The sequence below is a fragment of the Mycobacterium sp. 852002-51152_SCH6134967 genome (genome assembly GCF_001667105.1).
Taxonomy (GTDB): domain Bacteria; phylum Actinomycetota; class Actinomycetes; order Mycobacteriales; family Mycobacteriaceae; genus Mycobacterium; species Mycobacterium neumannii_A.
This window is the reverse complement of the sequence record NZ_LZIK01000015.1, coordinates 1-57,122: the sequence shown is the minus strand read 5'-3', so window position 1 is coordinate 57,122 and position 57,122 is coordinate 1. Positions and strand designations below refer to the sequence as shown.

55 protein-coding genes and 1 pseudogene (1 of these 56 running past the window's edge) are annotated in these 57,122 nt (G+C 67.3%); 24 read left to right on the top strand and 32 right to left on the bottom strand.

Features of this window, described 5'->3' with window-relative positions; all coding sequences use genetic code 11:
• The 5 genes from A5790_RS04520 to A5790_RS04500 all read left to right on the top strand — a co-directional run.
• Positions 1–721, top strand: partial view of an acyl-CoA dehydrogenase family protein gene (locus A5790_RS04520; protein WP_066841597.1) — the 3' portion only. The gene continues 428 nt to the left of window position 1, outside the view; 721 of the gene's 1,149 nt are visible here — the last part of the coding sequence; its start codon lies beyond the left edge, outside the window; the stop codon is at positions 719–721.
• Positions 718–2,313, top strand: a complete 1,596-nt coding sequence (locus A5790_RS04515; RefSeq protein ID WP_066841596.1) for an acyl-CoA carboxylase subunit beta — start codon at positions 718–720, stop codon at positions 2,311–2,313. Before A5790_RS04520 ends, A5790_RS04515 begins: the two co-directional genes overlap by 4 nt.
• A 91-nt stretch (positions 2,314–2,404) precedes the next feature.
• On the top strand, positions 2,405–4,342 hold the full coding sequence (locus tag A5790_RS04510; RefSeq protein ID WP_066841595.1) for a biotin carboxylase N-terminal domain-containing protein: 1,938 nt from the start codon (positions 2,405–2,407) through the stop codon (positions 4,340–4,342).
• Positions 4,324–5,508, top strand: a complete 1,185-nt coding sequence (locus A5790_RS04505; protein WP_255361504.1) for an acyl-CoA dehydrogenase family protein — start codon at positions 4,324–4,326, stop codon at positions 5,506–5,508. Before A5790_RS04510 ends, A5790_RS04505 begins: the two co-directional genes overlap by 19 nt.
• Positions 5,509–5,521: 13 nt before the next feature.
• Positions 5,522–6,301, top strand: coding sequence for an enoyl-CoA hydratase family protein (locus tag A5790_RS04500; protein WP_066841593.1), 780 nt, complete (start codon positions 5,522–5,524; stop codon positions 6,299–6,301).
• Here A5790_RS04500 and A5790_RS04495 read toward each other — a convergent pair.
• Positions 6,298–7,266 carry an HTTM domain-containing protein gene (locus A5790_RS04495; protein ID WP_066841592.1) on the bottom strand — a complete coding sequence of 323 codons (969 nt, stop codon included), beginning with the start codon at positions 7,264–7,266 and terminating at the stop codon, positions 6,298–6,300. The two genes, A5790_RS04500 and A5790_RS04495, sit on opposite strands and share 4 nt — an antisense overlap.
• Positions 7,263–7,838 (bottom strand): hypothetical protein, encoded by a 576-nt coding sequence (locus tag A5790_RS04490; protein WP_156656297.1) that lies wholly within the window; start codon positions 7,836–7,838, stop codon positions 7,263–7,265. Before A5790_RS04490 ends, A5790_RS04495 begins: the two co-directional genes overlap by 4 nt.
• A gap of 117 nt (positions 7,839–7,955) precedes the next feature.
• Between A5790_RS04490 and A5790_RS04485 the strand changes: the two genes are divergently transcribed.
• Positions 7,956–8,717: an SDR family oxidoreductase gene (locus A5790_RS04485; protein WP_066841590.1), complete on the top strand. Its 762-nt coding sequence runs from the start codon at positions 7,956–7,958 to the stop codon at positions 8,715–8,717.
• A 93-nt stretch (positions 8,718–8,810) separates the two neighbouring features.
• Complete coding sequence (locus A5790_RS04480) at positions 8,811–9,392, top strand: DUF1707 domain-containing protein (protein ID WP_066841589.1); 582 nt, start codon at positions 8,811–8,813, stop codon at positions 9,390–9,392.
• A gap of 11 nt (positions 9,393–9,403) precedes the next feature.
• Here A5790_RS04480 and A5790_RS04475 read toward each other — a convergent pair whose 3' ends face one another.
• The 8 genes from A5790_RS04475 to sfnG form a co-directional block, all read right to left on the bottom strand.
• A complete protein-coding gene (locus A5790_RS04475; RefSeq protein WP_066841588.1) occupies positions 9,404–11,386 on the bottom strand; it encodes a VWA domain-containing protein in 1,983 nt (660 codons plus the stop codon).
• Positions 11,379–12,761, bottom strand: coding sequence for a sigma 54-interacting transcriptional regulator (locus A5790_RS04470; RefSeq protein ID WP_066841634.1), 1,383 nt, complete (start codon positions 12,759–12,761; stop codon positions 11,379–11,381). Before A5790_RS04470 ends, A5790_RS04475 begins: the two co-directional genes overlap by 8 nt.
• A gap of 92 nt (positions 12,762–12,853) precedes the next feature.
• Positions 12,854–13,513 carry a hypothetical protein gene (locus A5790_RS04465; RefSeq protein ID WP_066841633.1) on the bottom strand — a complete coding sequence of 220 codons (660 nt, stop codon included), beginning with the start codon at positions 13,511–13,513 and terminating at the stop codon, positions 12,854–12,856.
• 51 nt (positions 13,514–13,564) lie between these two features.
• Positions 13,565–15,130, bottom strand: a complete 1,566-nt coding sequence (gene purH, locus A5790_RS04460) for a bifunctional phosphoribosylaminoimidazolecarboxamide formyltransferase/IMP cyclohydrolase (protein WP_066841587.1) — start codon at positions 15,128–15,130, stop codon at positions 13,565–13,567.
• Positions 15,127–15,756, bottom strand: a complete 630-nt coding sequence (gene purN / locus A5790_RS04455) for a phosphoribosylglycinamide formyltransferase (RefSeq protein ID WP_066841586.1) — start codon at positions 15,754–15,756, stop codon at positions 15,127–15,129. The genes purH and purN overlap by 4 nt, the downstream gene beginning before the upstream one ends.
• 10 nt (positions 15,757–15,766) lie before the next feature.
• Positions 15,767–17,197, bottom strand: a complete 1,431-nt coding sequence (locus A5790_RS04450; protein WP_066841585.1) for a DUF6350 family protein — start codon at positions 17,195–17,197, stop codon at positions 15,767–15,769.
• Between the two features lie 71 nt (positions 17,198–17,268).
• Complete coding sequence (locus A5790_RS04445; protein WP_066841584.1) at positions 17,269–18,159, bottom strand: DUF5336 domain-containing protein; 891 nt, start codon at positions 18,157–18,159, stop codon at positions 17,269–17,271.
• A gap of 52 nt (positions 18,160–18,211) precedes the next feature.
• Positions 18,212–19,342: a dimethylsulfone monooxygenase SfnG gene (gene sfnG / locus A5790_RS04440; RefSeq protein ID WP_066841583.1), complete on the bottom strand. Its 1,131-nt coding sequence runs from the start codon at positions 19,340–19,342 to the stop codon at positions 18,212–18,214.
• A gap of 104 nt (positions 19,343–19,446) precedes the next feature.
• Between sfnG and A5790_RS04435 the strand changes: the two genes are divergently transcribed.
• A complete protein-coding gene (locus tag A5790_RS04435; RefSeq protein WP_066841582.1) occupies positions 19,447–20,295 on the top strand; it encodes an LLM class F420-dependent oxidoreductase in 849 nt (282 codons plus the stop codon).
• Here the strand turns inward: A5790_RS04435 and modA are convergent, their stop codons facing one another.
• From modA to sucC, 4 genes are all read right to left on the bottom strand, one after another.
• Entirely contained in the window at positions 20,296–21,039 is a 744-nt protein-coding gene (gene modA, locus A5790_RS04430; RefSeq protein ID WP_231987597.1) for a molybdate ABC transporter substrate-binding protein, read from the bottom strand. It lies immediately after the preceding gene.
• A 19-nt stretch (positions 21,040–21,058) separates the two neighbouring features.
• Positions 21,059–22,597, bottom strand: a complete 1,539-nt coding sequence (locus A5790_RS04425; protein WP_066841581.1) for an acetyl-CoA acetyltransferase — start codon at positions 22,595–22,597, stop codon at positions 21,059–21,061.
• A gap of 185 nt (positions 22,598–22,782) precedes the next feature.
• Positions 22,783–23,685, bottom strand: a complete 903-nt coding sequence (gene sucD, locus A5790_RS04420) for a succinate--CoA ligase subunit alpha (protein WP_066841580.1) — start codon at positions 23,683–23,685, stop codon at positions 22,783–22,785.
• 12 nt (positions 23,686–23,697) lie between these two features.
• Positions 23,698–24,879, bottom strand: coding sequence for an ADP-forming succinate--CoA ligase subunit beta (gene sucC / locus A5790_RS04415; protein WP_066841579.1), 1,182 nt, complete (start codon positions 24,877–24,879; stop codon positions 23,698–23,700).
• Positions 24,880–25,160: 281 nt separating this feature from the next.
• Between sucC and A5790_RS04410 the strand changes: the two genes are divergently transcribed.
• Together A5790_RS04410 and A5790_RS04405 are read left to right on the top strand one after the other, a co-directional pair.
• Complete coding sequence (locus tag A5790_RS04410; protein WP_066841578.1) at positions 25,161–26,225, top strand: M23 family metallopeptidase; 1,065 nt, start codon at positions 25,161–25,163, stop codon at positions 26,223–26,225.
• A gap of 9 nt (positions 26,226–26,234) precedes the next feature.
• A complete protein-coding gene (locus tag A5790_RS04405) occupies positions 26,235–26,888 on the top strand; it encodes a hypothetical protein (RefSeq protein ID WP_369829760.1) in 654 nt (217 codons plus the stop codon).
• On the opposite strand, the gene pcrA is transcribed toward A5790_RS04405, so the two are convergent.
• Complete coding sequence (gene pcrA, locus A5790_RS04400) at positions 26,885–29,215, bottom strand: DNA helicase PcrA (protein WP_066841630.1); 2,331 nt, start codon at positions 29,213–29,215, stop codon at positions 26,885–26,887. The two genes, A5790_RS04405 and pcrA, sit on opposite strands and share 4 nt — an antisense overlap.
• On the opposite strand from pcrA, the gene A5790_RS26365 reads away from it, so the two are divergent.
• Positions 29,100–29,738 carry a chorismate mutase gene (locus A5790_RS26365; RefSeq protein WP_369829759.1) on the top strand — a complete coding sequence of 213 codons (639 nt, stop codon included), beginning with the start codon at positions 29,100–29,102 and terminating at the stop codon, positions 29,736–29,738. The two genes, pcrA and A5790_RS26365, sit on opposite strands and share 116 nt — an antisense overlap.
• Positions 29,739–29,801: 63 nt before the next feature.
• Here the strand turns inward: A5790_RS26365 and A5790_RS04390 are convergent, their stop codons facing one another.
• Positions 29,802–31,802 carry an acyltransferase family protein gene (locus tag A5790_RS04390; RefSeq protein WP_369829758.1) on the bottom strand — a complete coding sequence of 667 codons (2,001 nt, stop codon included), beginning with the start codon at positions 31,800–31,802 and terminating at the stop codon, positions 29,802–29,804.
• A 58-nt stretch (positions 31,803–31,860) separates the two neighbouring features.
• Complete coding sequence (locus tag A5790_RS04385; protein WP_066841577.1) at positions 31,861–33,309, bottom strand: NAD-dependent succinate-semialdehyde dehydrogenase; 1,449 nt, start codon at positions 33,307–33,309, stop codon at positions 31,861–31,863.
• Positions 33,310–33,357: 48 nt separating this feature from the next.
• Between A5790_RS04385 and pgi the strand changes: the two genes are divergently transcribed.
• A complete protein-coding gene (gene pgi, locus A5790_RS04380; RefSeq protein WP_066841628.1) occupies positions 33,358–35,025 on the top strand; it encodes a glucose-6-phosphate isomerase in 1,668 nt (555 codons plus the stop codon).
• Between the two features lies 1 nt (position 35,026).
• On the opposite strand, the gene A5790_RS04375 is transcribed toward pgi, so the two are convergent.
• From A5790_RS04375 to A5790_RS04350, 6 genes are all read right to left on the bottom strand, one after another.
• Positions 35,027–35,392: a hypothetical protein gene (locus tag A5790_RS04375; RefSeq protein ID WP_064399493.1), complete on the bottom strand. Its 366-nt coding sequence runs from the start codon at positions 35,390–35,392 to the stop codon at positions 35,027–35,029.
• Positions 35,393–35,452: 60 nt separating this feature from the next.
• Positions 35,453–35,998 (bottom strand): hypothetical protein, encoded by a 546-nt coding sequence (locus A5790_RS04370; RefSeq protein ID WP_066841576.1) that lies wholly within the window; start codon positions 35,996–35,998, stop codon positions 35,453–35,455.
• Positions 35,973–36,284 (bottom strand): helix-turn-helix transcriptional regulator, encoded by a 312-nt coding sequence (locus A5790_RS04365; protein WP_066841575.1) that lies wholly within the window; start codon positions 36,282–36,284, stop codon positions 35,973–35,975. Before A5790_RS04365 ends, A5790_RS04370 begins: the two co-directional genes overlap by 26 nt.
• Positions 36,285–36,493: 209 nt before the next feature.
• The gene (locus A5790_RS04360; RefSeq protein ID WP_066841574.1) at positions 36,494–36,871 is read right to left on the bottom strand and encodes a hypothetical protein; all 378 of its coding nucleotides are present in this window, start codon (positions 36,869–36,871) and stop codon (positions 36,494–36,496) included.
• 68 nt (positions 36,872–36,939) lie between these two features.
• A complete protein-coding gene (locus A5790_RS04355) occupies positions 36,940–37,929 on the bottom strand; it encodes an NAD-dependent epimerase/dehydratase family protein (protein ID WP_066841573.1) in 990 nt (329 codons plus the stop codon).
• Between the two features lie 62 nt (positions 37,930–37,991).
• Positions 37,992–38,741: an SDR family oxidoreductase gene (locus A5790_RS04350; RefSeq protein ID WP_066841572.1), complete on the bottom strand. Its 750-nt coding sequence runs from the start codon at positions 38,739–38,741 to the stop codon at positions 37,992–37,994.
• A 41-nt stretch (positions 38,742–38,782) separates the two neighbouring features.
• Between A5790_RS04350 and A5790_RS04345 the strand changes: the two genes are divergently transcribed.
• Positions 38,783–39,349: a chorismate mutase gene (locus A5790_RS04345; RefSeq protein ID WP_082961570.1), complete on the top strand. Its 567-nt coding sequence runs from the start codon at positions 38,783–38,785 to the stop codon at positions 39,347–39,349.
• Here the strand turns inward: A5790_RS04345 and A5790_RS26120 are convergent.
• The 3 genes and pseudogenes from A5790_RS26120 to A5790_RS04335 all read right to left on the bottom strand — a co-directional run bounded on the left by A5790_RS26120 (position 39,342) and on the right by A5790_RS04335 (position 40,614).
• Positions 39,342–39,830, bottom strand: a complete 489-nt coding sequence (locus A5790_RS26120) for a zinc finger domain-containing protein (protein ID WP_369829762.1) — start codon at positions 39,828–39,830, stop codon at positions 39,342–39,344. The genes A5790_RS04345 and A5790_RS26120 overlap by 8 nt on opposite strands.
• Positions 39,831–39,962: 132 nt before the next feature.
• A pseudogene (locus A5790_RS26115) lies at positions 39,963–40,205 on the bottom strand (DNA-formamidopyrimidine glycosylase family protein); the annotation flags it as partial.
• A 16-nt stretch (positions 40,206–40,221) separates the two neighbouring features.
• Positions 40,222–40,614 carry a phage holin family protein gene (locus tag A5790_RS04335; RefSeq protein ID WP_064399488.1) on the bottom strand — a complete coding sequence of 131 codons (393 nt, stop codon included), beginning with the start codon at positions 40,612–40,614 and terminating at the stop codon, positions 40,222–40,224.
• A gap of 40 nt (positions 40,615–40,654) precedes the next feature.
• Here A5790_RS04335 and A5790_RS04330 point away from each other — a divergent pair, with 40 nt between their 5' ends.
• Entirely contained in the window at positions 40,655–41,137 is a 483-nt protein-coding gene (locus tag A5790_RS04330) for a nucleoside deaminase (RefSeq protein ID WP_066841571.1), read from the top strand.
• 47 nt (positions 41,138–41,184) lie between these two features.
• On the opposite strand, the gene cobF is transcribed toward A5790_RS04330, so the two are convergent.
• Complete coding sequence (gene cobF / locus A5790_RS04325; RefSeq protein ID WP_066841570.1) at positions 41,185–41,976, bottom strand: precorrin-6A synthase (deacetylating); 792 nt, start codon at positions 41,974–41,976, stop codon at positions 41,185–41,187.
• 16 nt (positions 41,977–41,992) lie between these two features.
• Positions 41,993–43,045: a YihY/virulence factor BrkB family protein gene (locus tag A5790_RS04320; RefSeq protein ID WP_066841569.1), complete on the bottom strand. Its 1,053-nt coding sequence runs from the start codon at positions 43,043–43,045 to the stop codon at positions 41,993–41,995.
• A 103-nt stretch (positions 43,046–43,148) separates the two neighbouring features.
• Between A5790_RS04320 and A5790_RS04315 the strand changes: the two genes are divergently transcribed.
• Together A5790_RS04315 and A5790_RS26465 are read left to right on the top strand one after the other, a co-directional pair.
• Positions 43,149–44,057, top strand: coding sequence for a diiron oxygenase (locus A5790_RS04315; RefSeq protein ID WP_066841568.1), 909 nt, complete (start codon positions 43,149–43,151; stop codon positions 44,055–44,057).
• The gene (locus A5790_RS26465; RefSeq protein WP_082961569.1) at positions 44,054–44,326 is read left to right on the top strand and encodes a DUF4873 domain-containing protein; all 273 of its coding nucleotides are present in this window, start codon (positions 44,054–44,056) and stop codon (positions 44,324–44,326) included. Before A5790_RS04315 ends, A5790_RS26465 begins: the two co-directional genes overlap by 4 nt.
• A 52-nt stretch (positions 44,327–44,378) precedes the next feature.
• Here A5790_RS26465 and A5790_RS04305 read toward each other — a convergent pair whose 3' ends face one another.
• Positions 44,379–44,645, bottom strand: a complete 267-nt coding sequence (locus tag A5790_RS04305) for a DUF4235 domain-containing protein (protein ID WP_066841566.1) — start codon at positions 44,643–44,645, stop codon at positions 44,379–44,381.
• A 65-nt stretch (positions 44,646–44,710) separates the two neighbouring features.
• On the opposite strand from A5790_RS04305, the gene A5790_RS04300 reads away from it, so the two are divergent.
• Both A5790_RS04300 and A5790_RS04295 read left to right on the top strand, forming a co-directional pair.
• Complete coding sequence (locus tag A5790_RS04300; protein ID WP_066841565.1) at positions 44,711–45,577, top strand: TIGR03619 family F420-dependent LLM class oxidoreductase; 867 nt, start codon at positions 44,711–44,713, stop codon at positions 45,575–45,577.
• Positions 45,578–45,616: 39 nt separating this feature from the next.
• Positions 45,617–46,366, top strand: coding sequence for an STAS domain-containing protein (locus A5790_RS04295; RefSeq protein WP_066841564.1), 750 nt, complete (start codon positions 45,617–45,619; stop codon positions 46,364–46,366).
• Here A5790_RS04295 and A5790_RS04290 read toward each other — a convergent pair.
• Positions 46,316–47,479 (bottom strand): helix-turn-helix transcriptional regulator, encoded by a 1,164-nt coding sequence (locus tag A5790_RS04290; protein WP_231987595.1) that lies wholly within the window; start codon positions 47,477–47,479, stop codon positions 46,316–46,318. The genes A5790_RS04295 and A5790_RS04290 overlap by 51 nt on opposite strands.
• Before the next feature lie 146 nt (positions 47,480–47,625).
• On the opposite strand from A5790_RS04290, the gene A5790_RS04285 reads away from it, so the two are divergent.
• Entirely contained in the window at positions 47,626–48,630 is a 1,005-nt protein-coding gene (locus A5790_RS04285; protein ID WP_066841563.1) for a hypothetical protein, read from the top strand.
• Between the two features lie 56 nt (positions 48,631–48,686).
• On the top strand, positions 48,687–49,298 hold the full coding sequence (locus A5790_RS04280; protein WP_066841562.1) for an FHA domain-containing protein: 612 nt from the start codon (positions 48,687–48,689) through the stop codon (positions 49,296–49,298).
• Here A5790_RS04280 and A5790_RS04275 read toward each other — a convergent pair.
• Positions 49,291–52,290 (bottom strand): serine/threonine-protein kinase, encoded by a 3,000-nt coding sequence (locus tag A5790_RS04275; protein ID WP_066841561.1) that lies wholly within the window; start codon positions 52,288–52,290, stop codon positions 49,291–49,293. The genes A5790_RS04280 and A5790_RS04275 overlap by 8 nt on opposite strands.
• 196 nt (positions 52,291–52,486) lie before the next feature.
• Here A5790_RS04275 and A5790_RS04270 point away from each other — a divergent pair, with 196 nt between their 5' ends.
• From A5790_RS04270 to A5790_RS04260, 3 genes are all read left to right on the top strand, one after another.
• The gene (locus A5790_RS04270) at positions 52,487–53,134 is read left to right on the top strand and encodes a glyoxalase (protein WP_066841560.1); all 648 of its coding nucleotides are present in this window, start codon (positions 52,487–52,489) and stop codon (positions 53,132–53,134) included.
• Positions 53,135–53,169: 35 nt separating this feature from the next.
• Complete coding sequence (gene rnhA / locus A5790_RS04265) at positions 53,170–53,622, top strand: ribonuclease HI (RefSeq protein ID WP_066841559.1); 453 nt, start codon at positions 53,170–53,172, stop codon at positions 53,620–53,622.
• A gap of 119 nt (positions 53,623–53,741) precedes the next feature.
• Positions 53,742–54,434 carry a DUF1326 domain-containing protein gene (locus tag A5790_RS04260; protein ID WP_066841558.1) on the top strand — a complete coding sequence of 231 codons (693 nt, stop codon included), beginning with the start codon at positions 53,742–53,744 and terminating at the stop codon, positions 54,432–54,434.
• Positions 54,435–54,443: 9 nt separating this feature from the next.
• Here the strand turns inward: A5790_RS04260 and A5790_RS04255 are convergent, their stop codons facing one another.
• Positions 54,444–56,720 carry an ATP-dependent DNA ligase gene (locus tag A5790_RS04255; RefSeq protein ID WP_066841557.1) on the bottom strand — a complete coding sequence of 759 codons (2,277 nt, stop codon included), beginning with the start codon at positions 56,718–56,720 and terminating at the stop codon, positions 54,444–54,446.
• A 34-nt stretch (positions 56,721–56,754) separates the two neighbouring features.
• Here A5790_RS04255 and A5790_RS04250 point away from each other — a divergent pair, with 34 nt between their 5' ends.
• Complete coding sequence (locus tag A5790_RS04250; protein ID WP_064399473.1) at positions 56,755–56,982, top strand: hypothetical protein; 228 nt, start codon at positions 56,755–56,757, stop codon at positions 56,980–56,982.
• Positions 56,983–57,122 lie beyond the last annotated feature (140 nt).

Genomic DNA, 57,122 nt, shown 5'->3' with positions numbered 1-57,122 from the left:
TCGCGACGGCGAGGACTACATCATCAACGGCGCCAAGACGTACATCACGTCGGGTGTGCGCGCCGACTACGTCGTGACCGCGGTGCGCACCGGCGGGCCGGGCGCGGCTGGAATCTCGTTGATTGTCGTGGACAAGGGGACTCCCGGATTTCAAGTCACCCGCAAGCTCGACAAGATGGGCTGGCGCTCCTCGGATACCGCCGAACTGTCCTATACCGACGTTCGGGTCCCCGCCGCCAACCTTGTCGGCGCGGAGAACTCGGGCTTCCTGCAGATCGCGGCGGCGTTCGTCTCCGAACGGGTCGGACTCGCCGCGCAGGCCTACGCCGGCGCGCAACGCTGCCTCGACCTCACCGTCGAGTGGTGCCGAAACCGGGAAACCTTCGGCCGCCCGCTGATCTCACGACAGCACGTCCAGAACACGCTGGCCGAGATGGCGCGGCGGATCGACGTGGCACGGGTGTACACCCGCCACGTCGTCGAACGGCAGATCCATGGTGAGACCAACCTGATCGCCGAAGTGTGCTTCGCCAAGAACACCGCCGTCGAGGCCGGCGAATGGGTGGCCAACCAGGCCGTCCAAATGTTCGGCGGCATGGGCTACATGGCCGAGTCCGAGGTCGAACGTCAGTACCGCGACATGCGGATCCTCGGGATCGGTGGCGGCACAACCGAAATACTCACCTCCCTGGCCGCCAAGACGTTGGGATTCCAGTCATGACCGCTCTTCGATCCACGCTCGACGCCGCATCGCCCACGTTCGGTGCGGCGGCGGCCGCGATGACCGCCAAGATCGCCGAGCTCGACACCGAACACGCCAAAGCGCTGGCCGGCGGCGGCGAGAAGTATGTGCAGCGGCACCACGACCGCGGCAAGCTGACCGCCCGCGAGCGCGTCGAGCTGCTGATCGACCCCGACTCACCGTTTCTGGAGTTGAGCCCGCTCGCCGCGTGGGGCAGCGACTTCACCGTCGGCGCCAGCGTGGTCACCGGCATCGGCGCGGTCGAGGGCGTCGAATGCTTGCTCGTCGCCAACGATCCCACCGTCAAGGGCGGCACCAGCAACCCGTGGACGTTGAAGAAGATCCTGCGCGCCAACCAGATTGCGTTACAGAACCGGTTGCCGCTGATCTCTCTGGTGGAGTCCGGTGGGGCGGACCTGCCGACACAGAAGGAGATCTTCATCCCCGGCGGGCAGATGTTCCGCGACCTGACCAGGTTGTCCGCGGCCGGCATTCCGACCGTCGCCCTGGTGTTCGGCAACTCGACCGCAGGTGGGGCCTACATCCCCGGCATGTCCGACCACGTCGTGATGATCAAGGAGCGGTCGAAGGTGTTTCTGGCCGGGCCGCCGTTGGTGAAGATGGCCACCGGCGAAGAAGCCGACGACGAGTCTCTCGGCGGAGCCGAAATGCACGCCCGCACCTCGGGTCTGGCCGACTACTTCGCGCTCGACGAGGCCGACGCCATCCGCATCGGACGGCGCGTCGTCGCCCGGCTGAACTGGCACAAGCGAGGCCCGAAGCCCGCACCGGTCGTCGAACCCCTCTACGACGCCGAGGAACTGGTCGGCATCGTGCCCGCGGATCTGCGCATCCCGTTCGATCCGCGCGATGTGATCGCCCGCGTCGTCGACGGGTCAGAATTCGACGAGTTCAAGCCGATGTACGGGTCGTCACTGGTGACGGGGTGGGCCAGGCTCTACGGCTACCCGATCGGCATCCTGGCCAACGCGCGCGGCGTCCTGTTCAGCGAGGAGTCGCAGAAGGCCACCCAGTTCATCCAGCTGGCGAACCGATCGAACACCCCACTGTTGTTCCTGCACAACACGACCGGATACATGGTCGGCCGCAAGTACGAGGAAGGCGGCATGATCAAACACGGCTCGATGATGATCAACGCCGTGTCGAACTCGACCGTGCCGCACATCTCGCTGCTGATCGGAGCCTCGTACGGCGCGGGTCACTACGGAATGTGCGGCCGCGCGTACGACCCGCGGTTCCTGTTCGCCTGGCCCAGCGCCAAGTCCGCGGTGATGGGCGGAACACAGCTGGCGGGAGTGCTGTCGATCGTCAGCCGCGCTGCCGCCGAGGCCCGCGGCCAGGCCGTGGACGAGGACGCCGATGCCGCGCTGCGGGCCGCGGTGGAAGCGCAGATCGACGCCGAGTCGCTTCCGATGTTCCTGTCGGGCAGGCTCTACGACGACGGAGTGATCGATCCCCGCGACACGCGCACCGTCCTTGGAATGTGTCTGTCCGCCATTGCCACTGGCCCGATCGAGGGGACGTCGAACTTCGGCGTCTTCCGGATGTGAGCGCGATGTTCTCGTCCCCCGAAACTGAACTTATGCGCGATATCTCCCGGATGTCTCGATCACATCCTCAGACTCGGCGCGGGAGAAGCACATGATCACTCGAGTTCTGGTCGCCAACCGCGGCGAGATCGCCCGTCGGGTGTTCGCGACATGCAGGAGACTGGGCATCGGTACGGTCGCCGTCTACACCGACCCCGACGAGCACTCCCCGCATGTCGGCGAGGCCGACGCGCGGGTACGCCTGAGCGGCCGCACGGGATACCTCGACGCCGATCAGCTGATCGCCGCGGCTGCGGCTTCAGGCGCCGACGCCGTCCACCCCGGATACGGATTCTTGTCTGAGAACGCCGAATTCGCGCGCGCGGTAGGTGAGGCGGGTCTGACGTGGATCGGGCCGCCACCCGCAGCGGTGGCCGCGATGGGCAGCAAGATCGAGGCGAAGAAGATGATGGCCGCCGCGGGTGTCCCCGTACTCGACGAGCTGGACCCCGACGGCGTGACCTCCGACCGATTGCCCGTGTTGATCAAGGCTTCGGCAGGCGGCGGGGGCCGCGGTATGCGCGTGGTGCGTGAGTTGTCGGAGTTGCCGGGCCAAGTCGAAGCCGCCCGCAGGGAGGCGGCATCCGCATTCGGCGACCCGACGGTGTTCTGCGAGCGCTACCTGGCCAGCGGGCACCATGTCGAGGTTCAGGTGCTCGCTGACGAACACGGCACCGTCTGGGCGGTCGGTGAACGCGAGTGCTCGATCCAGCGGCGCCACCAGAAGATCATCGAAGAGGCGCCCTCGCCGCTCGTCGAGCGCACACCGGGTATGCGCGCCAAGCTGTTCGATGCCGCGCGGCTGGCCGCGTCTGCGATCGGCTACACCGGAGCGGGCACCGTGGAGTTCATGGCCGATGCGTCCGGCGACTTCTACTTCCTCGAGATGAACACCCGGCTGCAGGTCGAACACCCGGTGACCGAAGAGACCACCGGCCTGGATCTGGTCGAGCTGCAACTGCTTGTCGCCGACGGGGGCAGGCTCGACGCCGAACCGCCGCCATCACGGGGCCATGCCATCGAGGCGCGCCTCTACGCCGAGGATCCGGCGAAGGGCTGGCAGCCGCAGGCGGGCACCGTGCGCCGGTTCGAGGTCCCAGCCAACGTCCGGGTGGATTCCGGGGTGGTCGACGGATCGGTGGTGTCGATCTTCTACGACCCGATGCTGGCCAAGGTGATCTCCTATGCGCCCCACCGTCGCCAGGCGGCCACCATCCTCGCCGATGCACTGTCGCGCAGTCGCATTCACGGCGTGCGCACCAACCGCGATCTGCTGGTCAACGTGCTTCGTCATCCGGCGTTCCTCGACGGTGCCACCGACACCGCGTTCTTCGACACCCACGGGCTGGGGGCGTTGTCGGCACCGCTCACCGACGGCCGCACGGTCGCGTTGTCGGCAGTTGCCGCCGCCCTGGCCGATGGGGCCGAGAACCGCAGCGCTGCGACGGCATTCGCGGCCGCCCCCAGCGGTTGGCGAAATCTGGTGTCGGGCCACCAGATCAAGCGGTACGCGGACACCGGCGGCAGCGAGCACGACGTCCGATACCGGTTCACCCGCTCGGGTCTCGAGTTGCCCGACCACGACGACGTTTCGCTCCTTTCGGCATCACCGACGCGGGTCGTGCTGACCGTGGCGGGCGTGGACCGACCGTTCGAAGTGGCACGCTACGGCCAGGACGTATTTGTCGACTCACCCTCGGGCCCGGTGCATCTCATCGCCAAACCGCGGTTCGGGGACCCCGACGACGCCGTCGCACACGGCTCGTTGTTGGCGCCGATGCCCGGTTCGGTGCTGCGCGTCGGCGCCGCGGCCGGCGACACCGTCACCGCAGGCCAACCGCTGGTGTGGCTGGAAGCCATGAAGATGGAGCACACCGTCACCGCACCCAGCGACGGTGTGGTCGCCGAACTCAACGTCGAACCCGGTCAGCAAGTCGATGTCGGCTTCGTCATCGCCCGAGTCGTCGCCCGATCCGAAGGAGAACAGTGAGCAGTTTCGTCGAGACCGAAGAGCAGCAGGCGTTACGCAAGTCGGTCGCCGCGATGGCCGCGAACTTCGGCCAGGACTACTACCTGGAGAAGGCGCGCGCCGACGAACACACCGACGAGTTGTGGTCGGAGGCAGGTAAACTCGGGTTCATCGGGGTGAACTTGCCCGAAGGGTACGGTGGCGGCGGCGCAGGTATGTATGAGCTGTCGATCGTGATGGAGGAGATGTCGGCGGCGGGCTGCCCGCTGTTGCTGATGGTCGTTTCGCCCGCGATCAACGGCACCATCATTGCCAAGTTCGGCACCGACGACCAGAAGGAGCGTTGGCTGCCCGGCATCGCCGACGGGTCGATCACTATGGCGTTCGCGATCACCGAACCCGACGCCGGCTCCAACAGCCACCGTATCACCACCACCGCGCGCCGCGACGGCGCCGACTGGATCCTGTCCGGGCAGAAGGTGTACATCTCCGGCGTCGATCAAGCGCAGGCGGTGCTCGTCGTCGGCCGTGCCTATAAAGAGGGAGCCCACAAATCCGAATCTCTTCGCCCGGCGCTGTTCATCGTACCGACCGACACAAAAGGGTTGAGCGCGACCAAGATCGAGATGGAACTGGTCAGCCCGGAGAACCAGTTCCAGCTCTTCCTCGACGAGGTCCGGCTGCCCGCCGACGCGTTGGTCGGCTCCGAGGACGCCGCGATCGCGCAGCTGTTCGCCGGCTTGAACCCCGAGCGCATCATGGGCGCCGCGAGCGCGGTCGGCATGGGCCGGTTCGCGATCAACAAAGCCGTCGACTACGTCAAGACCCGTCAAGTCTGGAAGACACCGATCGGCGCCCACCAGGGGCTGTCGCACCCGTTGGCGCAGAACCATATCGAGATCGAACTGGCGAAGCTGATGATGCAGAAGGCGGCATCGCTCTACGACGCGGGAGACGACGTCGGTGCCGCCGAGGCGGCGAACATGGCCAAGTACGCCGCAGGTGAGGCCTCGGTGCGCGCGGTCGATCAAGCGGTGCAGTCGATGGGCGGCAACGGCCTCACCAAGGAGTACGGCATCGCCGCCGCGGTCACGGCGTCGAAGCTCGCCCGCATCGCGCCGGTCAGCCGGGAGATGATCCTGAACTTCATCGCGCAGACCTCGCTCGGGCTGCCCCGTTCCTACTGATGGGGCCGCACTGATGAGCGCACTGGTCGGTTATGCGGTCGACGGGGCCGTCGCCCAACTCACCCTCGATTCACCGGACAACCGCAACGCCTTGTCGACCGCGCTGGTCGAACAGCTGCACCAGGGCTTCACCGACGCCGTCGCCGATGCCGACGTGCGGGTCGTCGTACTGGGTCATACCGGCGGGACATTCTGTGCGGGAGCCGATCTCAGTGAAGCCGCGGGGCGGGACCCGGGTGACCTGGCCGTCGACCGAGCCCGTGAGATGACCCGGCTGCTGCGCCGCATCGTCGAGCTGCCGGTCCCGGTGGTGGGCGCCATCGACGGGCACGTCCGCGCCGGCGGGCTCGGGCTGGTCGGCGCATGCGACATCGTGGTGGCCGGCCGCCGAAGCACGTTCGCGCTGACCGAAGCACGCATCGGTGTCGCGCCCTCGATCATCTCGCTGACCCTGCTACCCAGGATGACCAGTCGCGCGGCGAGCCGCTACTTCGTCACCGGCGAGAAGTTCGGAGCCGCGGAGGCGGCCGACATGGGGCTGATCACGATCGCCTCCGACGATGTCGATGCCACCGTCGCCGAGTTGACCGCCGCGATCGGCAAGGCGTCGCCGCAGGGGTTGGCGACCTCGAAGGCGTTGGTCACAGCGCCCATCCTGGAATCCTTTGACCGTCGCGCCGAAGAGCTCACCGCGCAGAGCGCCCAGTTGTTCGTCTCCGAGGAGGCCCGCGAAGGCATGCTCGCTTTCCTCGAGAAGCGCCAGCCGAGGTGGGCCAGTTCGGCCGAGTCCTAGGGCACCGCCGACTGTTCAAACGACGGTGGCGGCGGCTGATCTGACAAGCGGTTGTCGCGCTTGGCTTTCCACCGCGTCGGCAGGCGCTCGATCGCCTCGCCCGGAACGAACGCCAGGTACAGCACGAACATCGCGACGCTGAAGAACGCAACGTTAAGGTTGACCATGATCGTCAGGTGCATCACCACGCCCGCCCCCAGCACCCAGTACCGCCAGCGTCTGCTCCAGACGAGGATCGCCAGCGCCAGTTCGATCAACAGGGTGCCCCACGCGATGAGGTTCACCAGAATCGCGTTGGCCGCCAACCACTCCGGAGCAGGCAACAGCGCCCATCGGCCGTCGGTCCCCCATGCGTAGAAGACCGCGGAGCCGTCCACCCAGCTCTTGTTCGCCAGCTTCGCCTGGACGGTCACCAGGTAGATGATCGACAACTGGATCTGCAGCAGCCGAACCGGCCATACCGCCCTGGTCTGTGCAGACCAGAACGCACCGGCGAGCCGTCGCTGGTCCAGCGACAACGCCGCACCGCACGAGGAAAGCGCCAAAACCAGGGCGGTGACGGTGAGGATGGAATCCCCGGCGTTGAAGAAATGCTCACCGCGTCGCAGAAAAGACTGCAGCAGAACGAAAACGAGGACCGCCGCCACCCGGCTGTGCCAACCGAGAGTCATCGCGACGGCGGCCACCAGCAGCACCACCCACCCGGCGAGAAGCGCGTTGTCGCCCGGCCATATCTGGAAGACGCTCCACTGGAAGTTCACCCGGGGATGCTCGGGCTCCACCCCTTGACTTCCGAAGACGCCGAGAAGATCTGGGATCAGCGTCAGGCACCAGGCGACGATGACGAGACCGAACCCGATCCGCACGAGACCCAGCGGGTAGGCGGGCCGAGCGGTGAAGAAGAAGGCGTTCCAGCGGTCGGCGGCGGAACCCCACGCCGACCGGACTCGATCCCCGGCGGTCATCGCGCGCCCGCCAGAACCTCTTGGTAGAGGAGTTTGGAGGCGACGGGGCGCCGGGTCTCGGCCGACTCCTCACCCGGCGCCGTCAACGTCTCGGTGTGCAGCAGCATCGTGACGCCCACGGCCTTGTCGTTCGGCTTACTCACCTCGCGGACCACCCAGTGAGCCAGCTGCCGCCGGAAGTCGGAGTCCAGAAGGGCGGCATACCTGAGCAGCAGCCAACGGTCCCACCACCCGACGCCGCTGGCGCCGGGCTCGAAGGTCCACACCCGGGTCTGACCGTCAGCGAAGCGCACCTGCACCTCGACGGAGTCTTGGCGCCTGCTCGGGTTGGCATACATCGCCCAACTCTGGTCGAGCGCGGCGGGCACCGCGATCGGCTCGACGACGGAAAGCAGCTCACGCTTGATCGGCGAGTCGGGCAGGTTGCATACGATTCCGACGACCACGAAGACCACGATGCCGACACTGATGACCACCCTGCCCACGGGCGAGCTCTCGAACCGCTGTTGCAGAGTGTTCAAGCCGCCAAGGCGAGAGCTGCGCTCCTGCTGCTCCTGCTGGTCTGGCGTCACGGTTCTCGCCTCTCGTCGGGAACACCCTAATTCACCGTGTGATTCTCGCTGTGTCGGCGCGTCTGCGCAGAACTCGGCGTCCCCGAAGGGCTTGACCACGGGCATAGTGTGAGGCTGATGTCACGTACGGTTCTCGTCACCGGGGCAACGGGCACACTGGGCCACCGCGTGGTACCGGAGGCGATCGACGCCGGCCACGACGTTCGGGCGCTGAGCCGCAAAAGCCATGTGGGATACACCGGTGTGCACTGGGCCCAGGCCGACCTGGCCACGGGTGCGGGCCTGGACGCGGCGGTCGACGGTATCGAGGTCGTGGTCAACTGCGCGACGCAACCGATCGGCGACAAGGACGTCACGGCGATGCGCAACCTCGTCGCATCGGCCCGCCGGGTCGGCGTCGCGCACATCGTGCACGTGTCGATCGTCGGCATCGACCGCATTCCGCTGCCGTACTACCGCACGAAGCTGCGCGCCGAACAGGTCCTTGAGGCGTCCGGCGTCGGCCACACGGTGCTGCGGGCGACACAGTTCCACGATCTGATCCAAACGATCTTCGCGCTGCAGCGGTACTCCCCCGTGATGTGGACGTTTCGCGGGGTTCGGTTTCAGCCCATCGACACCGCCGACGTCGCGGCTCGGCTGGTGGAACTGGCCGGCACCGAACCGGCGGGCAGGGCGCCCGACGTCGGTGGGCCCGAGGTGCACACCCACCCGGAGTTGGCGCGCATGTATCTCGAGGCCACGGCGAGCCGGCGCCGGACCCTTCCGGTGCCCGTGCCTGGACGAATCGGGAACGCATTGCGGTCGGGCGCCAACCTGGTTCCGCAGAACCGGACGGGCGTGCTCGGGTTCGCCGAATTTCTGGCAGCCGGGCAATAAGTTCGCCCATCTAGATTCTTCGCCCTCGCGAGTCAGGCCACAGTTTGGCCTACTTGCTTGCATGTGCCACGGTTCGTCGTACGCTCGTATCCGATGAGCAATCCAGCGTCGCGGAGCGGTCCGATGCGTGCTGCTGACACCGATCGAATTCAGGTGGCACAGCTGCTCACTGATGCCGCCGCCCAGGGCCGACTTCAACTCAATGAGTACGAGGACCGTCTGACCAGGGCGTATGCCGCGCAGACGTACGACGAGCTGGACCGTTTGTCGGCTGACCTGCCCGGCGCGATCACCCGGGGGCGCAGCGGCGGCCCGTGCCGGCCTGCGCCGTCGACGATGCTGCTGGCGATCATGAGCGGCTTCGAGCGCCGCGGTCGCTGGAACGTGCCGAGGCGGATGACCACGTTCGCCCTCTTCGGCGGCGGAGTGGTGGATTTGCGGTACGCCGACTTCACCTCACCGGAGGTGGAAATCCACTCGTACTCGATCTTCGGCGGCCAGACGATCCTGGTGCCGCCGGAGGTCAACGTCGACCTGCGTGGCGTCGGTGTGATGGGCACCTTCGACCGGTCCGTGGAGGGTGAGGGCTCGCCTGGCGCGCCGTGCGTGTGCATCCGCGGCTTCTCCCTGTGGGGCCGAGTCGGCGTCAAGCGCAAGAAGCGCAAGGCCACCTGATCCCACCGGCGTCAACGTCGTCGGCGAGACCTCAGATAGTCGCCGACAACCGCGGCGCCCAGCCCGTCGAGGTCGGGCACCACCACGCGGCCCTCCACCCGCCGCGCCACCTGGTCGATGAACCGGGCCAGCCCCGGATCGTTGCCCAGCCGGAAGATCGTCACCTGCGCGCCGAGCGCGGCGACCTCGTCGAAGCCCTTGACCGTGTGGGCGATCGTCCTCGGATGCGGCGGGTAATCAAAGAACACAGCAGAAGAGCGGTCGTCGTTCGCGCCGCGCTCCAGGTGTGCCGTCGGCTCCCCGTCGGTGACGACGAGCACCACCGGCTGGGCGTTGGAGTGACGACGTAGATGGCGCGCGGCCAACGAGAGCGCATGGTGCAGGTTGGTGCCCTGCTCGTACACGCCCTCCAGGCCGGTGAGCTCGGCGGCCGTCACGGTTCGGGCATAGCGTCCGAACGCGATGATCTGTAACGCATCCGACCGGAACCGCGTGCTGACGAGATGGTTCAGCGCCAGCGCGGTGCGCTTCATCGGCAGCCACCTGTTCTCCATCACCATGGAGAACGACGTGTCGACCAGCAGCGCCACCGCTGCCTGGGTGCGCGTCTCGGTCTCGGAGATCTCGACGTCCTCGACCGTGATCTGGATGGGTGAACTCGGGCTCCTTTCCAGATTCCCGGCTTGGCGCAGCACCGCGTTGGTGAGGGTGCGCGTCACGTTCCACGGCTCGGTGTCGCCGAACGCCCACGGCCGGGTCGCGCCCGTCAGCTCGCCGGCCGCGCCCGCCCTGCGGGTGTCACGCTCACCGTGTCTACCCGAAAGCTGTTGCGCCACATCGCGCAGCGCCGTCTGCCCGAGCTGGCGCATCGCCTTGGGCGACAGTCGCCACTGGCCATCGGACCCGCGGTCCAGGAACCCCTGGTCCATCAGCGCCCGTTCCAGCTCGGCCAGTGTGCGCGCATCGACGGCGGCGTCCTCCCCCAGCTGGCGGGCCAACATGTCGAGGTCGACATCCTCCATCGTGGCCCCGGCATAACTCTGCGACAGCGCCTCCGCCAACTGCTCGAGTTCGGCGATGTCGGCCATCGCCTGAGCGCCCTCACCCATGCCGAGCGGATTGTCCCCGGAGAAGTTCGACGAACCGCCCCAATCCTCCCCGGGCCGGGCCGCCTGCAGATGGGAGTCGAGGCGGTTCAGCGCGTTCATCAGGGAGGGGGAACCGAATGCCTGTTGCGCCAACGCATCCAGCTCCGCGCGCTGCTCGGCGCTCAGGCTGTTGCGGAAGCGCTGGGCGGCCGCTGCACGTTGGGCCAGCGAATCCAGCAGTTCGTCGACGTTGCGCGGGTTCTCCGGGAAGAACTCGCCGTGCTTGTTCATGAAGTCGTCGAAGTCTTCTTGGGAGTCCTCGCCCTTGGCATGCTTGTCCAGCAACTCGTTGAGGTCGTCGAGCATCTCGTTGACCCGCTGCCGGTCCTCGTCGGTCGCGTTCTCCAGCGCCTGCTTCATACCCGCGAACCGCTGGTCGAGCATCTCGCGGCCGAGCAGATCCTTGATCTGCTCGTACTTCTCGCGTCCCTCGGGGCTTCGCCATTCGTAGTCCGACAGCTCCTGGACGGCCTTGGCAGGCGACGGCGGCAGCGACTCGATGCGCATCTCGTTGAACCGCGCGTCGTCGTCGAGGGCACGCGCCAGCTCCTTGCGCTCGGCGAGCACCGCCTCGTCGAGGAGCTTCTTGACCTCGGCCAGTGTGCCGTCGAGGTTGTTGCGAGCCAACAACTCCCGGCGACGACGGTTGGCCTCGGCGGCGAGTTTGTCGGCGCCGCGCATATTCGTGGTGCCGCGGCGCAACATCTCCGACAGCGCGCGGCGCGGCGAACTGCCCTCCATCACGTCCTGGCCGATCTGCTCGAGTGCCTCGCGCAGATCGATCGGGGGCGCCAGCGGGTCGGGCCCGCCGGTGTATCGCGAATACCGCGAGATGTGTCTAGCCATAGGTCGTTTCGCCCTCGTCGGACACCTTGTCTATCCGCTTGGCCAGATACAGCGCCTCGAGGGCCAGCTCCACCGCGGCCGCTCGCTGCCCGTCGGACTTCGCGTCGAGCCGCTTCTGGATCTCGGCGATCGCGGGCACCTCCGGCACCGCGGCCAGCACCTCGCGCGCCGAGACCCGCTCACCGGTGGTGACGGCCGAGCCGTTCTCGATCGCGACCACCAGCGGTCCGACGTCGATGCCGCCGAGCAGGCGCTGCGCGGTGTCCGCGGTGGCCCGGCGCAGCAGGTGCTCGAGCACCGCCTGCTCGCGACCCTCCTCGCCGGACTCGAACTCGAGCTTGCCGCGCAGCACGTCGACGACCGAGCCCAGGTCGACCACTCGGGCCACCGGCTCCTGCTCCCCGAGCACCGCCGACCGGTGACGCGCGGCCGCGGCGACGGTCTCGGCCGCGGCGATCGCGAAGCGTGCCGAAACCCCTGAGCGCTGGTCGATCGACCGCGACTCGCGTAGATGACGGGCGAACCGTGCCAACACCTGGATCAGGTACTCGGGCACCTCGGCGGCCAGGTGCGCCTCTTGGGTGATGACGCCGACCTCTGCCTCGAGCTCGAGCGGGTAGTGCGTACGGATCTCGGCGCCGAACCGGTCCTTGAGCGGGGTGATGATCCGGCCGCGGTTGGTGTAGTCCTCGGGGTTGGCGCTGGCGACCACGAGGACGTCGAGCGGCAACCGCAACGTGTACCCGCGAACCTGGATGTCGCGCTCCTCCATCACGTTGAGCATCGACACCTGGATGCGCTCGGCGAGGTCTGGCAGCTCGTTGATCGCGACGATGCCCCGGTGTGCCCTCGGGATCAAGCCGAAGGCGATGGTCTCCGGATCGCCGAGGCTGCGGCCCTCCGCGACCTTGATCGGGTCGATGTCGCCGACCAGGTCGGCCACGCTGGTGTCGGGGGTGGCCAGCTTCTCGGTGTAGCGCTCGCTGCGGTGCCGCCACGCGATCGGCAGGTCGTCGCCCGAGTCCGCCGCGCGCCGGATGGACTCGGGGGTGATCGGGTCGTACGGGTGCTCGCCCAGCTCCGAACCCGCGATCACCGGGGTCCACTCGTCGAGCAAACCCGTCAGCGCGCGCAGCAGCCGGGTCTTGCCCTGCCCGCGTTCGCCGAGCAGCACCACGTCGTGGCCGGCGATCAGCGCCCGCTCCAGCTGCGGAATGACGGTGTCCTCGAAGCCGAGGATGCCCGGCCACGCGTCGCGTCCCTCCGCCAGAGCGGCCAGCAGGTTGTCCCGGATTTCTTGCTTGACGCCCCGCTCGCGATGGCCCGAGGCCCTCAGCTCGCCGACGGTGCGGGGTAGATCTTGGGGTTGAGTCACCACTCCAAGCTACGACTTGTCTCGCGAGCGTGCGGGTTTCCCATGCCTGCGGCGTTCACGTCCGCCCACTTCTGCACGCTCACCGCGGCGTCTCACCCCGCCGACGGCGGCAGAAGTTGGAACCCGTCGAGGATCGTCTGGCTGTCCCGCTGATACGTCGGGTCCTCGGGGACCAACGTCTGGACGGTCACGCTGACCGCGAAAGTCCGTCCTTCGGTGCGCATCACCGCGCCGAGCGCGACGGCCGGATGCGGCGCGACGTTGCCCATCACCGGCATCTGGTAGTCGAACATCCTGGCGGGCACGCCGCACACCGTGCCCTCGGTCTCGCGAACGTCCGTGGCGCCGATGCCCGACTCGAGCGCATCGCGCATGTTGGTGAAGATCAGGCCCGCGTCCTGCACACCGGGCGCGCTCTCGAGCGTCACCACGACGTTCGGCGTGAACCCCTGCGCGGTCAGGTCGTCGTTGCGCATGGCGAAGCGGATCAGTTCCGAATCCATCATCGTGGTCCGCTCCCACCCCGGCGGCGTCGGGATCCGCATCACCGGCTCGTTGTCGTTCTTGGCCGGGATCGTCGTCAATGGGTTGTCGACGGCCTCGCATTGCGACGAGTCGAGTGCCCCGGAATCGGCCGCCGCCGACAGGTCCTCACCCGCGACAGCGCGTGCGTCGTCCACGGTCCGCGTGCACGAGACCAGCACAAAGGTCGCCAGCAGCAGGGCGGCGGCGGTGCGCGACGCAGTGAACATGCTGTGCAACATAACCACCTCCCGCCGTCTTCGGCCGAGATCAACCAGACATCAGTGCGCGAAGTGCCGTGCACCGGTGAGGTAGAGCGAGATACCCGCTCTGGCAGCGGCTTCGGTGACCTGCTCGTCGCGCACGGAACCGCCCGGGTGGACGATCGCCTTGACGCCGCCTTCGGTCAGCACCTCCAGCCCGTCGGGGAACGGGAAGAACGCGTCGGAGGCGGCGACCGCGCCGCGTACCCGGTCGCCTGCCCGCTGCACCGCGAGCCGGGCGGCGTCGACGCGGTTCACCTGGCCCATGCCGACGCCGACGGTGGCGCCGTCCGCAGCGACGACGATCGCGTTCGACTTGACCGCCCGGCATACCCGCCACGCGAACTTCAGGTCCGCCAGGGTCGCCGGGTCGGCGGGCTCGCCGGTGGCCAGGGTCCAATTGAGCGGGTCGTCGCCGTCAGCGGTGAACTCGTCGCGTTGCTGTACCAGCAGACCACCGCTGACCTGACGGAACTCGGTGCCGCCTGGCTGCGGTTCGGCGGCCACCAGCACCCGGATGTTCTTCTTGCGGGTGAGCACGTCCACCGCGCCGGCTTCGTAGGCGGGCGCGATGATCACCTCGGTGAAGATGTCGGCGACGGTCTCGGCCATCTCGACCGACACCGCGGTGTTGGCCGCGATCACACCGCCGAACGCCGACAGCGGATCGCATTCGTGGGCTTTGCGGTGCGCGTCGGCCACCGACTGCGACGAGATCGCGATACCGCATGGGTTGGCGTGCTTGATGATCGCCACGCAGATCTCGGGGTGGTCGAAGGCGGCCCGCCAGGCAGCGTCGGCGTCGGTGTAGTTGTTGTAGGACATCTCCTTGCCGTGCAACTGCTCGGCCTGCGCCAGGCCCGGCCACCCGGCCTCGTCGCGGTAGAGGGCGGCCTGCTGATGGGGGTTCTCGCCGTAGCGCAGCACCGCGCTGCGCCGCCACGTGCCGCCCACCCACGCGGGCAGCTTCTGAGCGGGCTCCTCCGGCGCGAGCACGGCACCCATCCAGGAGGCGACGGCTACGTCATATTCGGCTGTGTGTCGAAATGCCAGTGACGCCAGAATCTTTCGTTCGGCCAGCGTGAACCCGCCGGACCGCACCGCGGCGAGCACACCGTCGTAACCCAGCGGATCGACGACCACCGCGACGCTCGGGTGGTTCTTCGCGGCGGCCCGAACCATCGACGGGCCGCCGATGTCGATCTGCTCGACGCATTCGTCGATGCTCGCGCCGGAAGCGACGGTCTCGGCGAAGGGGTAGAGGTTGACCACGACGAGTTCGAAGGCCTCGACGCCGAGATCGGCCAGCGCCGAAACGTGTTCGGGCTTGCGCTGATCGGCGAGCAACCCAGCGTGCACCCGCGGGTGCAGGGTCTTGACCCGGCCGTCTAGCACCTCGGGGAAGCCAGTGACCTCTTCCACGGGGGTCACCGGAACACCGGCCGCGGCAATGGTTTTCGCGGTCGACCCGGTGGACACGATGCTGACCCCGGCCTCGTGCAGCCCTCGGGCCAGCTCGGCGAGGCCGGTCTTGTCGTAGACGCTGATCAGCGCCCGCCTGATCGGCCGCTTGCCCTCGGTCATCCCAATGTCGCCTTTCGTCCCGTCCAGGTCACACCGCGGACAGCCACCGCGGCCAGTATCTCGGCAAGAAGTCGCCGTTCGACGACCTTGATCCGTTCGTGCAATGTCGCCTCGTCGTCGTCATCGAGGATGGGCACCGCCTCCTGCGCCAACACCGGCCCCGTGTCGGTTCCCGCGTCGACCAGATGCACGCTGCAGCCGGTCACCTTGACGCCATAGGCGAGCGCATCGGCCACCGCGTGCGCGCCGGGAAAGGCGGGCAGCAGTGCCGGATGTGTATTGATGATGTGACCCATGAACCGCGAGAGAAAATGTGGCCCAAGGATTTTCATGAACCCAGCGGAGACGATCAGGTCGGGCTCGTAGGCGGCGGTGGCCTCGGTGAGCGCGGCGTCCCACGCCGCCCGGTCCGGGTAGTCGCGCAGCCGCACGGTGAAGGACGGAATCGAGGCGGCCGCGGCGATGTCGACAGCAGCGCAGTCCCGGTCCACGCCGACGGCGACGATCGATGCGGGGTATTCGCCCGCGGTGGCGTCCAACAGCGACTGAAGCAGCGACCCGGTCCCCGACGCCAGCACAACGACCCGCGCAGGAACCTTCGGCGGTACGCGGAGGGGTTGCTGCACGCCTGGCAGCCTAATGGGTGCCGGGCGGACCGTCGTCGTCCGCCATGAAGTGCTCTTCGGGGTCCTCGACGATGTCGTCCACGGTGTCGTTCGGCAGGTCCGCGGCGGTCTCGGCCTGGTCGGGAGCACCGACGCCCTCCGCGACTTCGGATTCGGCTTGGAAGGGCTCATCGCCGACGACCTCGGGCCCGGGTTCCGGTACGGCGTCGTCGGATTCCGGTTCGGGTTCGGGCTCCGCGGCTACGTCAGCCTCCACGTCGGATTCCGGGTCGATGTCGGGGTCAGGGGCGACGAACGCCTTGGGTGCCCGCGGCCTGCGGGCGATGCCGCCTGCCATCACCACCGTCAACGCCCCGATTCCGGCGAACCACAGAAACACCGCGGGCCCGAAGGTTGTCTGATCGACGCCGACGTCGCCGAAGTTACCCAGCCGGCCACCGCCGGCGTAGCCGAGCAGCGCCATGATGAGTGCGGCCAGCGCCGAGGCGACAAGTAATTTGCCCATCGCCGGGCCCAGCGGAAGCGGGCGTCGTGCGCACTGCTGCCCGACCGCCACCGCCGAGGCTGCCGCGACGATGAGCAACGCCACCCACACCGGGCCCAGCGGCGGCGAGGGCACCGCGGCGAGCACCGGCAGCGCCGGGATGTCGCCGCCGAAGACGGTGAAGGAGCTGAAGGTGGCCAGCCCGACGTGTGCGCTCGACCCGACCGCCACCGCCGCCGTTCCGATCAGCACGTTCGGGATGTACAGCACCGACAGCAGGGTCAGGCTGAACTGGCCGAACATCGAGTCGGTGATCGAGTAAAGCTCGTCCATCGTCGACCAGTGCACAACCAGCGAACCCGCCATCACCACACCCGACAGGCCGACCAGCGCGAGCACACCCGCGACCGCGGCGCGGACCGCGTCCGGCAGCCAGGCGGGCAGCGAGGCCGCGACCATCAGCCGCGCCCCGATCCGGGACCCGACGCCGACCACAGCACCGATCGCGTGTACGGCCAGCACGCCGCCGAAGGCGCGCAACGCGTGCGGCGTCTGCAGTTCGGTGAGCACCGACGCCGCGTCGTGGACGACGGCCAACGCGATCGCGGCGATCAGCAACGGCCCACCCAGTGCCGAGGCCACCACCCAGCGCGTCACGAACCACGACGCGTTCGGACTGGTCGCCGCCGCGGTCGTGCGGGCAGTGCCCCACACCATCGCCAACGCGGGCATCAGCGGCAACACCCCGAGTTCGGCGCCGCCGATGGACACCGGCACCAGGTGCACGCCGAGCCACATGCTCGCGGTCGCGCCGAGGGCGCCGGTCATGTCGCTGTTGGCGATCAGCAGTTGCAGCAACACGATCGCCGCGATGACGACAAGCGCCACCAACGACGGCCCGAACGCGACCCGAAGCAGCTCACGCGCCTGGCGTGCGCCGACTGGCCGTTGATCCACTGGTTGAGCCGCTCCTGTGTCAGGCTGCCGTGCGGCGGTGACGCACGCGCGGCTCAGACTACTGGCTCACCTCAGGAAGGCGGCGGACCTGACTGCGAGGAAGACGACGGTTGCTCCGGGTTCTGCGTCGTCGGTGAGGACGTCTGCGAAGACGACGGCGACGGCGGTTGACCGTACGCGGGGAACCCGGTCGGCGGCGTCGCCGGACCCTGCTGCCCCTGCGGGCCCTGCTGCCCCTGGGGATGGCCCTGTTGCTGGGCTGCCGGGTAGCCGCCGGTCGACGGGCCGCCCGGATAGCCGCCCGGATACGTCGACGGGTATCCCGGCCGCTGCTGCGGTCCGCCGTGGTGCTGCTGGCCCTGGTGACCGTAGTACGGGCCCGGTGCGCCGTACTGCTGATGCCCGTAGGACTGGTCGTACTTGGGACGCGGCGCAGGCGGAGTGATGACGCCCGACTCGAACAGCAGCGCAGCCACCGCGATGATCGCCTGGAACAGCGAGAACGCGATGATCAGGTACAGGCCCCAATCGATCGCGGCACCGCTGGGCCGGTTGATCACCTCGGCGATGATCAGGAGGAATGCGGCGACCGCCAGCACTGCGTACACCGACGTGTGGACGCCCTGCCTCGGCAGGAGCGCCGTTCCGGCGAGCAGGCCCGCGACGAGTGACGCCGCGACGGCGAGCACCAGACCGAACGAGCTTCCGCTGATGGTGCCCAGGCCCGGGAAATCCGACGCGGAGATCGTGAACAGGGGCGCAAAGCTCGCGAGGTACACCGCCAGTCCCAACAGCGCCACGGCGGCGGCCAAGTAGAGAGGCAGCTTGCTCGCGACGTCGGAAGCCGAGGATGAGCTCTCCGGCGTCCTGCCGAACTGCTGCGTCGGCGCGGAGAACTGGGTGGTCGGCTGCTGTGCTTGCGGGTATCCCGGGCTGCCGGGTGGTCCTTGGGGGTACGACATGGCCTCTCCTGTGCTCGGGCGGGCTTTGAAAACCACGCTAGCGCACAGCGCGTCATGCAGAGACCAGCACCGGTTCGCCCACGGTGTCCTGTTCGGCCTGTTCGATTTCGCGGACCAGCGGCAACACCTTTGCGCCGAAGTATTCGATCTCCTCCTGGAAGTGCAGGAAGCCGCCGAGGATCAGGTCGACTCCGCGTTTGCGATACGCCGCAATGCGTTCGGCGATCTGCTCGGGTGTGCCAATCAGCTGTGTGCGGAAGCCGTCGTTGTACTGCACCAAGTCCTCGAACGTCGAATCCGCCCACATGCCGCGATGATCTGCGGTCGAGTTGCCCGCCTGTTGGACCGCGGCGCGGAATCCCTCCACCGCGGGCCTGTCGGCCTTGGCGACGATCTCCCTGAGCGTCTCCTTCGCCTCCTTCTCGGTGTCGCGGGCGATGATGAAGCCGTTGAGCCCGAACCGCACCTCACGGCCGACCGTGCGGGCGTGTCCGCGAACGTCGACGATCTGCTCGGTCACCCCGTCGTAGTCCTTGCCGTTGGAGAAGTACCAGTCCGCATACAGACCACCGTTGCGCCGTGCGGCCGTGGAGTTACCGCCCTGGAACAGTTCCGGATTGGGCCGCTCGGGGGTGTTGAGCGGTTTGGGTTTGAGCGTGAAGTCGTGGATGCGGTAGAAGTCGCCGCGGAAATCAACGTCGTCCTCGGTCCAGATCTTGCGAAGCACTTGGAGGAACTCCGCGCTGCGCCGGTAGCGCTCGTCGTGCTCGAGCCACGGCTCACCGAGGTGGGTGAACTCGTCTTTGAACCATCCCGACACGACGTTGACCGCGAACCGGCCGCCGCTGAGGTGATCGGCGGTGGCGCCGAGCTTGGCCAGCACCGCGGGCTGCCACAGCCCCGGATGCACCGCGGCGATCACCTTCAACCGCTCGGTGGCCAGCAGCAGCGCCAGGCTGAAGCTGGTGGATTCGTGCTGGTACTCGGCGCCGTAGCTGGCCTCGTAGCGGACCTGGGACAGCGCGTACTCGAAGCCGTTGTTCTCCGCGGTCCTGGCGAGCTTGGCGTTGTAGTCGTAGTTCCAGTCGGTGCGCTGTTCGATGTCGCTGGTCACCAGCCCGCCGCTGACGTTGGGCACCCAGTAGGCGAACTTCACGTGATCGGCGATGCGTTCGGTCGTCATGGTCTGCCATGACAACAGTGACCGGCTCGCCCGTCGCCGGTATCGCTCGCGGTGAGCCAAACCCGTGCTTGCCCCCCAGACTGAAACACGTTCTAATTCTGGGCATGGATTACGGGCTCGTTCTGTTCACCAGCGACCGCGGGATCACGCCTGCGGCGGCGGCCAAACTGGCCGACGACCACGGTTTCACCACCTTCTACGTGCCCGAACACACCCACATCCCGATCAAGCGGCAGGCCGCGCATCCGACGACCGGCGACGAATCGCTGCCCGACGACCGCTACATGCGCACGCTCGATCCCTGGGTCAGCCTCGGCACCGCGGCGGCGGTGACGTCGCGGGTCCGGTTGTCGACGGCGGTGGCGCTGCCGGTGGAGCACGACCCGATCACGCTGGCGAAATCGATTGCCACGCTGGACCACCTGTCCGGTGGCCGCGTGAGCCTCGGGGTCGGGTTCGGCTGGAACACCGACGAACTCGCCGACCACAATGTGCCGCCCGGGCGCCGGCGCACCATGCTGCGCGAATACCTCGAAGCGATGCGGGCGCTGTGGACCCAGGAGGAAGCCTCGTACGAAGGCGAGTTCGTCAACTTCGGGCCCAGCTGGGCGTGGCCCAAACCGATCCAACGGCACATCCCCGTCCTCGTCGGAGCGGCGGGCACCGAGAAGAACTTCAAGTGGATCGCCCGGTCCGCCGACGGCTGGATCACCACACCGCGCGACTTCGACATCGACGAGCCGGTCAAGCTGCTGCAGGACACCTGGGCGGGCGCGGGCCGGGACGGAGCACCGCAGATCGTCGCGCTCGACTTCAAACCCGACCCCGAAAAGCTCGCCCGCTGGGCCGATCTCGGTGTTACCGAAGTACTGTTCGGCCTTCCCGACAAGTCCGAAGAAGACGTCGCGGCGTACGTCGAACGGCTGGCGGGCAAGCTGGCCGCCCTGGTCTGATCAGGGTTTACCGAAGCCCGCCGCGCCGAGCACCCGCTGGCCCGCGTCGCCGGTCACCGCATCGACGAACGCCAGGGCGAGGTCGCGCTGCGACGAATCCTCCAGCGTCGCAATGGGATAGACGTTGAAGACATCGGCGGCCTCGGGTACGGGCACCGTGGTGACGCGTGCACCGGCGTCTCGAGCGTCGGTGACATAGACGATTCCGGCGTCGGCCTGACCGCTCGTCACCTTGTTCAGCACATCGGTCACCGAGGACTCCTCGCTCACGGGCGACAGGTCGACTCCCGCAGCCACTTCGACCCTCCGTGTCGCCGACCCGCACGGGACCTGAGGGGCACAGACCACGACGTTGATCCCGGGCCGAGCCAGATCACGTATCGTCCTGACCTCCTTGGGATTTTCCGCCGCTACCGCGATCACCATGGTGTTGGACGCGAAGTTCACCGGGTCACCGGCGAGCAGTCCGGCGTCAGCGACCTTGTCCATGTTCACGGTGTCGGCGGAGGCGAACACGTCGGCGCGCGCGCCCTGCATCAACTGCGTGGCGAGGTCGGAGGAACCGGCGAAGGAAAACTCCACCCGAGTGCCGGAGTGGTCTTTTTCGAACTGCACACCGATCTCGGTGAACGCTGCGTTCAGCGAGGCCGCGGCGAACACCATCAGCGAATCACGTTCGGACCCTTGCCCGCATCCGGTGGCCAGGGTCAAGAGCAGCGCGGCCAGAAGCGAGAGGGGCTTCACGACTGCTCCTCCCTTGTCGTCAGGCCAGGCTGGCGCGGTTGATCTTCTCCGCCGGACGCACCGTGATCGCCGCACCGAGCGGATCTCCGTCCGACATCAACGCAACGAGATCCTCCTCCTCGGAGATCGCCAGGAATCGCGAGTTGTCCGATTCGAGTCTGCCGATGATGATCCCGGTGCGGACCGGCCAGTCGTAGCGAACGGAGTAGGTCTCGATCGTCGCGCGGCCGTCGGCCCGCTCGGTCACCGGAACCTTCGGCAGTGCCGCGACGTCCGCGTCGAGCTTCTCGCTGTCGTTGGTCCGCCAGTCGACAGGCCGCGTGGAATATATGCCGACCGAGTACTTGCTCATCGTGCCGCCGTTGGCTCCCACGAAGCCGAATCGTCCAGGCTGATCGCGCATTTGGGTGACGGTCTCCGCGATGGCGTGCAGCGAGTAGCTGTTCCCCGGGCCGCCGAAGTACGGCAGGCCGCCGGTGACCGTCAGGCCCCGCGGGTCGTCGCCGTCGATGCCCAGCGCCTCGCAGGCGACGTACACCGGGAATGGAAAGCAGCTGTACAGGTCGAAGGTGGCGATGTCGTCAACACCGATCTGGGCTACCCGCAGGGCTTCTCGCACGGCGTGCACGGTCGCGGGGCTGGCGCCGAGGTCGACGCGGTCCAGCAGGTCCTGCTCGGTCAGGTCCGAATGCCCGTGCAGGTACACCCATTTCCCCTCGGGCACCCCGAGTCGGCGGGCGGCGGCCACCGACATCATGATCGCTGCGGCGCCCTGGTTGACCTGATCGCGGGCCACCAGGAGCCGGGGGTAGGGGTCGCAGATCATCCGGTTGTCGTCGGTGACGGTGACGATCTCCTGCACCGACCGTTCGACCGGCGACGACGAAAACGGGTTCTTGGCAGCGACTTTCGACAACGGCGCGAACAGTTCGGCCATCTGCCTGCGGTATTCGGCGACGCCGAGTCCCAACCGGCTGCGACGCGCGTTGTCCAGCAGCCCGTATTGCACTGCGGCGCCGGTCAATCCGTGGGATGCGGTGTACTCGGTGAAGTACTTGTGGATCTGGTGCCCGCGGTCCTCGAGCTGACCCTCGACGTGTTCGGTGAAGTCGGGTTTGGTCTGTCCTTGTTCGGCGGCGCGGCGCCAGTAGCGGGCCGTCGAACCCGGTTCGGAGCCGATCACCATCGCCACCTCGAACTCACCCGCCGCGATGGCGCTGCCCGCCTCGGTGACGAGCTTCTGCGGCCCCTGCCCGCCGACCGGCTCGAGCACGACACGGGCCGGATCGCCGCCGACGCGTCCCATCACCGACCGCGGATAGTTGTTCGACTTGCCCAGCGACGCGGGCATCGGCCCGGAGATCTCGAACTGGCGCAGCGCGTACACCGTCTCGATGGCCTGTGCGGCCGCCTTGGCGTCGAGCCCGGTGTCGGCGAGCGCGGCACGCACCGCCTCGGTCGCCAGGTCGACCGCCGACATGCCCCGATAGCCGGGATCGTCGATGCGCTCGGTGAACTGCCCGACGCCGACGATGACCGGGGTCCGGGAATCGACCATTACAGACCTCCTGACAACTGTTAGTTCGTCAGGCTAATCGAGCAGGAGAACGTGTTCCTAATCCTGCGGCACACTTCACACCCCGCGCAGGGCCTCCCACAAGCCGCGAGCGACCGCTTTTGCACACCAGACCGCGGCGTGTCGCGCACAAACACGGTCGCTCGCGCCAAAGAGTGGAGCGCGCGCTACAGGCTCTGCAGGATCTCCCTGGCCAGGTTGGCGGTCTCCGACGGTGTCTTGCCGACCTTGACGCCCGCGGCCTCCAGCGCTTCCTTCTTCGCGGCGGCGGTGCCCGAGGATCCCGACACGATGGCGCCGGCGTGGCCCATCGTCTTGCCCTCCGGCGCGGTGAACCCTGCCACGTAGCCGACGACGGGCTTGCTGACGTTTTCCTTGATGTAATCGGCCGCGCGCTCTTCGGCGTCGCCGCCGATCTCACCGATCATCACGATGACCTTGGTGTCGGGGTCCTTCTCGAACGCCTCGATCGCGTCGATGTGCGTGGTGCCGATGACCGGGTCGCCGCCGATGCCGATGGCGGTCGAGAACCCGAAATCGCGCAGCTCGAACATCATCTGATAGGTCAGCGTGCCGGACTTCGACACCAGGCCGACCGGGCCCGGACCGGTGATGTTGGCAGGCGTGATCCCGGCCAGCGCCTCGCTGGGCGTGATGATGCCCGGGCAGTTGGGGCCGATGATGCGGGTCTTCTGCCCTTTCTCAACGTTGTAGGCCCACGCATACGCGGTGTCCTGCACCGGAATTCCCTCGGTGATGACGACCAGCAGCGGGATCTCCGCGTCGATGGCTTCGATGATCGCGTCCTTGGCGAACTTCGGCGGCACGAACACCACCGACACGTCGGCGCCGGTCTCCTTCATCGCCTCGGCGACGGAGCCGAACACCGGCAACTCGACGTCCTTGCCGTCCTTGCCCTTGTGCGAGACCGTCGTGCCGGCCTTGCGGGCGTTGACACCGCCCACCAGCTGCGTGCCGGCCTTGAGCATCAGCGCGGTGTGCTTGGTGCCTTCGCCACCGGTGATGCCCTGGACGATGACCTTGGAGTCCTTGTTCAAAAAGATCGACATGAGGTGCGTCCCTTACTTGTTCGCCAGCTCGGCGGCTTTGTCGGCTCCGGAGTCCATGGTGTCGGCCTGAATCACCAGCGGGTGATTGGCGTCGGCCAGGATGCGGCGACCCTCTTCGACGTTGTTGCCGTCGAGACGGACCACGAGCGGCTTGTTGGCCTCGTCGCCGAGGATCTTCAGCGCGTTGACGATGCCGTTGGCGACGGCGTCGCACGAGGTGATGCCGCCGAACACGTTGACGAACACGCTCTTGACCTGCTCGTCGTTGAGGATGACGTCCAGGCCCGCGGCCATCACCTCGGCCGAGGCGCCGCCGCCGATGTCGAGGAAGTTCGCCGGCTTCACGCCGCCGTGCTTCTCACCCGCGTAGGCGGTGACGTCCAGCGTCGACATCACCAGGCCCGCGCCGTTGCCGATGATGCCCACCGACCCGTCGAGCTTGACGTAGTTGAGGTCGTGCTCCTTGGCCTTGAGCTCCAGCGGATCGGTGGCGTCGCGGTCCTCGAACTCAGCGTGCTCGGGATGCCGGAAGTCGGCGTTGCCGTCGAGCGTGACCTTGCCGTCCAGCGCCAGGATCTGACCTGGATCGTCTCCACCGCGGGAGGGCGTGCGCACCAGTGGGTTGACTTCCACCAGCGTCGCGTCTTCGCCGACGAACACCTCCCACAGCTTGGCGATCGTCACCGCGGCGGCGTCGAGCACCTCCTCGGGCAGGTGGCCCTTCTTGGCGATCTCACGGGCGAACGCCTCGTCGACGCCTTTGGTCGCGTCGACGGGGATCCTGGCCAGCCGGTCCGGCTTGGTGGCGGCGACCTCTTCGATCTCCATGCCGCCCTCGACCGAGCACATCGCCAGGTACGTGCGGTTGGCGCGGTCGAGCAGGAAGGAGATGTAGTACTCCTCCGCGATGTCGCTGGCCTCGGAGACCAGCAGTTTCTTGACGATGTGGCCCTTGATGTCCAGGCCGAGGATGTTCTGGGCGTGGGTGAACGCGTCGTCAGCGGTGGCCGCGTACTTCACGCCGCCCGCCTTACCGCGGCCGCCCGTCTTGACCTGGGCCTTGACCATCACCGGCTTGCCGATCTCCTCGGCGATCGCCTTGGCGTCCTCGGCGGTGTCGGTCACCCGACCGGGTGTGGTGGGCACGTTGTGCTTGGCGAAGAGCTCTTTCGCCTGGTATTCGAAGAGGTCCATTGGCTGTGGAACGTCCCTGTCTCTAGCGCGTCGATTGCGGAGTTGTTGGGCCGAAGGCTCGGTGGAACTTTATCCACACGCCCAGAACGCGTTGGCACCGCCCACCGCTCCTGTGGTAGATCTCACCAGCTCGGCTCAGTGATACGAATCACAATCTCCCGCGGAATAGGCTCTCGGCTTGCAGCCGTCGTCGCGAGTTGGTTAACGTGCCTCTGGTCTCGATAACGCTTTGGTCACGACAGGCAATCCCGCAGCTTCTCGACAGGCAAGGACACCCCAGGTTGGCTTCGCACCGTTCGTCCGGATCTCATCGCAGATCGTCGACGAACCGGCAAATCAACCGCCGTGCAAGCGAATCCCCCGCCGAAGTCACCGACATCATCCCGTTCAACGAGTTCGGCGATCTCGCTGACATCGACTTCCGCGAGAACAGCGCTTTTGACCGCGAAGCCCAGGTCATCCATGCCCCCGAGCTCGACGACCTGACCGACACCGACGACCTCGTCCCGCTGCGTCTCGCCGTGCCATCGGAGTTCCAGTCCGGAGCCCGGTCTGGTGCAAGGCACGCGCGCCGCTCACACGCCTACCGCGACAGCCACACCGACACCAGCGACGGCATGGACGCGACCGACATCATCCGCATCGGCGGCCGCACGCCTGCGCACCGCAAGCAGGAAGTGCCCGTCAAGGGTCGGCTGATGGTCGCCGCGATGGCCGTCGGCGCCACCGCCGCGGGCGCGTACTCGATGGCCAATGCGGCCCACGAGAAGTCCTCGGAGGCCGTCCTGGCCGTCGGCCAGTCCACGATGGCCGACCCGGTGAGCGAGACGTCAGGCGGTATGCAGGTGGTCGCCGTGACACCGGCCGCCAGCTCGGCAATGCACACCGAGGAGATCCAGAAGGCGGCCGCATTCGCCCAGGAGCGCGCCGAGCGCGAAGCCCGGCTGCAGCGGCCGATGTTCGTGACGCCCACCACCGGCGTGTGGACGTCGGGCTTCGGTTACCGCTGGGGCGCACTGCACGGCGGCATCGACATCGCGAACTCCATCGGCACGCCGGTGCTCGCCGCCTCCGACGGCGTGGTCATCTCGGCCGGGCCGTATGCCGGTTACGGCAACATGGTCAAGGTCCGCCACTCCGACGGCACGGTGACGCTCTACGGTCACCTCAGCTCGTGGTCGGTGAGTGTCGGCCAGCGGGTCTGGGCGGGTGACCAGATCGCCAAGATGGGCAACACCGGCAACTCGACCGGCCCGCACCTGCACTTCGAGGTGCACCTGAACGGCACCGACCGCGTGGACCCCGTGGGCTGGTTGGCCAAACGCGGCCTGTCGTTCGGCAACTAGTCTGGCTGAGTGGCCAGCGACGACGATTCCGATCTGACACGCCAATCACCCCACTCCCCGTCGAGCGCGGAAACGGGCATCATTCGTCGTCACCCATCCGGTGAGATTCCGACCGGCCAGGATCCGCAGACAAGCATCATCCGGCGCCATCCGACCGGCTCGATTCCGATCGCCGGCCCGCCGACGCAGATGGCGGACGGAGGCGCCACGCAGCTGTCCGACCGCGCCGCGCCCGAAACGGCCTACATACCGCGCGCCCGCCCGGTCGCTGTCTCCCCGACGGGATCGCCGCCGGCCAACCCGAAGACCGCGATCGCCACCGCGGTCGGCAGCATCCTGACCGGATGGGCCACCGCAGTCATCGCCACCGATCTGATCACCGGCTGGTGGCGCACCGACCAATTGTTCTGCGTCGCGGTCGGCTTCCTGACCGCGATCTCGGCGGCCGCCCTCATCGCCGGGCTGATCGGACTGCTGTTGCGCCGATGGGTGAGCCGCCTGCTGGTCATGGTGGGGTCGATGGTGGCGCTGCTGATCTTCTCCAGCCTGTTCGTGGCCGGGGCCAAACTACCCGCCGTGGTGTATGCGATCCCGGTGTTGCCGCTGGCGACCATCGTGCTCGCCGCGCTGCCCGCCACCGGACGCTGGGAACGCTCCGGTTAGAGCTTGCTGATCGGCGCGTGGTTGTGCATCAGCTTGACCCGACCGGAGCTGCCGAAGTCGATCAGCGACATCGCCGACTCGCCGACGCCGCTCACCTCTTCCACCCGGCCCAACCCGTACTTGTCGTGCGTGACCCGGTCGCCGGGCTCGAGCACCAGCAGCGGGCGCTTGCCCGCCCCGGACCGCGTGGGCGACGGCCGCGGTGACCCGAAGCGTCCCGCGCCGCTCAAGGGTGCGCTGAACGACGGTGTCGGGTCGGTGCGCCGCCAGTCGATCAGGTGTTGCGGAATCTCCTTGAGGAAGCGCGATTCCGGGTTGAGCATCGGTTGGCCCCACGACGAGCGGACCTTGGCTCGGCTCAGGTAGAGCCGCTGGCGGGCGCGGGTAATGCCGACGTAGGCCAACCGGCGCTCCTCGGACAGCTCAGCGGGATCGCCCAGCGCCCGCATGTGCGGGAACATGCCGTCCTCCCACCCGGTCACGAAGACGACAGGGAACTCGAGGCCCTTGGCGGTGTGCAGCGTCATCATCGTCACGACACCCGCGCCGTGCTCGGGCAGCTCGTCGGCGTCGGCAACCAGTGAGACCCGTTCCAAGAACTGGGCCAGAACGCCGGTGTCGGGGATGTCCTCGTCCAGCTGCCCATCGTCGGCAAGCGCCTGCGCGTTGGCCAGGTCGGTGCTGAATTCGTGTGCGACGCTGACCAACTCGTTGAGGTTGTCCAGCCGCGCGAGATCCTGCGGATCGCTCGACGACTCGAGTTCGGCGCGATACCCGGTGCGGTCGAGCACCGCCTCGACCAACTCGCCGAGCTCACCGTCGAGGCGGCCGCGCAGATCGTCGAGCATCTCCACGAACGCCGAGATACACTTCTCCGCACGGGTGTTGAGCATCGGCACCTTGCCCTCGGCAGCCGCCTGCAGGGCGTCGTTGAAGCTCAGGCCGGTGTTCTCGGCATACACAGCGACGCAGGCTTCGGCGCGGTCGCCGATGCCGCGGCGCGGAGTGTTCAGGATCCGACGCATGCTCACCGAGTCGCCGGGGTTGTCCAGCACTCGCAGGTACGCGACGATGTCGCGGATCTCCCTGCGTTCGTAGAACCGTACTCCCCCAACGACTTTGTAGGGGATGCCCGCACGGATGAACACCTCTTCGAGTGCGCGCGAGGAGTTGTTGGTGCGGTAGAACACCGCGACATCTGAGTAACTACCACCGTCGTCGACAAGCGCGTCGATCTCCTGGGCGACGAACCGCGCCTCGTCGTGCTCGTTGTCTGCGACGTAGCCGACGATCAGCTCGCCCTCCCCCTCGTCGGTCCACAGCCGCTTCTCGCGGCGGCCGGCGTTGCGGGAGATCACCGCGTTCGCGGCGTTGAGGATGTTCTGCGTGGAGCGGTAATTCTGTTCCAGCAGAATGGTTGTCGCGTTCGGGTAGTCGCGTTCGAAATCCTCGATGTTGCGGATCGTCGCACCGCGGAACGCGTAGATCGACTGGTCTGCGTCGCCCACCACACACAGTTCGGCCGGCGGCACCCCGGCTGGATCATCTTGCGAGGCGGCCGTCCCCACGAGTTCCCGCACCAGCACGTACTGGGCGTGGTTGGTGTCCTGGTACTCGTCGACGAGGATGTGCCGGAACCGCCGCCGGTAGTACTGGGCGATCTGTGGAAACGCTTGCAGCACAGCGACCGTCTCGCCGATCAGGTCGTCGAAGTCGAGCGCGTTGGCCGCGCGCAGGCGGCGCTGGTACTCGGCGTAGACCTCGGCGATGATGCCGGGCAACTCCTCGCCCGCCTCCGAGGCCTCGGCCGCCGCCTGCTCCGGGCCGACCAACTCGTTCTTGTGGTTGGAGATGGCGTTGGACAGCAGCCGCGGCGAATACCGCTTGGTGTCCAGCCCCATGTCCTTGCCGATCATCAGCAGCAGGCGACGGGAGTCGTCGGCGTCGTAAATCGAGAAGTTCGAATTGAGGCCCTTGATCAGGGAGGCCTGGTTACGCAGGATGCGCACGCAGGTGGAGTGAAACGTCGACACCCACATGGCGCGGGCGCGGGGCCCGACCAGGCCCACCACCCGCTCGCGCATCTCGGCGGCGGCCTTGTTGGTGAACGTGATGGCCAGCACCTGCCCGACGCCGACGTCACGGGCGGCCAGCAGGTAGGCGATCCTGCGGGTGAGCACGGCGGTCTTGCCCGAGCCGGCACCAGCGACGATGAGCAGCGGCGAGCCCTCGTGCAGGACGGCCCGGCGCTGCTGCGGGTTGAGCCCCTCGAGCAGTTGGTCGGATTCGGTGGCACCGTTGGGTGCGATCAGGTTCGGTGCGCTCATGTCGGTATCGAACTTACCGCCGCGCAGGGACACGACCGCGGTCGAACCGCGCATGAACCCAGCGGTCGAACCGCGCATCGATTCAGCGGTCGAACCGCGCATCGGCCCGCGCCCGAACCCCCACACGGCTTTGCGCTGGCGCAGCGTTTGGTGGCACACTTTGTCCCGTGCTCAGCAAACAGCGATTCATCTACGGGTACCGATCCGCGGCGCCCGTGGTCTCGCTGCTTCCCGAGAGCTCCACGAGGCGGTGACACCCATGACGACCGGAACCGAGACTGTGCCCGATATCGATGACCTGCGCCGGGAGATCGACCGGCTGGACGCCGAAATTCTCGCTGCCGTGAAGCGCCGCACCGAGGTGTCGAAGTTGATCGGTCAGGCCAGGATGGCCTCCGGCGGCACCCGCCTGGTGCACAGCCGCGAGATGAAGGTGATCGAGCGCTACAGCGAACTCGGCCCCGACGGCAAAGACCTCGCGATGCTGTTGCTGCGGCTGGGCCGCGGCCGCCTCGGCCACTGACCTCCGGGTGATTTCGGTGTAGTTGGTTACGGTGAGCGCGACTGCCGACACCGAAATCGCCGGTCAACGCAGCGCGTCGGTCAGCCACGGCGTCAACCATTCGACCGCCTCCGGCGTGGGATGCACGCCGTCGCTGCGGATGCGGATGCCGTCGATCCAGTTGGTGTAGCCGCCGTTCGGGCCGAGCTTGCGGTTCAGGTCGAGCACGGTGACGTTCGAGCGGTACTTGACGGCGCTGCGCAGCAACGCGTTCCAGTCGTCGACCCGATCTGGATCGTCCTCCGGGTACAGGCTGCCGTCGCGTTTCTCGGCGCGGCGGTTGTAGGGCTCGGTCGTGACGACGACGCGCGCGCCGGTCGAGGACAGGATGTCGAGCGCGCGGTTGAGCTCGGCGCGCAGGTAGGCGTCATACGTCGATTCGCCGATGTGGGTCCAGCGGCCTTCGTTCATCCGGTCGACGACTTCCCACCGGCCCACGATCAGCAGCACCACGTCGGGCCGGTCGTGCTTGACCCGCTCCGACCACCTGCTCGGCCACGTGTCGCAGGCGGGCTTCTGGTTCAGCGTCTGGCCGACGTAGCGATACGGTCCGCCGCGCGCGATGCCGCATCCGATCGTCGTGTAGTCGGTGAACCTCAGACCCGGTGTGTCCGGCAGGTAGCGCATCAACGTCCAGGCCACCGAGTCGCCGAACACCGCGACGGTCCTGGTGTTCGGATCGCGGTCGGCGCTCCGCTCCACGGGGATCGGCACCTCCGGCGCCACCAGCGCCGCGGAGTCGATGCTCGGGTCCTCCATCGGCGGTCCTGACGGCACGCCGACCGGCAGCACGGTCATCGTGATCACCGCGGCGGTGGCGGCCGTCGCACCGGCCAACGGCAGCATCGGCACGATCACCGGCCGCCAGCGCCGGATGGGCTGTTCGAGCAACCACCACGACAGCGCCGCGATCGCCAGCGTCGCCGCACACCGCACCGCGAACAGCGACCAACCGGACCACCCGGTGCGCTCGCCGTTGATCGCCAGGAAGATCGGCCAGTGCCACAGGTAGACGCCGTAGGAGATCGCGCCCAGCCACACCAGCGGCCGCCACGCCAGCACCCGCGCGACCGGTCCTTCCTGATCCATCGCCGCCGCACCGATCACGCAGGCGGCGGCGAGCGCGACGATGATCAGCAGGCCGTTTCGGAAGTCACCGGCGCTGCCGGTCGCCATGTGCACCGCGAACCCCAGGACGACGACACCGACGACGGACACCGCGCGGGCGACCCCCCGCAGCCATCGGGTCCTGATCACCGGCCCGGCCAGCGTCACGGTGGTCCAGTCGCGCACCAGCAGGGCGGCCGCCGCAGCGCCGACGAGCAGTGCCTGCGCGCGGGTGTCGGTGCCGAAGTAGATCCGGTTCAGCGTCCCGTCGTCTATCAACAGAATCGCCGCCGCCGCCGAGGCGATCGCCCCCGCGGCGGCGACCCCCAGAACCGCCCATCGCAGATGGGTCGGGTTGCGACGACAGAAGACGAACGCGACGGCGATCAGCACCAGCGGCCAGAGCAGGTAGTACTGCTCCTCGACCCCCAACGACCAGGTGTGCTGCAGCGGCGAAGGTGGTGCGCCCTGGGAGAAGTAATCGGTGCGCTGGGCGACGAACGCCCAGTTGGCCACCCAGAAGAACGACGCGACGGCGTCGTCGCGCAGGTTGGCGATCGCCTCCGTGGAGAAGAACTCCCGCGCCGCCACCACCGCGAGCACCATCACCAGCAGGGCGGGCAACAGCCGCCGGGCGCGACGTATCCAGAAGTCGCGCAGCTGGATTCGACCGGTGCGTCCGTGCTCGTCGAGCAGCAGCGAGGTGATCAGGAAGCCGCTGAGCACGAAGAACACATCGACGCCGAGGAAGCCGCCGTCGACGCCGGGAATGCCGCCGTGGTCGGCGAGCACGAGGGCGACGGCGACGGCGCGGATGCCGTCGAGGGCGGGGATCTCGCCACGCCGATGCGCACGCGAGGAGGGATGTACTGACAGCGGGCGGCGATCAGCGGGCGCGACGGAGCGACGCGCATTCACTTGCGAAATCTTGCCCGTGCGAGCCGACGTGCCGCGGCAGGCGCGGCGGCGTGTCGAACTACTTCGTCAGCGCGATGTATTTCACCTCGAGGTACTCCTCGATGCCCTCGAACCCGCCCTCGCGCCCGAAGCCGGACTCCTTAACGCCGCCGAACGGCGCGGCCGGGTCGGAGACCACGCCGCGGTTGATGCCGACGATGCCGGACTCGAGGCTTTCGGCGACGCGCAGCGCGCGGTCCAGCGACTGGGTGTAGATGTAGGCGGCCAGCCCGTACTCGGTGTTGTTGGCCGCGGCGACGCCCTCCTCCTCGGTGTCGAAACCGGTGATCGGCGCGACGGGGCCGAACACTTCCTCGGAGAGGATGCGGGCGTCGGCGGGCACGTCGGCCAGCACCGTGGCCGGATAGAAGCTGCCGGGACCGTCAGGGGCGACGCCGCCGACCGCGACGGTTGCGCCCCGCGACACCGCGTCGGACACCAGATCCTCGACGGTGGCGACCTGCTTGGCGTTGATCAGCGGCCCGAGTGTGGCCGACTCGTCGATGCCCTTGCCGAGGGTGAACTCGCTCATCCGCTTGACCAGTTTGTCGGTGAACTCCGCGCGCACCGAGTTCGCGACGTGGAAACGGTTGGCCGCCGTGCACGCCTCGCCACCGTTGCGCATCTTGGCCAGGATGGCGCCCTCGACGGCGGCGTCGACGTCGGCGTCGTCGAATACCACGAACGGGGCGTTGCCGCCCAGTTCCATCGACGTGCGCAGCAGTTTGTCGGCCGACTGTTTGACCAGCGTTTTGCCCACCCCGGTCGAACCGGTGAAGGTCAGCTTGCGCAACCTGCCATCGTCGATCAGCGCGGCGGTGACGTCGCCGGCGTTCTTCGTCGGGAGCACTGACAGCACGCCCTTGGGCAGACCCGCCTCGTCCATCAGCTTGGCCAGCAACAGCATCGTCAGCGGCGTGTCCTGCGCGGGCTTGACGATCATCGTGCACCCGGCCGCGAACGCCGGGCCGATCTTGCGGGTGCCCATCGCCAGCGGAAAGTTCCACGGCGTGATCGCATAGCAGGGCCCGACCGGTTGTTTGGTGATAAGGATACGTCCGCTGCCCGCGGGGCTCTGGGTGTAACGGCCCGCGACTCGCACCGCTTCCTCGGCGAACCAGCGGAAGAACTCGGCGCCGTAGGTGACCTCGCCCATGCTCTCGCGCAGCACCTTGCCCATCTCGAGAGTCATCAGCGTCGCGATGTCCTCGGCGCGTTCGGTGATCTTCTCGAACACCGCGCGCAGGATCTCGCCGCGTTCGCGCGGGGCGGTGGCCGCCCACTCGGCCTGCACGGCGCACGCGGCGTCGAGCGCGGCGATCGCGTCGTCGGCGGTCGCGTTGGCGACGGAGGCGATCACCGAGTCGTCGGACGGGTCGAGCACATCGAAGGTGGACGCACTCTCGCGTTCCTCACCACCGATCCACAGTCCGGTGGGCACTGACGACAGCAGCTTCGCGGTATCCATAACTCTTCTGTACACCTTTGGCCATTTCGCCGCACTAGGGTCATGTTCATGAGTGCCGACTCCGACCAGATACCCGATATCACCGCGACTCCGGCGTGGCAGGCGTTGCAGCGGCATCACGGTGAGATCGGCGCGAAACACCTGCGCGAGTTGTTCGCCGAGGATCCGGCCCGCGGCACTGAGCTCGCCACGACGGTCGGCGACCTCTACATCGACTACAGCAAGCATCGGGTCACGCGCGAGACGCTGAGCCTGCTGGTGGATTTGGCCCGCGCGGCGCGCCTGGAGCAGAAGCGTGACGCGATGTTCTCCGGCGTGCACATCAACACCTCCGAGGACCGCTCCGTCCTGCATACCGCCTTGCGGTTGCCGCGCGGTGCCCAACTGGTCGTCGACGGGCAGAACGTCGTCGCCGACGTGCACGAGGTGCTCGACAAGATGGGTGACTTCACCGACCGGTTGCGCAGCGGCGAGTGGACCGGCGCGACGGGTGAGGCGATCAAGACCGTCGTCAACATCGGCATCGGCGGGTCGGACCTCGGACCGGCTATGGCCACCCTCGCGTTACGGCACTACGCCGACGCCGGCATCTCGGCGCGGTTCGTCTCCAACGTCGACCCTGCCGATCTGGTCGCCGCCCTCGACGGGCTCGACCCTGCGACAACGCTTTTCATCGTCGCGTCGAAGACGTTCTCGACGCTCGAGACGCTGACCAACGCGACGGCGGCGCGTCGCTGGCTGACCGATGCGCTCGGAAACGCCGCGGTGTCACGGCATTTCGTGGCGGTATCGACGAACAAGAAGCTGGTCGACGATTTCGGTATCAACACCGAGAACATGTTCGGATTCTGGGACTGGGTCGGCGGCCGGTATTCGGTCGACAGCGCGATCGGCTTGAGCGTGATGGCGGTGATCGGCCGCGAGCGATTCGCCGAGTTCCTGTCCGGGTTCCACATCGTCGACGAGCACTTCCGCACCGCACCGCTGGAGTCCAATGTACCTGCGCTGCTCGGACTGATCGGGCTCTGGTACAACGAGTTCTTCGGCGCCGAAACCCGTGCGGTGCTGCCGTATTCGAATGACCTGGCCCGCTTCGCCGCCTATCTGCAGCAGCTGACGATGGAGTCGAACGGCAAGTCGGTGCGCGCCGACGGTACGCCGGTCACCACGAGCACCGGTGAGATCTTCTGGGGCGAACCGGGCACGAACGGTCAGCACGCGTTCTATCAACTGCTGCATCAGGGCACGCGTCTGGTGCCTTCCGACTTCATCGGCTTCTCACAGCCCACCGACGACCTGCCGACCGCCGATGGCAAGGGCAGCATGCACGACCTGTTGATGAGCAACTTCTTCGCCCAGACGCAGGTCCTCGCATTCGGCAAGACCGCCGAGGAGATCGCCGCCGAAGGCACTCCGCCGGATGTGGTGCCGCACAAGGTGATGCCGGGTAACCGGCCCAGCACGTCGATCCTCGCGACCCAGTTGACCCCGTCGGTGCTCGGACAGTTGATCGCACTCTACGAGCACCAGGTGTTCACCGAGGGAGTCGTCTGGGGTATCGACTCGTTCGATCAGTGGGGTGTCGAACTCGGTAAGACTCAAGCCAAGGCGCTGCTCCCGGTCATCACCGCCGACGGCTCCCCCGCCGAACAGTCGGATTCCTCGACCGACGCGTTGGTGCGCCGGTACCGCAGCGAACGCGGACGATCCGCCTGACTCAGCGTGCGGCGCGGGCCTTCACGAAGGAGCGCACACCGGCGATCAAGTACACCAGCAGCAGAACGAACATGATGGTGCTCGTGATGACGGCTGCGGGTCGCTCGGCCGTGCCCGCGAACACCTCGCCAAGCCCGAACACGTTGCGCAGCGCGCCGAGCGCGGCGAGCAGCGCGATCACCAGGGCGGCGTGCATGGCGATCTTGCGGGCTTGATCGGAGCGACGCCCGATCAGGGCGGCGATGAGCAGGAGGATGCCGACGAAGGCCGGAATCAGCGCGGTGACGCTGACCGCCCCGCTGGCGAAGTACGCGATCACCCCTGTCGCGACGAGCAGTCCTCCGGTCCAGGTGGTCAGGGCGAGCATCGGGATCCTTTCTACGGCTGTCGCCGACGACTCTACCGACGCAGGGATTCTCAACGCGGTTCAGGCGTCGGGGTCCGGCCGGGACCAGCCCAGGATCATCGCCGGCGCGCAACCGCCGAACACCAGGACGGCCAACGACATCAGCGCGCCCGAGTAGGCCACGTCGGTGTCGGTGTCCTGCAGATAGATCGACGCGACGAGCAGGTAGCCGATCGGGATCAGCATCAGGTACTGGGTGATCGTCAGACCGATCGAGCGGGCACTGTTGCGCTGCTGCACCTCGTATTCGTCGAGTGCGGCCTCCGGGGCGTCGCCCTGCCTGCCGGACACGATCTGCAGCATCGTCCACAGCGGGAGGAAGACGATGCACACTCCCAGCCAGAGCAGGGGTGCCCACCGCAGTCCGAATGCGCTCAAGACGCTCACCGCGAACAGGGACGCGAACGTGATGGCCAAACCCACGACGAGAAGCCGCCGCCGGGACTGCGTGCGCCAGCCGGGAAGCAGATTCGCGTATGTGCGCTCTCTTTTGAGGAACCGCCGGGTGCGGGACTCCTGGTAGCGGTCGAGCAACGTGTGGTCAGCCTGCCGGGTCGACGGGGACATCTCGGTCTCCTCCTTGTGATCGGGTGCTCGTGCGGTAGAGCTCGGTGGACAACGGGGTGAACTCGGTTCGGGAGAACACCGCCTCGACGGGGAGACCGAAGACATCGCAGATCCGGAACGCCAGGTCCAGGCTCGGATAGTGGTCGCCACGTTCGAGTGCGCCGACCGTCTGCGGGTTCACGTCGATCAGCGCCGCGAGCTCGGCCCGGGTCATCCGACGCTCTGCGCGCAGGACACCGATGCGGTTGTGGATTGGGAGCGTTTTGCCCCGTTTCACCGGACTCACACAACACAGTGTTGGGAAAACCCAACAAAAAGTCAAGCCGTAGAACGTGGCTAGCCACGCGAGGGTGCGGATTCATACGTGACACGCCTCGGCGGCGGAGGAAACCGCACGGTCGGCGTGGAGCCTGAGCCCCGCACAAAGCAACGCGGCGCACGCTCCCCGGTGAGCGTGCGCCGCGTGGTTGAGCGCTGGGTAGAGGTGGCTAGTGGTTACGGGGCAGGGATGTTGATGCAGCCGACATTCGGCAGGCAGCCGCTCGCGCCACCGGGGCCGGCTGTTCCGCCGGGTCCGTTCGGAGCCAGCGAGCCGCTTGCGCCGCCGGGTCCGGCCGTACCGCCCGGGCCACCGGGAATCACACCGGACGCGCCGCCGCCATCAGCAGTGCCTTGGGGACCACCGGGGACGTTGACGTCCGCACCGCCACCGGGAGAGGCGTCGATGTTGCCGGTCACCGCACACGGGGTGCCGTCGGCATTCAGACACGGAGGAGGCGCCGGCTGCGCACCGGCCACCGGCGCGACGGCGAAGGCAACTGCCGCGGCGCCCGAGAACAACAGGGGCATCATCTTCGTCAGTTTCACGTTCATGTCCTGAGGGCTACCACGTCAGGGGTTTACTGAAACCTTCAAACTTTCTTCGCCGGATGAGGCACCGGTCACAGCCTTCCGACTCGTCTCAACCCGGAAACGGTGTCCGCCAGCGTTTCCTGGGGATCGCGGTACGAGATTCCCAGTTCGGTCTCGCTGGGCGAATCGTCAGACGACGGCATCTGCGTGTAGTACTGCATCGCCGCCGCGGTGACCGGCGCGTCGAAGGGCAGAAGCGGGCCCACCACGTCGACCACCCGTCCGATGTTGCGCAACAACGTATCCGGTACCGGGTACACCCGCAGCGACATGTTCGCCGCCTTCCCGATCATCGTCGCCAGGTCGGCGATCGGAACTCGCTTGCCGCCGGCCATATATCGGCGTGGTCCCTTGCCCGGCTCGAGTAACGCCGCATGCAACGCGGCCAGGTCTCGAACGTCGACCACGATCCACGCGGCACCGCGGCCCGGCACCCCACGCATCTGGACCGCGGCTTGAACACCTTCTGCCGCTTCACCGAACTGGTTGCCCGCCGGCGGCCCCAGCACCATGCCCGGGTACGTGATGCTCACCGGCGCACCCGCATCCTGGAGGCCTCGCGCGTACTTCTCCACCTCCGCTTTCGACTTCCCGTAGCCGTCGGACCCGCCCACCACCGGGAGGTCGGCATGGAGAACGCTGCAGTTGGGGTCGAACAACGCCGTGAAGCTGGAGACGTGGATGATCGGGTCGAGGCCGCGTTCCGCAGCCACACCGAGCACGTTGTGGGCACCGTCGAGGTTGGTCCGCAGCATCTTGTCGGCCTGCTGAGGGTCCACTGAAACCATTGCCGCCGAGTGGATTACGGCGTCGCAACCATCCATCGCCGCGGCGGTCGACTCGGCGTCGGCGATGTCGCCTACGGCGTAGTCGTCGGTCGCGACGCCGATCTCCGCGGCGCTCGTCTTGAGCCGGGCCGGATCGCGGACCAGAAACCTCACCTGGTGACCCGCATCGGCCACCGCTTTCGCCGTCCACGCCCCGACAAACCCGGTACCCCCGGTCAACAGCACCCTCATAGATACCTCCTTTAGGAACTAGCGCTGCGGGTTCCCCCAAGCGCCAGCCTCTACACGGAGGCTCAGGCGAACGGCTTTGTCAGTTGCGGCGGCAGTACCCGCAGGACTTTGACCAGCGGGGCCCACGGCCACCACGGAACCGCCGCGCGCCCACTTTCGCGTTCGATCGCGGCGACCATTGCCCGCACGCCGGTTTCGTTGTCCACCATCAACGTCGTCGACTGCGATTTCGCTGTCATCTCGGACTCGATGTAACCGGGTTCGAGCACCGTGACCTTGATCGGCCCGTGCGCGTACTCCGCGCGCAAGGATTCCCCGAGCGACGACACGCCGGCCTTGCTGGCGGCGTAGGCGGCCTTGACGCCGGGCACGCCCTTGTTTCCGAGAACCGACGAAACCAACACCAGGTGTCCGCTGCCGGCCTTCTTGAACATCTCGAGCGCGGTCTCGATTTGGACAAGTGCCGCAACGAGATTCGTTTCGATGGTGGCTTTGTTCGCCCACAGTTTGCCCGAGCCCAGCGGCGCACCCTTGCCCACGCCGGCATTGACGATGACGCGGTCGATGCCGCCGAGTTCATCGCTGAGCTCGGCGAACACCTTGGGCACCTGCTCGTGATCGGTGACGTCGAGGGCGGCGACAGCGACGTTGATCCCGCGATGCCGCTCGAGCAGCTCGGCTTTGAGTTCATCGAGTCGGTCGATGCGCCGGGCACACAACGCCAGGTCACGGCCCTTTGCGGCGAATGCGCGGGCCATCCCGGCGCCCAGCCCGGAGCTCGCACCGGTGATCAATATCTTCTGCCGAGTCACCCCGACAGACTAAGCGAGGGAATCGCCGTCAGAATGACCGCATGATTCTTCTGCGGAGCGCTACATTCCTGCTCGTGGCCCTGTTCGTCGCGCTCTCCCCTGGGGTCGCCGCCGGTCAACCCGCTTCTGGGCTCTACCGGTTGGTCGACACCGCTGCGCAGCGCCTGGCGACGGCCGACGATGTCGCGGCCGCCAAGTGGATCAACGGCGGGCCGATCACGGACCGGCAGCGCGCCGATGCTGTCCTGGATGCCGTCGCCGCCGACGCCTCCGCGCGCGGCATCGACCAGGGGTATGTGCGCGCGGTCTTCACCAACCAGATCGACGCCACCGAGGGTGTGGAGTACACCCGCTTCGGTCAGTGGAAGTTCGACCCCGCCTCCGCCCCTAACACCGCACCCGACCTGAACGCGACACGTTCGCAGATCGACGAGTTCAACAAGGCCATGGTCGATGAGATTGCGCAGCAGTGGAATTCGCTGCACGCACCGAACTGCACGTTCGAACTCAAACACGCGATCGACGCCGTCGCCAACGCCCGCCAACTCGACCCGCTCTACCGGCACGCGCTGTCGGCGGCCACCCGGTCGTACTGCAAGCTCACTTGAGTAGCCGCGACAGCCGCCGATCGGCGAGCACCTTGCCGCCCGTCTGGCACGTCGGGCAGTACTGAAACGACTTGTCTGCGAACGACACTTCGCGCACGGTGTCGCCGCAGACGGGGCAGGGCAGCCCGGCTCGAGCGTGCACGCGTAGGCCGGACCGCTTCTCACCCTTGAGCGTCGCGGCCTGCTGGCCCACCGAGCGGGTCACCGCATCGGAGAGCACACCGATCATCGCGTCGTGCAGCGCCGACAGCTGCGCGTCGGTCAGCTTGGCCGCCGTCGCGAACGGGGAGATCCGCGCGACGTGCAGAATCTCGTCGCTGTAGGCGTTGCCGATACCCGCGATGACCTCCTGGTCGGTGATCACCGTCTTGATCCGGCCGCTGTTGCCCGCGAGCAACCCGGCGAGGTCGTCGGGCCCCAGCGACAGTGCGTCGGGACCCAGCGTGGCGATGCCGGGAACCTTGACCGGATCGTCGACCACCCACACCGCGAGCCGTTTCTGCGTGCCGGCCTCGGTGAGATCGAAACCCGCACCCTCGCCCGGGGGCCCAAGGTGTACGCGCAACGCGATCGGCCCCTTGCCCGGCTTCAGCGGCGCCGCCGCCAGCTTGTCCGACCAGCGCAACCACCCCGCGCGCGACAGATGGGTGATCAGGTGCAGATCGCCGACCTTCAGACCGAGGTACTTGCCCCATCGGTCGGCTCCGGCGACGGTCTGACCGTGCAGCGCGGTGATCGCCGGGTCGAAGGTCTTGAGCACCGAGAACGCCGATACGTCGACGCGTCCCACCGTCTGGCCGACGGCGTGGCGGCGCAGGTGGTCGGCGAGTGCTTCGACTTCCGGAAGTTCGGGCATGGTTCCAGTGTGCCGGTCAATCGCGTCGCACGGCACCACCAGTGACCAGCGATAGCAGCCAACTCACGATCGACAGCACGATCGCGGCCCAGATCGCCGTCCACCAGAAATCGTCGATGTAGAGGCCCCAGTGCGTCGTGTGCTCGGTGATCCACGACGTGATCCACAACATCAACGCGTTGATGACGATGTGGATCAGGCCGAGAGTCAGGATGTAGAGCGGGATGGAGATGATCTGCACGATCGGCTTGATGATCGCGTTGACCAGACCGAAGACCACCGCGACGACGAAGATGATGCCGATTTCCTGCAGTTGCGATTCGGCCCCCACGAACCTGATTCCTGGGACGAGCAGCGTCACCACCCACAGCGCGATGCCGGTCAAAGCGGCCCGCAACAGGAACGACATCGCATTAGCCTAAACCAGTCGATGAACCGAAGGGGCAGCCGTGGATTTCGTACAACGGACCGTGGATCTGGCACGACGAAACGTCGAGGAGGGCGGTCGGCCGTTCGCGACCGTCATCGCCAGGGACGGTGAGGTGCTGGCCGAGAGCGCCAATCAGGTTGCCCAGACGCATGATCCGACCGCACACGCCGAGATCCTGGCGATCCGGAAGGCGTGCACGAAGCTCGGCACCGAGCACCTGACCGGCGCCACCATCTACGTTCTCGCCCACCCGTGCCCGATGTGTCTGGGCTCGTTGTACTACTGCTCCCCCGACGAAGTCGTCTTCCTGACCACCCGCGACGACTACGCCCGCTACTACGTCGACGATCGAAAGTACTTCGAGCTCAACACCTTCTACGACGAATTCGCCAAGAACTGGGACGAACGGCGGCTGCCGATGCGCTATCAGCCCGAAGACGCCGCGATCGAGGTCTACCGGTTGTGGATGCAGCGCAACGACCCCGAGCGCCGGGGCGAGTGAGGCCTTGACGGGTTGATCCCACGCACCCGGTGCGTGCAATCAACCCGTCAACCGTGTCCGCTCGCCGACCGCAGCAGATAGGTGTCCATGATCCAGCCGTGACGCTGCCGCGCGTCGGCGCGCACCCGGGTGATCTCCTCACCGACGTCACCGACGGTGCCGGCCATCAGCAATTCGTCGGGGGTACCGAGATAGGCGCCCCACCAGATACCGGTGTCGGGCGGGCACGTCAGGAACGAGCAGTCGGCGTCGAGCATCACGACCGCGCTTCCGGTCAGGCCGTGGTCGCGCAGCTGTCTGCCGGTGGTGATCAGCACCGGTTCGCCGACGTCGTTGAGCGGGATGCGATGTCGCGCGGTGAGCGCCTGGATCGCGGTGATGCCCGGGATGACGTCGTAGTCGATGTCGACGTGACCCGCGACGGTGTCCAGGATGCGCAGGGTGCTGTCGTAGAGCGACGGGTCGCCCCACGCGAGGAAGCCGCCAACGCCGTTGGGCGCGAGTTCGTTCTCGATCGCGTCGGCCCACACCCGCGCTCGCGCGGCGTGCCAGTCGGCCACCGCTTGCCGGTACGCCGGGCCGTCCGGGACGTCTCTGACCCGCGGCGGGTCGGGCAGTTCGACGAAGCGGTATCCGGGCTCGCGGATGAAGCGTTGGCAGATGTGTCGCCGCAGCGCCACCAGGTCGTCCTTCGCTTCTGCATTTTGTCCTCCTCGCGTGCGGGATCCCTTGTCCATCGCGAAGAACACCTGCGTGTCGTTGAGCGCGGCCACCGCTTGGGCCGTGACGTGGTCGGGGTCGCCCGCGCCGATGCCGATGACGTGAATTCGACGGGTCACGCCCGCGAGTATGCCCTCAGTGTTTGCGGCCGCGGGACAGACGTAGCCGCCTGGCCCGCTTGGCATCCTTCTTCTCGGCGGCCTCTTCCTTGCGGATGTTGTGGTCGTCCTTGGGCGGTAACTGCAACTCGTGCTCGGCGGGCAGACCGGCCTGCAGTTGACGGCCTCGCTCGACCTCGGCGTCCACCTCCGCGCCGAACAGCAGCGCCAGGTTCGTGATCCACAACCACAGAAGGAACACGATCACACCGGCCAACGCGCCGTACGTCTTGTTGTAGCTGCCGAAGTTGGCCACGTAGAGCCCGAACCCCAGCGACGCGAGCAGCCACACGACGATCGCGAGCGCCGCGCCGCCGCTGATCCATCGGAATTTCGGCTGCTGGACGTTGGGTGTGACGTAGTACAGGATCGCGACCGCAAGCACGACGAAGAGCAGGATCAGCGGCCACCGAACCACGTTCCACGCCGTGACCGCTGCATCGCCCAACCCGATCGCATCGCCGAGCGCCTGGGCCACCGGTCCGCTGACCGCGAGCATGAACACCACGGCAGCCGCCATCACCAGACCGATCAGCGTCAGCAGCAGCTGCACCGGTCGCAGCTTCCACACCGGTCGGCCCTCGTCGATTTCGTAGATGCGGTTCATCGCGCGACCGAACGCGCCGACGTAACCCGACGCGGTCCACAACGCACCCACGATGCCCGCCACCAACGCGAATCCGGCCGTCGGCGCGTTGACGAGTTGTTCGATCGTCGGCCGCAGGGTGTCCAACGCCGACGCGGGCGCCACATCCGAGGCGATGTCGAGCAGCGCGTCGACCGTGCGCCTGCCCTGCCCGAACACGCCCAGCAGCGACACCATGACCACCAGCGCGGGAAAGATCGACAGCACTGCGTAGTAGGTCAGCGCCGCGGCCAGGTCCGTGCACTCGTCTTTTTGGAACTCGCGCACCGCCTTGCGCATCGAATACAGCAGGGACGGCCGGGTGAGATCGGTCGGCGACTCGGGTTTGCGGGGATCGTCGGGGTCAGGTGCCTGGGCAGTCCTGTCGTCCTCGTCGGTTCGCATACCACCCGATACCCTCACCCGCCCCCGGCAAACGCAACCGTTACCGCAAGTATGCGGTACCGCCGGTATTGACTTAAGTCTGCGGCCTACTTACCGTGAATCCATGACGACACCGGTCAGCAGCTCCCGCCCGACGCGCGAAAACATCGCAGAACGCCTGCTCAAAGGCTCCGCCAAGAAGTCCTATGCACCCGCCGTGGACATCGACTGGGACGCACCGCTTGACCCCGACAAATTCTTCCTGCCGCCGCACACCGTGACCCTCTACGGCACGCCGCTGTGGGACGCGATGACCCGCGAGCAGCAGATTGAGTTGTCCCGTCAGGAATTGGTCAACATCCTGTCGGCGGGTATCTGGTTCGAGAACATCCTCAACCAGGCACTCCTGCGCGACCTGATGCACCGGGATGTGAGGGCGTCATCGACGCACTACTCGCTGACCGAACTCGGTGACGAGACACGGCATATGGTCATGTTCGGCAAAGTGATCGAGCGGCTCGGCGCCGACCCGGTGCAGCCCCGCCGGTGGCAGCGGGCCGTCATCAACGCACTCCCGCTGCTGTTCCGCGGACCGATCCTGTGGGGTGCCGCACTGGTCGGCGAGGAGATCTTCGACGCGCTGCAGCGCCAGATCCTCGAGGATCCCGAATTGCAGCCAATCGTCCAGCGGCTCATGCGCATCCACGTGACCGAGGAGGCGCGCCACATCCAATACGCGCGCGACGGGCTGCGTCGCACCAGGCCTCACATGGGCTTCACCCAACGATTCGTGATGAGCAACCTGCACGGCGTCGGAGGACCGTTCTACCGCTACCTGCTGACCATCCCCGCCCCGTACCGGCGCATGGGTCTCGACGCCCGTGCCGCCCGCCGGATGGCATTGGCCAACAACCACCATCGAAGTCGGAAAGAGGCCGGTTTCGCGCCGCTGGCATCGTTCTTCGAAGAGATCGATCTGATGGGGCCGATCGCCCGCCGGATGTGGCGCCGTAGCGGATTTCTGCCTCGATGAGTGATGTGTACGACGGCCTCGCGGCCCTCCGGATGAACGACACCGATCACGGCGTGCGGGTGCGCCTGACCGGTCACCTCGATCCGATCGACGGCCGATACCACTGGCGCGGAATGGTTTTCGATCTGGCATCCGAGATCCGGCTGCCCCAGGCCGTGCGCATCTCGATCGCCGACTGCACTGCAGAGGGCCAGCTGACCGAGGTGACGCCGTGGGGCACGCACTGTGTTGCGGGCGTCGGCGCACCGCCCTACCCGTTGAACGGCTAGGCCGGCGCAACCGTGCCACCATCGCGTCCGCGACGAGCTGGGTCGCTGACCGTTACTCGGGGTTCTCGTTGGTCAACGCCTGGAAGCTCTTCGCCTGGCCGCGCGCCAGCGCCGCGCGCACCACGCCGACGAGCAAGCCCTGTATCGCGGCGGCGATGAACACCTCCCGCGTCGACCGGTTGAGGTCCTCCGGATCCGGCTCTTCGTCGTCCGGGTGCATCCGTTGCCAGATCTCGGTGAAGATCTTGCCGGCGATGAGTCCGCCCGCGACGGCGCTCATCATCGAAAGGGGTTTGTACATAGCTTTGGCCGCACTCACGGCGTCCAGATTCCCGATGCGCCAATACCTAAACCAAAAACTAGAACACGTTCTAGTATTTCCGTGTGCGGTTCACCTATGCCGAAGCGATGACCGATCCGACGTTCTACACTCCACTGGCACAAGCCGCAGAGGCGGCCGGCTACCACGCGATGACGATCGCCGACAGCGTCGCCTACCCGTTCAAGTCGGACTCCAGATACCCCTACACCCCGGACGGCAGCCGCGAATTCCTCGACGGCAAGGCGTTCATCGAGGCGTTCGTGCTCGCAGGCGCGCTGAGCGCGGTCACCAGCACGCTGCGGTTCAACTTCTTCGTCCTCAAGCTCCCCATCCGGCCGCCCGCGCTGGTGGCCAAACAGGCCGGCTCGCTGGCCGCTCTGTTCGGGAACCGTCTCGGCCTGGGCGTCGGCACCAGCCCGTGGCCCGAGGATTACGAGCTGATGGATGTGCCGTTCGCCAGGCGCGGTAAGCGCATGGACGAGTGCATCGAGATCATCAGGGGGCTGACCACCGGCGAGTACTTCGAGTTCCACGGCGAGTTCTACGACATCCCGAAAACGAAGATGACGCCGGCGCCCACCGAACCGATCCCGATCCTCATCGGGGGCCACGCCGACGCCGCGCTCAAGCGGGCCGCACGCAATGACGGCTGGATGCACGGTGGCGGCGACGCCGAGGAGCTGGACCGACTCCTCAAGCAGCTCAAGCAGTTTCGCGAAGAAGAAGGCCGTACCGGGCCGTTCGAGATTCACGTGATCTCCGCCGACGCGTACACGCCCGACGGCATCAAACGACTCGAAGACAAAGGCGTCACCGACGTCATCGTCGGGTTCCGGATGCCCTACATCACCGGACCGGACGCAGAACCGCTCGGCACCAAGATCCGTCACCTGGAGAAGTTCGCCGAGAAGGTCATCGCCAAGCTCTGACTCGATTTGCGCACCGCCGAAGCGGGTAGACGACTCGCAATGCAGGGCGTCGAAGTGTCAACAGCTCCTTACGGTTCGGCAGTCGTCTTGAGGCCTCGCGGCGTGCTGGACGGCAGCACGTATCGCTCGCTGCGCGATCAGATCATCCAGACAGCGCTCGACGAACCGCAGGCAGTCTTGGTCGACATCGCCGGTATCGACGTTCCAGCCGCTTCTGCCTGGGCGGTGTTCAGCAGCGCCCGACGGCACGTCGACCGGTGGCCCGGCGTGCCCGTGGTGCTGCTGTGTGGGGATACTTCGACGCGCGCTGCCATCGATGACGCCGGCGTCACCCGCCACGTACCGGTCTTCGCCTGCGCTGGGTCCGCCATCGACCGACTCAATGCGACCAGCACGCCTCGACTTCGCAGGCGGGCACGCGCCGAGCTGCCCGCCGCGCTACCCAGCCTTCAGCGAGCCAGGGAACTGAGTGCAGAGTGGCTGACGACCTGGGCCCGCACGGAGATGGTCTCGACGGTGAAGGTCGTGGTCACGACGTTGGTCGAAAACGTCCTGCAGCACACCGACAGCGCTCCCGGTCTGCGGGTGGAGTGCAGCGGTCACTCGGTGGCGGTCGCCGTCAACGACACAAGCCGCGCTCCCGCCCTACTCAGGGAAGCGGCCACAGCCACGGGACGACCGTCGGGGTTGCGGATCGTCGCGGCGCTCTGTCGCAGCTGGGGGAACGCGCCGACGACGTCAGGCAAGACGGTGTGGGCGGTGATTGGACCGGAGAACGTGACGCCGTGAACCGCTGCTGTTCAGCGTGATGTGCGGGCTCTGGCCGTACATTTGTCGGTACAGCACCGCGAACCGACCCGTGTGCGCGAACCCCCATCGGGCTGCAATCTCGGTGACGGTGGCGCCTTGCCGTCCTGCCAGAAGTTCCCGGTGCGCGTAGTTCAACCGAGCCCTGCGCAGGTACTGAAGGGGTGTGGTGGCGCGGTGGCGCCTGAACATGTACTGCACCGCCCGGGGTGTGACGTGGACGGCTTCGGCGATATCTGTCAGGCCGATGTCCCTCTGCACATTCGCGTCGATGAACTCGATCGCACGACGAAGCAGAACCGGCTGGTGATCGGTGTGGTTGTGTGAGCACGACCGAGGAACCCGCGCCGAGTTCGGAAACGTCGACAACGTCACCGCGGCCAGCAGGCGCGTGGCGTGGCCGACGACCAACGGTGTCGCCAGCGCGTCATCGGCGAGCACGTTTTCTTTCACGTACACGACCGTGTTCTTCCACAGCCGCGCTGCGGCGGCGCCGACCGGCGTCAAACGGAAGAAGCGGATCGGGCCCTCGACCTCACCGAAAGACATGCCGTTGGCTACGCCGACCACGAGCGAAGGATTCAACACGACCGCGGTCGCCCGCAGATCCTCGGACCGTGCCATAAAGGGCAGATAAGGCTGCGACAGCAGCGCGACGTCATCCTTCGCGGCGCGGCACTGAAAGCCCTCACACGCGCTACTCACCCGCCCACCGGTTGGCCAGACGGCGACGACCTTGTTCGGTGCGTCGGCCCGGGCCTCCAGGTATCCAGCGACATAAATGTCGTCGATCGTCAATGGACCGACGGAGACGCGCGTGTGGCTTAGCAGAACACCTTTGGACGAAGACCAAGATTGGCTAGATAGCTGCAGGCAGACGCCGTAGGCGTCGCCAAGGTACTGGTTCGCGGTTGCGGGATCGGTGATTTCGATATGTGACCGTATGAGCGTGGGCGTGCCGGCGGCATCGGTTGGCGTCATTTTCAAGATCACCTTCAAAGGGTGATGCACGTGAAGGGCTTGTGGCTGTACCCCCGGGACCTTCGACCCTACTCCTCTTTTCGTTTCTCGGATTCTGCGGACGAAAAGCGCCACGCCCTCGGTGCGGCTGCGAGCTCTGTCGCCTTACTCGGCGGATAGGAAAACCTTCCCCACTCGGCAAGAACTCTGACGCTCAGGCGATTACGACATCGAGGCCTCCCCGCGACGATGAACTCGTCCCTCCGAGCCAAGGAAGCCCCATGACCGCGACAGCACCGACCGCAACCACCCGCCCCGACGAAACGGTGCGGCTGCGTCCCGGCGATCTGCCGGTGCGGCCCCGGCCCGTACCCGTCTCTCGCCCCGAGGCCAAGACGACGCGGTTGCGTCCTGTCGCTGCGCCGACGAAGCCGCTGCCGAAGGCCGTCAGCGCCTTCGACGGCAAGACGGTCCGGCTGCGTGCCCTGGAACTGCCGGTCGTCGCCAAGGTCACCAACACCGTGCGGCAGCGGTACGTGGACCTGAACAAGGTCAAGAAGCCGCCGACCAAGTGGGACATCGCGCGGCTCTCGCTGGTGATGCTGCTGGCTTCGATGCCGATCCTGGGCATCTCGGTCGACGTGTTCGGCTTGGTACCCCAGAACGTCACGTCGGTCGTCGTGATCGCGCTGTGCGCCGTGCTGGGAGCGCTGATCGCGTTCGCCCCGCATCGGATGGACATCTTCGTCGGGCGCGGCCTGATCGCCGGCATGGTGGCCTGCATCGTCTACGACGCCGCTCGGCTGTTCGCGGTGCACGTCCTGGGATTGATGGGCGACTTCATCCCCGTGATGGGATCCTTCGTCACCGGGGAGCCCGACACCGCGGGCAGCGCGGCGGTCGGTTATGTGTGGCGCTACATCGGCGACGGTGGCGGCCTGGGCGTGGCGTTCTTCGTCGTCGCGTTCGCGTTGGGCATCGACCGGTGGAAGAACGTCTACGCGGTGCTGGCCTCGGTCGCCTTCGCGGTGTTCCCGACGTGGGCCGGGTTGATGGCGACAGTCGCGCTGGCCCCGCGTGGCGAGGAGATGATGTTCCCACTGAACGTCGCGACGGTGACGATCACGCTGGTCGGACACCTGATTTTCGGGCTGGTGCTGGGGTTGGCCTTCCTCAAGGCGCCGCGGGGCCGCGAACACAGCGAATGGCCCTGGCCGCCGCTGTTCGAGTCGGCCCAGGCCAAGCGGGTCATCCGCGCCTACAAGAAGTTCACCAATCGGCCGTAGCGTTCGTCGACCAGGGACCTCCTGTCTGGGCCAGAATTGCCTCGATAGGAGGTCCCATGTCGTCGCACCTGGAAATCTCGAGGCCGTCGGGGCGGGAGTTGGTTGCGCTCAGCGGTGAGCGGGTGACCCTCGGTAAGGCGTCCACCAACGCGGTGGCGCTGGAGCATGACGAAACCGTCTCACGGTTGCACGCCGTTCTGGAGAACCTCGGATTCGCCTGGTCCATAAGGGATCTCGGAAGCCGCAACGGCACCTACCTCAACGGCGAGCGGATCAGCGCCGAACGCGTGCTGCGGTCCGGTGACGAGGTGCGTCTCGGCAAGTCGCGGTTGGTCTTCTGGGAGGTGAGGGACAGCGGGGACGGCAAGCTCGACGAGGAGACGGTGACCGCCCAAGCCGTCGAACCGCCGCCCCGGCTGACCCGCCGCGAACTCGATGTCCTCGTGGTGTTGTGCAGACCCCTGGTCTCCGACGACCCGTTCCCCGAACCCGCGTCGGTGCGCCGGATGGCGGGCGAGCTGTTCGTCACCGAGGCCGCGGTCAAACAGCATTTGCAGAACCTCTACGACAAGTTCGCCATCCCCGCCGAAGGCGATCGCCGGGTCCGGCTGGCCAACGAGGCGCTGCGGCGCGGCGCCGTCACCCTCGCACAACTGCGTGCTACGTGAAGTCGAGGGCCTCGACGGTGGCGACAGGTCCTTCGTGGGTCGGCCGGTCGGCGCCGCCGATGCAGTACACCGTCGGACCGACGGCGGCCACCACCTGGCCGTGCACCGGAGTCCCGATGGGCGCCGCCGTCGTCCACGTCCCGTTGGCGATGTCGTACATCTCGACCGTCGCCAGCACGCGCGTCGGCTCCTCACCACCCACCGCGACGATCCGGCCGTCGATGTAGGCGGCGCCGAAGCTGCCGCGGGCAGTCGGCATGTCCGTCAGCTTCTCCCACTCTCCCGACGACGGATCGAACCGCTCGAAGGCGCCGGTGTTCTCGTCGGCGCTCAGTGACCGCCCGCCCACGGCGTAGACATAGCGGTCGTCGGACACCGCGGCCAGATGCTCACGCGCGGTGGGCATGTCGGCGGCCTGAGTCCAGGATTCACCGTCGAACACTTCCGTCGGCACGACGAGCTGTTTGTCGCTCTGCCCGCCGACGACCACCAGCTTGTCGCCGACGACGGCCGCCGCCGCGCCGGCACGGCCGTGCTGCAGAGCGGGAAGTTCGGTCCACTTGCCGTCGCGCAGTGCGAACACCTTGTCCGACGGCTCCCCGATGTTGTCGGTGGCGCCTCCGAGGACGACGACCTCCCCCTTGTAGGTGGCGGCTGTTGCGTGGTGCAGTCCGATCGGCAGCGACGGCGCAGGCTGCCAATCCTCCGTCTGCGCGTCGAAAGTCTCGACGGTGTCGAGGGTCTCGCCCTCGCGGATACCGCCTGCAATCCAGATCTTGTCGTCGAGCACCGTCCACGCCATCATCAACCGCGCCGTCGGAGCGTCCGGGAGCGCCCGCCACTGCGCTGCCGGTTGCGGTTGGCGTGCAGGAAGTTTCAGCGTCTCCGCCGACGAGGTGATCTTGCCGTCGCCGGCGCCCGTCGAGCCGCCGATCGCGTACACGCGACTGCCCACCGCGGCCACCGCCATACCGTGGCGCGCGGTGCCCATGTCGGGTAGACCGGACCAGGTCGTCGTCGACAGATCGAACGCGAGCACGCTCTTGAGCGCTTGCCCTCCGGACGTGCCGCCCACCACGACCAACCGGTCGTCGGTGGCCGCGATGCCGAAATCGCTTCGCGCTTCGGGGAGTTCGGGCAGGGCCGTCCAGGTGTCGGCGGCGGGGTCGTACGCTTCGACGGTCGCCACGTCCGCGCTTCCCGTGGTGCCTCCGATCGCGTACACCAGCTTGTCGTCGGAGGCCGCGCTCAACATCTGACGCGGGGTCCGGATGGGCGCGCCCAGCTTCCAGGAGGTGCCGTCAAAGACCTCCGTCGTGTTCAGCAGCTTGCCCGCGGCGTCCACTCCGCCGGTGACGACGATCCTGTCACCGACCACGGCGGCGGCCGCGGCGGCCCGCGGTTGTAGCAGCGGCGGCAGTTCCGTCCAGCGACTGTTGACGACGCGCCACACCCGATCGGTCGCGATTTTCGCGTCGGCCCCTTCCGCGCGCCATCCGCCGAGCACCACCGGGTTCTCCCGCCATGTCACCGCCATCGCGCGCTGCACGGGGACGGGCAGGTCCTCACCACTTTTCCAGCTGTCGATCGCGGGGTCGTAGCCCTCGTGCCTGCCGCTGACGCGGCCATCGGCGCCGAGGCCGCCGAAGACCCAGATAGTGCCGTCAGCCTGGGTGGCGGCCACCGCGTCGCGGGCGACGCGCGCGTCGGCGATCGGCCGCCAGGCCGGTTGTGCCTCGGCGGCCTGCGGTGCGGGAGCAGCGGTTTGGTCGCCACCGGAGTCGCGCGTCCAGGCGATCACGAAGACTCCGCTGACCACCAGCAGCAGTACCCCCGCGATCGCACCCGAGACGATCAGGACCCGTTTACGGTTCCGCCGTCTCGGCGAAGCGGCCTCCGCTGACTCGGGCCGCAGACCCGGCGGCGGCTGCCAGGGGAGACTTGTCTGACTGATGGACGCGGTGTGGGCGAACATCCCCGGCTCGGGCAAGGGCCCGGCGGGTTCGCCGGACCGGGCGGGCCGCCGCGGCGGGGGCAGCGGCTCGGGTTGCGCGGATACGGACGGCTCGACGAGCTCGGAGATCGGCACCGCCTGCGTGCCTTCCGGCTGCTCCGGTGGGGCGCTCGGCTCGCCGAGCGCCATCACGTCGGCCGTCAGCCCGTTGTTCCGCTGCGCCAACTGCAGTTCATGACCGAAGTCCGCAGCAGAGGCGTAGCGGTCGGCGGGCTCGCGGGCCATCGCCTTCTCCACCACGGCACACACATCGGCGGGGATGCCCTGGGGGCGCAGGTCCGGTATGGGCGTCGAAGTGATGCGCAGGTAATGCGCGATGAGATCCTCGTCGTTCTTGCGCTCGTGCGGCGGCTTGCCCGCGATCAGCGCGTAGATCGAGGCTCCGAGCGAGTAGACGTCGGCCTCGACGGTCGGCGGGTTGCCCTCGAGAACCTCTGGGGCGGTGTAGGACAGCGTGCCGGTGAAGAAGCCGGTGACCGTCTTGTACCCGCCGGCGATGCGGGCGGTCCCGAAGTCGCTCAGCTGTGGTTCGCCGTAATCGTTGAAGAGCACGTTGGCGGGTTTGATGTCGCGGTGCAGGGTTCCGGTACGGTGCGCGGTTTCCAGTGCGCCGCAGAGCTTCACGCCGATGCGCAGGGCCTCGGGCCAGGCGATGCGGCCCTCGCGCCGCAACCGCTCCGCGAGCGATCCCTCGCGGTGGTACGGCATCACGATGAACGGCCGGTTGCTCTCGGTCACGCCGACCTGCAGGATGTTCACGATGTTCGGGTGCCCGGAGAGCGCACCCATGGCGTAGCCCTCGCGCAGGAAGCGTTCCCGGTCGTCGTCGTCGAGATCGGACGCGAGCACCTTGATCGCGACGCTCCGCGCCAGTGACTGTTGATAGCAGCGGTAGACGACGCCGCCGCCACCCCGGCCGATCTCGACCGCGTCGGTGAATCCGGCGGCCGCTAACTCATTCGCCATTCCAGAAGCCATGTGCCACCGCCCTCCGGTGAACTGCAGATCGTTCGCTCTCAACGTACCGAGCAAGCTCGCGCTGGACGCGCGATTCCACAGTTCCGGAGGACGTCCATACTGCGGGGTACGGGCGGCAAACACCGCGCGGATTGCGGTGGGTGAACTACGTCGCGCGGCGTCGCTCCGCGGCCGGGGCGAAGGCCATACTCGAGCGGTGACATCAGCCGCCGTCAGGATCGACGAGATCGAGGTCGCCGATCCGGCGGACGCATGGCGTCGGGCCGGTTTCACGATCGACGACGACGTGGTCTGCCGGGTCGGCGGCGTCCGCATCCGGCTTGTCGGCCCCGAGCGCGGTCGCGGCATCGTCGGGTGGTCGTTGTGCGGCCTGCCCCCGGACGCCGTGCTCTCCGACGTCGACGGCATCCCGACGTCGAGGTCCAGCGCCGCCGGTGCGACGCCCGCTGAGCACCCGAACGGCGTGGCCGCCATCGACCACGTCGTGCTGCTGTCACCCGATCTCGATCGGACCGTTCAGGCGCTCACCGCGATCGGCGTGGCCCCGCGACGAGAACGCGACGGTGAACTGGGCGGCCGGTCGATCCGCCAGATCTTCTTCCGGTTCGGCGAGGTGATCGTCGAGGTCGTCGGCTCACCGGGCACCACAAGCGAAGCGCCGTCGACGCTGTGGGGGATCACCTACGTCGTCGCCGACATCGACGTGACCGCGGCGTTCTTCGGGGAGCGCACGGGGCCGGTCAAGGACGCGGTACAGCCTGGGCGCCGGATCACCACGCTGCGCCATCAGGCGTTCGGGATGTCGGTCCGGACGGCGTTGATCTCGCCGTCCGCGCGTCGCTGAGTCGACGTCTCGGGCTCGACGCTTATCCTCGTCGGGTGAGCCAGGACCCGGTCGTCATACACACCGACGGCGGCTGCAGGCCCAATCCGGGTCCCGGCGGTTGGGGCGCGGTGCTGCGTCAGCGTTCGCACGTGCGGGAGATGTACGGCGGCGAGGCGCAGACGAGCAACAACCGGATGGAGCTCACCGCGCCGATCATGGCGCTGGAGGCGTTGACGCGGCCCGTCGTGGTGCACCTGTACACCGACAGCACCTATGTCCGTAACGGCATCACCAAGTGGGTGCTCGGCTGGGAGCGCAACGGCTGGATGACCGCCGCGAAACAGCCAGTGAAGAACGTCGACCTCTGGACGAGGCTGCAATTGGCTTGCGCGCCACACCAAGTCGAGTGGTTCTGGGTGAAGGGCCATTCAGGGGTCGCCGACAACGAGTTGGCCGACCAGTTGGCGACGCGGGGAATGCAGGAAGCGCTTCTGGCCGCGCACTGACACGCTGCTCGAGCTGTCGCCGCACCATATACCCCCGGGGGGTACTTGCACCTTTACATGGATCGCGCTACCGTTCGGTCATCCCCCTACCCCCGGGGGGTATATGAGGGAGGTCCGACATGAGCGTAACCACCCACTGGCACCTGCGAGGTGACTGGTTCGATGTGTGCAGCTGCAAGCTGCCCTGCCCGTGCAGCTTCGCACAGGCGCCGACGCATGGCGAGTGCCTGTTTACCCTCGTCTGGCACGTGCGCGAGGGCCACTTCGGCGATGTTGACCTCGCAGGCTTGAACGTCGTCTCGCTCGGGGAGTTCACGGGCAACATGTGGATCGGAGACCCGGACGCCAAGATGCGCCTGATGTTCTACATCGATGATCAGGCCGACGACGCCCAACGCGAAGCCCTCGAGCGCATCTTCACGGGGAAGGAAGGCGGCTGGCCTGCCGAGTTTGCCTCTCTCATCGAGGATCTACGCGGAATCGATTACGCGCCAATCATCTTCGACATCGCCGACGACCTCGCGCACTGGCGTGCCGAGATCCCCGGAAGGGTCGACGTGCGCATTGTCGCGCTGACCGGCCCCACGTCCGATCCGAACCGGCGCGTCACCACAACAAATGCCCCGGGTGCCGAGGTCGGACCCGGACAGGTCGCGACGTGGGGCGTCGTGCAGAAGGACGAGGCAGTCGGGTTCGACTGGTCGCATGAGTACCGCGGCGGGTCGAGCAAACACTTCCCCTTCGACTGGCGGCCGAACGACGACGGCCACTCCTCCGCGCGGGGTGTACCGACGTGCGATTGCCACGCCTGACCAGGTGGGTTACTCCCAGGTGACCTCGCCGGGCTCCTTGTCGGGTCGCAAGCCACGCCAACTCGGTTGACGCAGACGGTTATCCGAGGTGCGTTCGCTGTAGCGGACCTCGCCGACGAGTTCGGGCCGCACGAACGTCACACCCTTGGCGTCCTGGCGCGGCAGCCGTTCGTTGAACGGGCTCTCGTCGGTCTCCAGCGGTTTGAGGGTCTTTTTGAGTTCGGCGAGCGCCTTGTCCGTGAAACCGGTTCCGACGCGGCCCACGAATTCCAGGCCCCCGTCGGCCGGGATCCCGAGCATCAGCGAGCCGATCCCGCTCGAACGTCCGCCCTCCCCCTGTCGCCAGCCGGCGATCACGACTTCCTGTGTGTTCCAGACCTTGTCCTTGATCCACGACGACGACCGCCGCCCCGGCTGGTAGGTCGAGTCGCGTTTCTTCGCGACCACGCCCTCCCACCGCTTCTTGCGGGCGTACTCCATCGCCTCGGGGCCGTCGCCGGGCAACGGATCCGGCACGATCAGGCCGCCGCCCTCGGCCAGCGCCTCGAGTATCTTGCGACGGTCGGAGTACTTGGCGCGCAACAGGGAGCGGCCGTCGAGGTGCAGGATGTCGAATGCCCAGAACTCCACGCGGGTCGATCGGGCACGGTTCTGCATCTCGGAGAAGCTCGGCACGCCGGACTCGTCGAGCGCGACCGCCTCACCGTCGAGGATCACGTGGTGATCGGCGAGATCGGCTGCCACCGCCTCGAATTGGGGAAACTCGGCGGTGACGTCTCGGCCACGTCGGGAGCGCACCGTGAGCCTGCCGCGATCCGCGTCGATGATCACGCGGTAGCCGTCCCACTTACCCTCGAACGCCCACTGGCTCGCCTTGAGCTTGGCGACCGAGCCTTCCGTTGACAGCATCGGCGCGAGATCACCTGCTTGCGGGCGCTTCTGGTCCTTCATGCGGTGCGCGAGCCAGTTCTTGCCGTCGGTCTGGATCAGCGCATAGCGGCCGTCGATCTTCTTGCCGCGCAGGTTGATGATGACCTCGCCGCCCTCCGCGGCGCTGTCGGGTGGTACGTCGTTGAACTTCTCGGCCTCATAAGTGCCGGTGTCCCAGATGATCATCTTGCCGCCGCCGTACTCGCCCTTGGGGATCTCGCCGTGGAAGGTGAGGTACTCCAACGGGTGGTCCTCGGTGTGGACGGCGAGGTGGTTGACCGACGGGGTGTCGGGCAGGTTCTTCGGAACCGCCCAGCTCACCAGCACGCCGTCGCGTTCGAGCCTCAGGTCGTAGTGCAGCCGTCGGGCGTGGTGTTCCTGGATGACGAACTTGTCGTTGTTCCCCGTCTTCGGCGGCTTGTTCGGCACCGGCTCAGGGGTTTTCGACGCGTCGCGCATGCTGCGATAGGTGGTCAGGCGGTCCGGTACCGGTACCGCCTCGTCGAGCGGTGCGAGCAGGTCGCCCATCTCCTGCACCCGGTCGAGCACCTCGTCGAAGTTGAGGTGCCGCAACTTCGGATCCTCGATCTCGTCCCAAGTGCGTGGTGCGGCGACCGTCGGATGTTCGCGTCCGCGAAGCGAATACGGCGCTATCGTGGTTTTGGCGCCGTTGTTCTGGCTCCAGTCGACGAAAACCTTGCCGGTGCGCACGCTCTTGGTCATCGTCGCGGTCACGCGTTTGGGCATCGTCTTCTCGAGCTGTTGTGCGACCCGCCGCGCGAGAACCGATGCACCCTGCGAACTGATCGGTTCCTCGAGCGGGACGTACAGGTGCACCCCTTTGCTACCGCTGGTGAGCGGGAAGGTGGTCAACCCGATGTCGGTGATGAGGTCGCGCACCTCGTGGGCGACCTCGCAGAGCTGGCGAAAGGACACCCCCTCGCCGGGGTCGAGGTCGAACACGATGCGGGTCGCGGGGCCGGGCGTCGGTGGCCCGTCGTCCTTGCTGATGAACCGCCACTGCGGGACGTGCACTTCGAGCGCGGCCTGCTGCGCGATCCAGGCCAGACCTTCGGCGGTGTCGATCAGCGGATAGGTCGTCGTCCCCGAGCGATGCGTGACCGACGCGCGGTCCAACCAGTCCGGCGCCGACGAGGCGAGTTGCTTCTCGAAGAACGACGGCTCCTCGACACCGTTGGGCCAGCGCTTGCGGGTCACGGCGCGGCCCGCGATATGCGGGATCATCGCCTCGGCGATGCCGACGTAATAGTCGAACACCTCCGCTTTGGTGGTGCCCGTCGCCGGGTACAGCACCTTGTCCGGGTTGGTCAGCTTCACCCGGCCGAATCGATCCACAGTGTGAACGTATACCCGCTGCTACGTTGGATCCGTGGCGAGAATCTTCGCGGCGGTGCTGGTCGCGGTGGCTGCCCTGCTGGCGGCACCGCACGCCGCCGCGGATCCGCAGGATCTCGTCCCCTACTGCTCGGGTGACCAGACGCCGATGGACGACAACTGCCGCCCGCCGGCGCACCAGGAGTTCACCCACTCGCCCAGTGGCCTCGACCCGAATCTGCCCAGCGGCCTTGACCCGGGGAACGCGGCGGTCGTCGACTAGCGGCTAGGTCCGAGTACCACGGCTGCTAACGCCGCCGATTTCTGCGTCAGGGCTGCGATTTCGCGCTTGGGTTCAAGGCATCGATGCAACAGCTGGCGGGTTTGAGAGTAGTTCGTTGAGTGCTTCGGCTGGGGTCCTCC

What these genes read in the sequence shown, in the direction of transcription:
- A5790_RS04515 (WP_066841596.1), top strand. Translation starts at nt 718, where the DNA reads ATGACCGCTCTTCGATCCACGCTCGACGCCGCATCGCCCACGTTCGGT.
- A5790_RS04510 (WP_066841595.1), top strand. Translation starts at nt 2,405, where the DNA reads ATGATCACTCGAGTTCTGGTCGCCAACCGCGGCGAGATCGCCCGTCGG.
- A5790_RS04500 (WP_066841593.1), top strand. Translation starts at nt 5,522, where the DNA reads ATGAGCGCACTGGTCGGTTATGCGGTCGACGGGGCCGTCGCCCAACTC.
- A5790_RS04495 (WP_066841592.1), bottom strand. Translation starts at nt 7,266, where the DNA reads ATGACCGCCGGGGATCGAGTCCGGTCGGCGTGGGGTTCCGCCGCCGAC.
- A5790_RS04485 (WP_066841590.1), top strand. Translation starts at nt 7,956, where the DNA reads ATGTCACGTACGGTTCTCGTCACCGGGGCAACGGGCACACTGGGCCAC.
- A5790_RS04480 (WP_066841589.1), top strand. Translation starts at nt 8,811, where the DNA reads ATGAGCAATCCAGCGTCGCGGAGCGGTCCGATGCGTGCTGCTGACACC.
- A5790_RS04475 (WP_066841588.1), bottom strand. Translation starts at nt 11,386, where the DNA reads ATGGCTAGACACATCTCGCGGTATTCGCGATACACCGGCGGGCCCGAC.
- A5790_RS04465 (WP_066841633.1), bottom strand. Translation starts at nt 13,513, where the DNA reads ATGTTCACTGCGTCGCGCACCGCCGCCGCCCTGCTGCTGGCGACCTTT.
- purH (WP_066841587.1), bottom strand. Translation starts at nt 15,130, where the DNA reads ATGACCGAGGGCAAGCGGCCGATCAGGCGGGCGCTGATCAGCGTCTAC.
- A5790_RS04445 (WP_066841584.1), bottom strand. Translation starts at nt 18,159, where the DNA reads ATGTCGTACCCCCAAGGACCACCCGGCAGCCCGGGATACCCGCAAGCA.
- sfnG (WP_066841583.1), bottom strand. Translation starts at nt 19,342, where the DNA reads ATGACGACCGAACGCATCGCCGATCACGTGAAGTTCGCCTACTGGGTG.
- A5790_RS04435 (WP_066841582.1), top strand. Translation starts at nt 19,447, where the DNA reads ATGGATTACGGGCTCGTTCTGTTCACCAGCGACCGCGGGATCACGCCT.
- A5790_RS04425 (WP_066841581.1), bottom strand. Translation starts at nt 22,597, where the DNA reads ATGGTCGATTCCCGGACCCCGGTCATCGTCGGCGTCGGGCAGTTCACC.
- sucD (WP_066841580.1), bottom strand. Translation starts at nt 23,685, where the DNA reads ATGTCGATCTTTTTGAACAAGGACTCCAAGGTCATCGTCCAGGGCATC.
- sucC (WP_066841579.1), bottom strand. Translation starts at nt 24,879, where the DNA reads ATGGACCTCTTCGAATACCAGGCGAAAGAGCTCTTCGCCAAGCACAAC.
- A5790_RS26365 (WP_369829759.1), top strand. Translation starts at nt 29,100, where the DNA reads ATGAGCAGCGGCGAGCCCTCGTGCAGGACGGCCCGGCGCTGCTGCGGG.
- pcrA (WP_066841630.1), bottom strand. Translation starts at nt 29,215, where the DNA reads ATGAGCGCACCGAACCTGATCGCACCCAACGGTGCCACCGAATCCGAC.
- A5790_RS04385 (WP_066841577.1), bottom strand. Translation starts at nt 33,309, where the DNA reads ATGGATACCGCGAAGCTGCTGTCGTCAGTGCCCACCGGACTGTGGATC.
- pgi (WP_066841628.1), top strand. Translation starts at nt 33,358, where the DNA reads ATGAGTGCCGACTCCGACCAGATACCCGATATCACCGCGACTCCGGCG.
- A5790_RS04375 (WP_064399493.1), bottom strand. Translation starts at nt 35,392, where the DNA reads ATGCTCGCCCTGACCACCTGGACCGGAGGACTGCTCGTCGCGACAGGG.
- A5790_RS04370 (WP_066841576.1), bottom strand. Translation starts at nt 35,998, where the DNA reads ATGTCCCCGTCGACCCGGCAGGCTGACCACACGTTGCTCGACCGCTAC.
- A5790_RS04360 (WP_066841574.1), bottom strand. Translation starts at nt 36,871, where the DNA reads ATGAACGTGAAACTGACGAAGATGATGCCCCTGTTGTTCTCGGGCGCC.
- A5790_RS04355 (WP_066841573.1), bottom strand. Translation starts at nt 37,929, where the DNA reads ATGAGGGTGCTGTTGACCGGGGGTACCGGGTTTGTCGGGGCGTGGACG.
- A5790_RS04345 (WP_082961570.1), top strand. Translation starts at nt 38,783, where the DNA reads ATGATTCTTCTGCGGAGCGCTACATTCCTGCTCGTGGCCCTGTTCGTC.
- A5790_RS04335 (WP_064399488.1), bottom strand. Translation starts at nt 40,614, where the DNA reads ATGTCGTTCCTGTTGCGGGCCGCTTTGACCGGCATCGCGCTGTGGGTG.
- A5790_RS04320 (WP_066841569.1), bottom strand. Translation starts at nt 43,045, where the DNA reads ATGCGAACCGACGAGGACGACAGGACTGCCCAGGCACCTGACCCCGAC.
- A5790_RS04315 (WP_066841568.1), top strand. Translation starts at nt 43,149, where the DNA reads ATGACGACACCGGTCAGCAGCTCCCGCCCGACGCGCGAAAACATCGCA.
- A5790_RS26465 (WP_082961569.1), top strand. Translation starts at nt 44,054, where the DNA reads ATGAGTGATGTGTACGACGGCCTCGCGGCCCTCCGGATGAACGACACC.
- A5790_RS04295 (WP_066841564.1), top strand. Translation starts at nt 45,617, where the DNA reads ATGCAGGGCGTCGAAGTGTCAACAGCTCCTTACGGTTCGGCAGTCGTC.
- A5790_RS04285 (WP_066841563.1), top strand. Translation starts at nt 47,626, where the DNA reads ATGACCGCGACAGCACCGACCGCAACCACCCGCCCCGACGAAACGGTG.
- A5790_RS04280 (WP_066841562.1), top strand. Translation starts at nt 48,687, where the DNA reads ATGTCGTCGCACCTGGAAATCTCGAGGCCGTCGGGGCGGGAGTTGGTT.
- A5790_RS04275 (WP_066841561.1), bottom strand. Translation starts at nt 52,290, where the DNA reads ATGGCTTCTGGAATGGCGAATGAGTTAGCGGCCGCCGGATTCACCGAC.
- A5790_RS04260 (WP_066841558.1), top strand. Translation starts at nt 53,742, where the DNA reads ATGAGCGTAACCACCCACTGGCACCTGCGAGGTGACTGGTTCGATGTG.